A 46,332-nucleotide genomic window follows, 5' to 3' on the forward strand; every position below is an offset into this window, starting at 1 on the left:
ATAAAGAGAATCATTTGTAATAATAAAACCTCTTTGGCCAGTTTCTGCATCTTTTAAATAAGATAATATTTGCTCTAATTGCACATTAACCATGTAGGTTTCTACAACTAAGTCAGAAGATTTAGAAAGGTTTTTTGTTGTTTTAAAAGCTACAGCTCCTGCTACTAAAATAATCAATAAAGCTATGTAGAAAGCTATTTTAATAAATAAAGGAGACTTTTGCTTAATTCTTGTAATCATTGTTTATAAACGTAATAAAAAGTTATCTTTATTTAATCCATTTGTATGATATTGCCAATTTAAGGTAACAACATCAGACAATACTTTTTTCAAACTCTTAAAATCGCTAGGTTTTTTGATATATATATTTGCACCTAATACAAAGGTGTTTTCTACATCTTCTTCGGATGATGATGTAGAGTAGATTGCAATGGCAATATCTTTAAATTTTTGATTTGCTCTTAATTCTTTTAAACAGTCTAAGCCAGATTTTCTTGGCATATTTAAGTCTAAAAAAAGGACTTCTGGTAAAATAGCATCTTTACTATTAAAATAATCCATTAAAAAAACACCGTCGTTAAAAGTACTAACTCTGGTATTTATTTTTAATTCTTCAAAAGCCTCTGTAAAAAATAATCTATCATCTTCATCATCATCTGCCAATACAACATTTATATAATTATCATTCATAACTTAATTATTTAAGTAATTCTTTTCTTTTAGCTATTATTCTTTGAAATGACGAAGGTGTAATTCCTGTAGTTTTTTTAAATTGAGTGCTTAAATGTGCAACACTAGAGTAATTTAATTTAAATGCAATTTCTGTTAAACTTAAATTACCTTTTAAAATTAATTGTTTTGTATATTCTATTTTTTGAATAATTATAAAATTTTCTATGGATGTATACGTAACTTCAGAAAATAAATTGGCTAAATATCCATAGCTATGATCTAATGTTTCCGATAAATATACAGAACTTTTTACATGTAAATCATTATCATCATTAAAAACCATATCTATAATAGTGTCTTTTATTTTTTGCACTAAAATACTTTTCTGATCCTGCACTATTTCTATATGATACTCGCTTAATTTTTCAGCAAACTCCTCCATAGTTTCTTTACTGGGCGATTCCAGAAGATCTACTTCACCAAAACCTAGCATAGTATGTTTAATTTGTGAGTTGTTCAGTGTTTTTTCTAACACCTTTGTGCAAACTGAATGCAAATCGAATTTTACAAATATTTTCATTAACTATAATTAAATTAAGGTTTTAAAAACCAGAAAATGTTTCAATAAAAATAAGTAAATTAATTTTTATTAGTATAATTTTACCAAAAAATAAATAGCTAATTACCTCAATCATTTGTTATGAAAGATTATACGGATTTTTATAAAAACATTCCTAAAAATGAAACTTCATTAAAAGATTTATTACAAAATGAAAATTTATTTAGTAGTGTACCAAAGAATTGGCATATTTTAGTAACAGATATCCAAGGATCATCGAATGCAGTAACAGAAGGCAAACATAATGATGTAAATTTAACAGCTACTGGAAGTATTATTGCAGTTTTAAATGCTGTGAAAAAGATACATTCAAGTTTAAGAATTCCTTATTTTTTTGGTGGTGATGGAGCAACTTTTATAGTGCCATCATCAATTATAGAAGATTTAATGAATGTTTTAACAGATTATAGTCTGCATATTAAAAGAACTTTAAACTTAGATTTAAGAGTTGGCAGTTTAGTGGTAGATGATGTTTATCAACATAATTATTCGTTAAGAATATCAAAATTAAAAGTAAATAACTATTTAACTACGCCAGTAATTCTTGGTAATGGTTTAAAATATGCCGAATCTAAAATTAAAGAAAAATTTAATAAAGAAGCCAATTTAATAGATAAAGAAATTAAGTTAGATTTAGAAGGAATGGAATGCAGATGGGATGAAATATATCCGTCAGGAAATCATAAAAAAGTAGCTTGTCTTTTAATTGGTGCCACTAGTGAATCCAAACAGGCAGAGGTTTTTAATGAGATTATGAACGAGATAGATTATATTTTTGGAAATCTAAACAAACGCAATCCTATAACTGTTAAAAATTTAAAGTTAAAACCAACTTTAGAAAAAATTAGAAAGGAAATGCATACAAGAATTGGGGTTTTTAATAGAGCTTACCTCATGAATAATTGGCTAATTACTTTTTTCGGACAATATTATTTTAAGTTTTTTAAAGCTGGTAAATTGTATTTGTACAGAGTTACACAGCTCTCTGACACAATTATGTTAGATGGCTCTATAAATACTGTAATTTCTGGTGATGAGAAACAATTAGGGAAGTTGCGTTTTTTTCTAGATACTTTAGAATCGCAAAATAAAATAGTGTACGGTTTTCATAAAACATATGCATCTATTATGTCTTGTTATGTAGAGGATAGAGAAAAAAAACACATCCATTTTGTAGATGGTACAGAAGGTGGTTACACAGCAGCTTCTGTAGAGTATAAATTAAAATTAAGAAAACAGTATATCTCTAATTTTTAGTGATATACTGTTTTCAATAAATAACTTACCAATAGGCAATATTATGCAGATATTGCCACCATTTTGTTATTTTTCTTATAAGTTACAGGAGAACAATTATATTTTTCTTTAAAAATTTTAGAGAAGTAACTTCTACTACTAAAACCTAAACTGTATACAATTTCAGAAATACTTAAATCGGTTGTAGAAATTAGTTCTTCAGCTTTTGTAAGTCTTACATATTTAACATATTCACAAATTGTTAAACCATGTAAAAGTTTAAAACCTTCTTGTAATTTTGCAGCTGTTAAGCCAGATTTTCTTTCTAATTCAGTAATTTGTAAGTTGGTATCGTAGTAATTTTGTATGTAATCAGACATTTCTTTAACAGTACTCATTTCATTTTTAGTTAAAGATGCAGATCTAATTTCGGCATTATTAATATCGATATTGTGTTGCTCTATCTCTAAAGCTAATACAACATTTACAAAACCATTAATTAATAAAGTTCTTACGATTCCTTCATTTTTAATAGCATCGATTTGCTTTATTGTTTCAGAAATTTTAAAGTTGTAAGAACCACAATAGTAAAAATCATCTTTTTTATTGTTGATAAAAATTTCTCTTAATCTATTGTTGATACTCGAATCCTCTAAGGTTGTATTTACAGAAATCAAGGTGCTCTTTATATTGATGCCACTTTTAAGTTCTAATATATTTGCAGAAGACTCAATATTGGCAATGATACTTGTTTGAAAAGCTTCTACTGTTAATTTTTTTGATTGCTTTTCAAAAGCGTGAGAAAGTTCACCTTTACTACAATACATGAAATTAACGTTAGTTTTTGCGCTATTTGTAACAACAATCTTTACATCTTCTTTACACGTTAAATCGAATTCTAAAAAAGTAACACCATTTTGTAACTCAATACCTCTAATACTTCCAGAACCTAATTGTCTATCAATTTCGAATTCAGTTTCTTTATGATACGTTGTCAACTTTCCACCTAAATCATTTTGTAAAGTTGTAAATATTGATTTCTTATCGAACAAATTTAAATTTATAGTCTTCATAGTTGATTGTTTTTGGTTATTAATTCTTTTTTTGTGTTACTAAATAATCACACTACAAAGAAACAACCAACATCAACTTTTTGTGTTACACAATTTTTTTGTTCTGTTATAAGATTTCAATTTTTCAAGAAAAATAAGTGGAAAATACTATAAATCGTCCTTAATATATAAGAGGTTTTATAAATAGGTATTGTTTTATGTTATTGAAAATCATATGAATAGATAGCTTTTTGAGTTTTTGTTAAAATAAATGAAATTATATAATTAAGTTTTTAACTTTTAGATTTTAAAACAATCTCTTCAAAATCGGCAGTTCTTTCAGCATTTGTAAATAAGTTTTGTGCTTCTTTTGGAGGTGTTGTTAATTTTCTTTTTGATAAATCAATCCAAGCTCCATACACTTTTATAATAGCAGAAAGTTGACCAGCTTCATTAAAAACTTCGTGCGTAAGTTTCCATCGTTCACTATTTTTAGATAAACCAGATAATTTCATGGTTACAGAAATATTTTCTCCTAAATGAACTTCTTTTCGAAAGGATGTGTATTCCTCAAACAAAATAGGACCTATACTATATTTGGTAAACTCATCAATAGAAAAGTTTTGAGATTTAAAATAACGCACTCTCACTTCTGCAGCATATTCGTTATAAGCAGTGTGACGCATATGTCTATTTGGGTCAAAATCCGACCATTTTGTTGGGAATGTAATTTGGTATGTCATTTTTATAAAATTAAAAAACCTGATATGTTTTAGAAACACATCAGGTTTAAATTTGTTATTACTTTACTTTTTAGTTTTTTACAATTTTGCCTTTTTCTCTCAACTTTAACTCACTCAACACGTTTAAAGCTTCAGAAACATACATATCTTTTGCTAAGTTTTTATGCCAAGCTATTCTTTTATCTGCCAAATCTTGGTTGGTTTTAAATAAGTCTTGTTCATACTTAGGAGATAAAAAAGTTAGGTTCGATTTATAGTCAAAAACAGATTTAAATTTATCTGCTTCTTTTTCTTTAGCCTCACCTTCTGCAAAAAAAGTTTTAGAATTTAAAGAAAAAGTAGTTTCATCTTGGCTCTTCTTTAACCATTTTGCATATTCATTTACCAATTTAAAATTAGTGTCGTTAGCAATTCTTTCTTTACTATTATACACAACATCGTTAAAGTTAGCATACGAATTTGTTTGGGTGTATTTTGCTTGGGGCACTTTATCCCAAGCCAAAGCTCCATCTAAATCACGCTCACCAAATTTCATATAACTATATCTACTTGGCATTGCAATATCAGAGTACACACCTTCTTGTTGTGTAGAACCTCCATTAACTCTATAAAATTTTTGAATCGTCATTTTTAAGAAACCTAAATCTTTCTCGTATTTTGGGTAAAATTGATTGATAGGTAAAATATTCTGAACAGTTCCTTTTCCATAAGTTTGATTTCCACCTAAAATTACGGCTCTTTTATAATCTTGCATAGCTGCTGCAAATATTTCTGATGCAGATGCAGAAAATTCATTCACCAAAACAACTACAGAACCTTCCCACTGAACTTGTGGATCTATATCTTTTTTTACAACAGGATCTTCACCTCTATATTTTACTTGTACAATAGGTCCTTGATCTATAAATAATCCAGAAATTTCTATGGCTGTTTTTAAAGAACCACCACCATTATTTCTTAAATCTACAATTAAACCTACAACACCTTCTGTTTTTAATCTTTCGATTTCTTTTTCCATATCTTTAGCAGAATCTCTATAATTATCATCGCTAAAATCAATGTAAAAACTTGGCAAATCTATAATAGCATACTTTTTTCCATTTTTTTCTACAATGCTACTTTTTACAAAAGTTTCATCTAACTGAACAACATCTCTAATAATAGAGATTACTTTTATAGAACCATCTAATTTTTTCTTAACCGTTAATCGTACCTCAGTTCCTTTAGGTCCTTTAATAAATTTTATGGCATCATCCAAACGCATTCCAACAATATCCACAGGCTCTTCATCTCCTTGTGCAACTTTTAAAATAATATCATCTGGTTCTAATTCTCCTTGTTTAGAAGCTGGGCCACCAATTACTAAGTCAGAAACGTGTGTGTAAATTCCTTTTTTCTGTAAACGTGCTCCAATTCCTTCTAATTTTCCAGAAATAGTTTGGTCAAAACGTTCTTTAATATTAGGATCCATATAGGTTGTATGTGGATCAAAAGCACCAACAACCGAATTTAAAAAAGTAGAAAACCAATCATCATGCTCTAATTCTTCAATTCTAATATATAAATCGTCCATATTTTTTAGGACTTCTTTTCTTGCCTCTTTTTCAATCATAGCAAAAGATTTTACTTTGAAGTTTTTATCTTTTTCAAGTTTATCCTTTTGTAAATCTGTTTGCTCTTCAATTCTGCTTAAAGTTTGTAATTTTAATTGCTTTCTCCAATAATCCATCAATTCAGCATCATTTTTAGCAAAAGGAACTTTTTCATAATCTAAATCAATGGTTTCGTTTTCATCAAAATTAAAAGGTTGTGCTAATAAATCTCCATAATAAGATTTTGCATTTTTTATTTTTTTCAAAAAACGTCCATAGACTAATTTATAAAAAGATAAATCATCTTGTAAAAGTTGATTGTCGATTTGATATTTGTATTGAGAAAATTCTTTCAAATCTTGTTGGGTAAAATATCTTTTACTTGGGTCTAAACCATCAATAAAACTATTATAAACAACTTCAGAAAAATCGTCGTTCATGTCTTTTACCACAAAATGCCCTCTTGTTAAAATATTTTTTAATACATAAATTAAAACTTTATCTTTTTCAGGGTCGTTATTTACATCAATATTTACCTCAGAAGCATTGATTGATAAACTGCTTATCAATAAAAAAAATGCTAAAAAAGGAATGCTAAATCTAAATTTCGTTCTCATATATAGTGTCGTTATTTTTTATTTATTTGTTACTCAACTACTAAAATAGTGCCATAATTTGTAACTGCTACAATATTAATTAAAAATTGATCTTTTTACTCTTTATAAAATGTTAAAAAGATTATCGTATAAAATAAATTACCTTTGTTCAAATAGATTGTAAAAATCAGTATTTAGAAGAGAAATTAAAAGAAAAGCAAAAATCAATTTTTAATTGTTAATATCGAAACTTTAAACATACATTCATGCAAGAAAGACCTTTAATTTTAGTGACAAATGATGATGGAATTACAGCTCCAGGAATTAGAGCGCTTATAAAAATAATGAACAAAATTGGGGAAGTGGTTGTGGTTGCTCCTGATAGTCCTCAAAGTGGAATGGGACATGCAATTACTGTTGATAATGTGTTGACTTGCAACCCAATTACGATAGATGATGGGCCGCAATTAGAATATACCTGTTCTGGAACTCCTGCAGATTGCGTAAAAATGGCTATTAGCGAAATTTTAAATAAAAAACCAGATTTGTGCGTTTCAGGGATCAATCATGGTTCAAATTCGTCTATAAATGTAATTTATTCAGGAACTATGAGTGCAGCTATAGAAGCTGGTATTGAAGGCATACCTGCAATTGGGTTTTCTTTATTAGATTTTAAATGGCATGCAGATTTTAAACAAAGTGAAGAGTTTGTAAAAAAAATTACCTTAAATACACTTTTAAACGGTTTGCCAGAAGGTGTTGTTTTAAATGTAAATATTCCCAATTTAAAGAAAGAAGAAATAAAAGGAACCAAAATTTGCAGACAAGCAATGGGTGTTTGGAAAGAGATTTTCGACAAACGAAAAAGTCCTTTTGGTAAAGAATATTATTGGCTTTCTGGGGAATTTGTAAATAGAGATAAAGGACAAGATACAGATGTGTACGCTTTAGAAAACGGTTTTATATCTATTGTACCAGTTCAGTTCGATTTAACAGCACATCACATGATTCAAAAATTAAACTCTTGGGAACTATAAAAAAAGATATTTTAATTGGCATTTTAGTCTCTTTATTTGCAACAGCTGGAGGTTGTTTCTTGTATATAGAGTATTTCTCTAAATTCAGTTTTACTGAAACATTACAATTGATACAAGATGGTAATTTGTATGGTAAAATCTTATCGATTGCTGCCATTCCTAATTTATTTGTATTTTTTGTTTTTATCAAAAAGAAACAAGACAATAGAGCAAAAGGAGTTTTAATAACAACCATTGTAATTGCTTTAATTACGTTGGTTTTAAAATTTATTTGATGAAATATTACATAATTGCAGGTGAAGCTTCAGGAGATTTGCATGGTTCTAATTTAATGAAAGCTTTATATAAAGAAGATCCAGAAGCAGACATCCGTTTTTGGGGTGGAGATTTAATGGAAAAGGTTGGTGGTACTTTGGTTTTTCATTATAAAGACAGGGCTTTTATGGGCTTTTTCGAAGTAATAAAAAATTTACCAAAAGCTTTAACATTGATAAAACTATGTAAAAAAGATATTGCCGAATTTAAACCAGATGTACTTATTTTTATTGACAATTCTGGCTTTAATTTAAGGATTGCCAAATGGGCAAAATTACAAGGTTTTAAAACCAATTATTATATTTCGCCTCAAGTTTGGGCAAGTAGAGCAAGCAGAGTAAAAGATATTAAAAGAGATGTAGATAAATTGTTTGTAATCTTACCTTTTGAAGAGGAGTTTTACAAAAAATACAATTATAAAGTTGAGTTTGTTGGGCATCCTTTAATTGATGCAATTGCAAACAGAGAACAAGTTAGTATTACAGATTTTAGAAAAAAACACGATTTAGGTGATAAGCCAATTATTGCTTTATTACCAGGAAGCAGACAGCAAGAAATCACTAAAATGTTGGCTGTAATGTTAGATTTGGTAGATGTTTTTCCTAATTATAAATTTGTAGTTGGGGGTGCACCAAGTCAAGATTTTTCTTTTTATGACACGATTATCGGGAATAGAAAAGTTAGTTTTATCAACAATAAAACATACGATTTGTTATCTGTTTCTTCAGCAGCTTTAGTAGGTTCTGGAACAGCTACTTTAGAAACAGCCTTGTTTAAAGTACCTCAAGTTGTTTGCTATAAAGGCAGCTCAATTTCGTACCAAATTGCCAAAAGAATTGTTACTTTAAAATACATTTCTTTGGTAAATTTAATTATGGATAAGGAAGTAGTTACTGAGTTAATTCAGGACGATTTTACAAGAATAAATCTTAAAAGAGAACTTGCTAAAATTTTAGAAACTTCACATCGCGAAAAATTATTTTTAGACTATTTTGAACTAGAAAAAAAATTAGGAGGTGTTGGAGCATCCGCAAAAACAGCAAAATTAATTGTGGACGGATTAAAGAAATAAATTAGATGAAAAATAGTTTATTTCTTTTGATTTTTTCCTTTGTATTATTTAGTTGTGGAGCAAAGAAAAATGGAGTTTTAACCTCAAGAAAGTCAATTTCAAAAGCCGATAAAATTGTAGCAAATGCCTTAAAATACGAAGGAGTAAGCTATAAATATGGAGGAACAACCAAAAGAGGAATGGATTGTTCAGGTGTTATTTATGTCGCTTTTGGCGAAGAAAATTTTCAATTACCAAGAGTTTCTAGAGAAATGGCTAAACAAGGCAAAAAAATCTCTTTGAAAAGAGTTGCCAAAGGCGATTTACTATTCTTTAAAACTAGAAAAAGTTATAAAAACATCAATCATGTTGGTTTGGTGGTTTCCAACGTAAATGGGCAAATTCGGTTTATACATTCCACAACATCTAAAGGGGTTATTGTTTCTTTATTGTCTCAAAAATATTGGTCAAAAGCGTTTGTAAAAGCTACAAGAGTTTTGTAAGTTCTTATTTAAATTTTAAATTCTACTTGCTATCTTCAATTAAATTATATCCAATCACAATTTCATTATAAAATGTCAGTCTGAGCTTGTCGAAGACCTTTTTAAATTATAACGTTATTTACCAATAACTAAATAATTCATTAACATAATAATCAAAAAAAAATCAATTAAATTTTTACTACCTTTAACTAGCTATGAAAAAGGTACTGAATTACTTACCATTACATTTTATTGTGCTCTTAATTGTTGGAATTTTAGCACAATTCTATCTCAATTTATGGGATTTTGGTTTCATAAACTTATTCGTTTTGCTTGGGTCAATAGCAATATTAGTTTTTATAATTCCACAAAAAATTATTAGGACTTTTTTAGCTTTCTTCCTTTTCTTTTTTATGGGGATTTCAGCCGTGTTTTTTAATAATGACACAAACTATAAAAACTATTATCAACATGCTATAAAAGAAGATACTTCTGTAATTTTTAAAATTGAAAAAATATTAAAACCAAGTTTGTATCATGATAAATACGAAGCAATCGTTTTACAAGTTGATAGCTCAAAAACCAAAGGTAAAATATTACTAAATATATCAAAAGACAGTATTTTAAACTCTTTAAAGGTTGATGAACTATTGTTTGCAAAACCCGATTTTAGAGCGATAAATGAGCCTTCAAATCCACATCAATTTGAATATAAATTCTATTTAGCCAAACAAGGCATTCATCAGCAAGTATTTTTAGAGCAAGAAGATTTTAAAAGTTTGGGTTTAGATCAATTTTCTTTGATTGGAATGGCTGCAAAATTTAGAAATCAAGTACAAGAATCACTAAAAAAATATAATTTTAAAGTCGATGAATTAGCAGTAATCAATGCTTTATTATTAGGGCAAAGACAAGATATTTCCAAAGATTTAATTGAAGATTATTCAAAAGCAGGTGCTATTCATATTTTGGCAGTTTCAGGTTTGCATGTTGGTATTATTTTATTGATTTTATCAAGCTTACTAAAACCTTTAGAAAGATTAAAAAACGGACGCGTTTTAAAAATAACTCTCATTGTTTTATTACTGTGGATGTTTGCTTTTGTAGCAGGTTTATCAGCAAGTGTTGTAAGAGCAGTTGCTATGTTCACTTTTTTAGCAATTGGTTTATCATTTAAACGGAAAAATGTCATTTTATTTTCTTTAATCACATCAATGTTTTTCCTATTGCTTTTTAACCCCATGTTTTTGTTTGATGTTGGTTTTCAATTAAGTTATTTAGCGGTTTTTGGCATTATTTGGATTCAACCCAAATTGTATAAAATTTACAAACCACGATTCAAATTAGACGATAAAATTTGGCAATTATTCACAGTTTCTATGGCTGCTCAATTAGGTGTTTTGCCTTTAAGTTTGTATTATTTTCATCAATTTCCAGGGTTATTTTTACTATCAAATTTATTGATAATACCGTTTTTGGGAGCGATTTTAATTGGTGGAATTGTTATTATAATGTTAGCTTTGGTAGGTTTGTTACCTCAAACTTTAGCATCGATTTATGGGTTTGTAATTTCATTGATGAACAACTTTGTTAATTGGATTTCTAAACAAGAACAATTTTTATTTACAGATATTTCACTTTCTTTTTTGATGATGTTAGCAACATATTTAGTCATCATATTTGGAGTTTATTTTTTGATAAAAAAATCACCTAAAAAACTGATTTACTTTTTAGTTTCTCTATTAATTATTCAAAGTGTTTTTTTGTTTGAAAATCATCAAAAGAACACTAAAAACGAATTGATTGTTTTTCATAAAAGCAGAAATTCTATCATGGCAAATAGGGCAGGAGCTAATTTATTAGTGCATCATGATTTGGATAGTTTGGCGATTGGAAATACAAATGCTATGGTTTCTTATCAAGTTGGTGAAAACGTGAAATCAACATACAGTAGAGAGTTTCCAAATATTTTAAAATTTAAAAATCAGCCTATTTTAATAGTTGATAGTTTGGGAGTTTACAATATACAAAATCTCAAAAATCCGATTGTTATTTTGCGAAACTCACCTAAAATAAATTTAGAGAGATTGATAAAAACCCTGCAACCAGCTCAAATTATTGCAGATGGAAATAATTATAAAAGTTATGTGAATAGTTGGAAGGAAACTTCTAGAAAACAAAAAACTCCATTTCATTCAACGGAACAAAATGGAGCTTATATTTTAAAGTGATAAAATCTATAAATTACTTTTAAAGTTTTTTTCAAAATCTGCCCATTCTTTATCTTTGTAAGCACTTGTTTTAAAATATGCCAATATAATTTCAAATCTTTCTTTGGTTAAATAACCAGGAATTTTTTGTAACATTTCTTCTTTTTCTGTCATAAAAATTGTGGTTGGATACGATAATTGTCCTTCCATTAAAGCAGCAGATAATTCATGATATTCTGTTCTGCCTTCTTTTTTATATTTAAAAGTATGGCCTTTATAGGTTATATCTTCTTTTCCTTCTCCATCCATTTTTATGGCATAAAAGTTTTCGTTGATATACTTAATAATTACTTTATTGGAGTAGGTTTCTTTGTCCATTTTTTTGCAATATCCACACCAATCTGTGTAAATATCTATCAACATTGGTTTTGGGTTTTCTTTATTCATTTCAATTGCTTTTTCAAAAGAAAGCCAATTAATTTTATCTTGTGCTTTAGTCCCAAAACTAAAAGCTATCAACGCAAATAATAAGAATGTTTTTTTCATATGTTGTAAATTACAAATGATATGCCAAAGTTAATAAATATCAATGGATTTTAGAGTTTCTTCATTTTAAAGCAAAAAAAAACCTCATAAGTTTTAATTTATGAGGTTTTGTGAATTTTATGTTTTTAGTTTTCCGCTAATTCAAAACCTTCCGTTAATTCATCACCTTCAACTTTTTTATCTTCAGCTCCATGAGTAAGTCTTTTTAATGGTTTTAAGATTGCTATGATTAACAATCCGAAAATTGTACATGTAACTGCAATACCTGTAAAAACCTCAAAATCTCCAGCATTTTCAGAAAGTCCGCCAACAAAACCAGCAACTTTGTTTCCTAAACCAGTAGCTGCAAAATAAGCTCCCATCATAAAAGAAGCGTATTTTAAAGGAGCTAATTTAGTAATAAAAGATAAGGCTACAGGAGAGGCACAAAGTTCACCAATCGTATGAAATAAATACGCTAAAACTAACCAAATCATTGCAGATTTTTCAGCAACTTCATCACCATTCATTACAACTTCAGAAGCTGCTTTACTCATAAAGAAAAAACCAAAGGCCATAATAATTACACCAATTGCCATTTTAAAAATAGACGAAGATTCTTTTCCTTTAATTTTCCACTTATGCCAAAAACTACCCACAGCAGTTCCTAAAACAATGATAAAAAATGCGTTAATAGATTGAAATACAGCAGCAGGAACTTCATTGCCAATTAAAGGTAATGAAAATGATAACATTCTATCAGTTTTCTGTTCTGTATACAAACTCATTAAACCTCCTGCTTGTTCAAAAGCACCCCAAAAAACAATAATAATTAAGAATGATAAAAACATGACTAACATTCTGTCTTTCTCTACTTTAGTTAAAGGTTTTTTTAGTAAATCTTTGTTTGGTGAATCTTTACTTCCTATAAAATCTCCAACTCCTTGTAAGTATTTTAAGCCTGACATATAAACAATTTGTCCTAAAGCCATTCCTATACCTGCTAAACCAAAACCATAATGCCAACCCCATTTTGCAGCAACTGCTCCAACTAATAAAGCACCTAAGAAAGCACCTAAATTGATACCAATATAAAAAACATAGAAACCTTTATCTCTTCTATCGTCACCAGTTTTGTATAAACCACCAACCATTGTAGATATGTTTGGTTTTAAAAACCCAACTCCAATCACAATAAAGATAAGACCTGTAAAAAATGCCCATTGTTGGTCTACAGCTAAAATACCATGGCCAATACATAACAAAATACCACCTAACATTACTGCTTTTTTCTGACCGATAAATTTATCAGCAATCCAACCTCCAGGAATGGATGTTAAATAAACAAACATGGTATAGGTTCCGTAAAAAGAAAGTGTTTCTGCATTAGACCAACCAAAACCAGATTGTGGATCTCCAAAAATTACTGGAGCTGCAATGTATAAAGTTAAAATTGCACGCATTCCATAGTATGAAAATCGCTCCCACATTTCAACAAAAAAGAGTACATATAATCCTACTGGATGCCCCATTAACTCTTTTTCATGTGGTTTTTTTACTAAAGTATTCATAAGTATATATTATTTAGTTGATGTATTAATTAAATGCTCTTCTACAAAATTAGTCATTTTTGTATATAAATTTAAACGCATATTTTTTCCTCTAGAAATTGAGTGCGTTCTATCTGGTACTATAAATTGATCGAATTGTTTGTTGGCTTCAATAAGCGCATTTGTCATTCTAAAACTATTTTGAACATGCACATTATCGTCTCCAGTTCCATGAACAAGTAGGTAGTTTCCTTCTAATTTATCAGCGTAATTTATTGGCGAATTATCATCATAACCACTCGCATTTTCTTGTGGAGTTTGCATATAACGTTCTGTATACACAGAATCGTAAAAACGCCACGAAGTTACAGGAGCAACTGCAATTGCTGTAGAGAATATATCATTTCCTTTTAAAAGACAATTTGTGCTCATAAAACCACCATAAGACCAACCCCAAATACCGATATTATTTTCATCAATATAAGAACGTTCTGCTAATTTTTTAGCAGCAGCTATTTGGTCTTCAACCTCAAATTTACCTAATTCTTTTTGTGTTATTTTCTTAAAAGCAGCACCTTTTAAACCTGTTCCTCGTCCATCAACACACACTACAATCATGCCTTTTTGTGCTAGCATATTGTGCCAGTAATCGTTTGCTCCATTCCAACTATTACCAACTTGCTGAGAACCTGGTCCTGAATATTGAAACATCAACATTGGGTAGGTTTTCGATTCATCAAAATCAACAGGTTTTACCATCCACATGTTTAAATCATTACCATTAATATTGATGGTAGAAAACTCTTTTGGACTCATTTTATAGGCAGCTAAATCCTCTTTTAATTGAGCATTGTCTTTTATTACTTTTAACATTTCACCTTCTGCAGTATATAAAGAGTAAATTGGAGGTGTTTCAGCAGACGAATAGGTGTTGATAAAGTAATTTAAGTTTGTGCTAAAAGCAGCAGAATTTTGCCCTTCTTTATTACTTAATAACTTTTTGTTTTCACCATCTAAACCAATAGAATATACACCTCTATTGATTGAACCGTTTTCTACAGATTGATAATAAATAGTTTTCTTAGTATCATTAAAACCATAATAATTAGTTACTTCCCAATTTCCTTTTGTAATTTGGTTGATTAAATTTCCGTTAAAATCATAGTGATAAATGTGATTGAAACCATCTTTTTCGCTCGTCCAAATAAAGCTATTATCAACTAAAAAAGTAAGATTGTCTGTAATATCTATATACGCTTTATCAGTTTCATTTAGTAAAATAGTTGATGAACTTCTTAACGCATTTACTTTGTGTAATTTTAAATCATTTTGATGACGATTTAAAGTTGTTGCTACTAAAATAGCATCATTATTAGACCATTTTATTCTTGGAATATATTCGTAATCGCCTAAAGTAATTTTTTTAGTATTTCTGTTTGATAATGTAAACATTTGCAAGGTAACTGCTGCATTTTTTTCACCAGCTTTTGGATATTTAAAAACCAATTGATCTGGGTAGTTTTCAGAACCCACCAAATCCATAGAAAAAGTAGGAACATCAGTTTCATCGAAACGTAAAAAAGCTAAATATTCGCTGTTATTGCTCCACTCAAAAGCTCTAACAAAGGCAAATTCTTCTTCGTAAACCCAGTCTGTAATTCCGTTTATTATGTGATTCTTTTTACCATCTTTAGTAACTTGAATTAATGCGTTTTTACTGAAATCCTTTATAAAAATATTGTTGTCTTTTGCGTAGGCAACTTTTTTATTATCAGGAGAAAAAATAGGTTCTTGAATGTCTTTACCAATTAAAGATATTTCTTTAGAAGCAACATCATAGGCATAAAAAGTACCACTATAAGAACGTCTAAAAATCTTTTTAAAGTTGGTTCCTAATATAATTTTTGTTTCATCATTATTAAAACTATATGAAGAAAAAGATTCAAGGTCACCTAAATCTGCACTGCTTACAATGGTTTCAACTTTCTCTAAAGTTGCATAACTATATTTATCTACAGTTGTTACTCCGTTTTTATCAGTATTTAAAAGCGAATAAAAATCGCCATTCATTGAGTTTAAAGCATTCATTTTTTCAGGCGAAAAAGTGCCATCCCAAATTTCTTCGAGAGTTATTTCTTTTTTGTCTGATAATTCGTTTGATGTTGAGTTTGAGGTGTTTTTTGTACAGCCTATCATAAGTAAGATAGCTCCTAAAATGATTGTGTTTTTCATTTGAGACTTTGGTTTAATAAAAGTTGCTCAAGTTTACGAAATTATTGTGAAAAAAAGAGTCAATTTTATGGAAGTTTTAAAGATTATGTATTTTGGCAATAGATTATATATTGATTCTCAATTTTTACGCAAAAAAATTCTCGATATTATAAATAATAATATCGAGAATAGCTGAATTTAATAACAATCTACTTTTAATTTAATCTTCTTTTTTTGTGTTTATTTCCTCTTGACCAACAATTAAAGGAGTTTTTCCATCTGTAATTATCGTTTTTGCGTTGCTAGATCTTGCTAATTCTCTAAAAGCTTCTATAGCTTTTAATCTTAAAATACCAGGAGTTAAACCTTCTGCAATAATTAATTGCGCATCTCTTTCTCCTTTTGCATTAATAATTTTTCTTTCAGCCTCTAAAGTTTCTTGCTCTAAAACAAATTTTAAACGCATGGCATCTTGTTCTGCTTGTAATTTTCTTTCAATAGAGTTTGCTAAACCTGCAGGCAATTGAATTTGTTTCATTAATACACCAATTAATTCGATGCCATCTGCTTGTTTCTCAAGGTTAATTTTCATCTTTTTTAAGATTTCTAATTCAATTATTGAACGCATTCCTGAGTGCATATCTTTTGCGAAAAATTGTGCACAAACATCTGATGCTGCAGATCTAAAAACACTGGTAATTACAGATTCGTAATCTTGCCCTAAGTTTTCTAAAACAGAGGCAACTTTATTTGCTTCTAATCTGTATAAAATCGATATTTCAGAATTTACACTCAACCCTTCTTTACTAGGCAAGCTTAAAAATAATTTAATGTTTTTTGTTTTTGTAGATTCAATTAAAACTTTACTCGTTAAAGGATTGTAAATTACAGTTCCTTGTGTTTTTGTTTCTTTAGATAGTTTTCCTAAAGTTTGTTTAATACCAACTTCTCCTGGTCTTACAACTGCACAACTATAAAAGAAACCAACAATTAAAATTAATATACCAAGATTTTTCATAATTAAATATTTTAAAAATTATACACACAAATTTAATAGTAATGCTTTTATTTGTGCGATTTTTGTAATAGTAATTACTTATAAAATAATTACTAAATCTTATTCACTATCAACTTTGTGTTAATTATATTAATTTTTAAAGATTTTAATAATAATTATTATTTTAAGTGATGAACATTTATAGTTATTATAAAAAAAATATTTTTTTCTTATCAAGTCTTCTTTAAATATATAAGAACTTTGCAAAAGTTTCAGTTATATTTGTTTCTAATAGATTAAAAAAATGAGTAAAATTATTTCTGGGTTTTCAAAATTTTCAAAAGATGAAAAAGTTGATTGGTTGCTAAAAAACTACTTCAAGAATTCATCAGAAGTTTTAAAAGTTATACAACAATATTGGAATGATGATGAAAAGTTACAACAACTTCATGACGATTTTATAGAAAACACCATCACTAATTTTTACATGCCTTTTGGTGTGGCACCAAATTTTATTATAAATAATAGGGAGTATACAATTCCTATGGTTTTAGAAGAAAGTTCTGTAGTTGCTGCAGCTTCTTTAGTAGGTAAGTTTTGGAGCACTAGAGGTGGTTTTAAAACGAAAGTAATTGGTACTACAAAAATAGGGCAAGTTCACTTTATGTATGCAGGTAAAAAAGAAGATTTAAGAACCTATTTTGCTAAAAATAAAACCGAATTATTTGCTGCAACAGCTTCCATCACTCAAAATATGGAAAAACGTGGAGGTGGAATTCTAGAGATTGAATTGGTTGATAAAACAGATAAATTAGCGAATTATTACCAACTCCACATCACTTTTGAAACGAAAGATTCAATGGGTGCAAACTTTATAAATTCTTGCTTAGAAGCTATTGCAAAAAAGTTTGAAAATGACGAGATAGAAATTGTAATGAGTATTTTATCGAACTACGTTCCTGAATGTTTGGTAAGAGCAGAAGTGAGTTGCAAAATTGAAGAATTGGGTGGAGAAGATCCGCAGAAATTTGCCGATAAATTTTACCAAGCTGTAAAAATTGCTGAAATTGAACCTTATAGAGCAGTTACTCATAATAAAGGAATTATGAACGGAATTGATGCAGTTGTTTTAGCAACAGGCAACGATTTCAGAGCCATAGAAGCTGGTGCACATGCGTATGCTTCAAGAAGTGGAACTTATTCAAGTTTGTCTCATTGTACTATTGATGATGGGATTTTTAAATTTTGGATAGAAATTCCTTTGGCTTTAGGAACTGTTGGTGGTTTAACAGCTTTGCATCCAATGGCTAAATTTTCTTTAGAACTATTACAAAAACCTTCTGCAAGAGTTTTAATGCAAATAATTGCAGCAGCAGGTTTAGCTCAAAATTTTGCGGCATTAAGAGCGTTGACAACAAAAGGCATTCAACATGGACACATGAAAATGCACTTGCAAAATATTTTAAACCAGTTTGATGCCACTGCTACCGAAAAAGAGGAAATAACTGCGTATTTTGATAAAAGAACAGTATCCCATTCTGCAGTTGTAGAAAAATTAAAAGGTTTAAGAAAACCCAATGTTAAATGGGTAGATTTTTTAGATTTTGATACCATTAATAATAAATTATCTTCTTTAAATGAAGATTCAAAGCCAGTGTTTGGACAAATGAATGCGCAACAAATGATAGAGCATTTAAGTGCAGTAACTCAAATTGCCAACGGAAATTGGAATGTAAATGTGTTTGTTTCTGATGAAAAAACTGCAAGAAGAAAACCATTTTTACAAACTGAAAACGAATTGCAAACAGGTTTTAAAGCTTCTTTTTTAGCTGATGAACCTATAAAATTAAAATTTAGTTCTATAGATATTGCAATTGATGATTTATTATATCAACTACAATCTTTTTTATTAATTTTTAAACAAAATAAAAACAGAACTGTGGTGCATCCTTTTTTCGGCGAATTAAATTTTGAAGAATGGAAGAGGTTTCAAATAAAACATTTTACACATCATTTTAAACAATTCGATTTGCTGTAATGAACTATTATTCAAACGGAAAATTATTGATAACAGGAGAATATTTGGTTTTAGATGGCGCAAAATCTTTGGCAGTTCCAACAAAATTTGGTCAAGATTTAAGTGTTGATGCCATAAAAGAACCTCAAATTATCTGGGGAAGTTTTACAAATACAGGCAAATGTTGGTTCGAGGCTGTTTTCGATTTGCAGAAATTACGTTTAATAAATTGTTTTTTTAATTCCGATAAAGAAGGAAGTGCAGAAAATATTGCAGAAACCTTATTAGAAATTTTACAAGAAGCTAAAAGATTAAATCCAAATTTTTTAAATACGGAAAATGGTTTTGTTGTAAAAACAACTTTAACATTTCCTAGAAATTGGGGTTTAGGGAGCTCATCAACCTTAATAAATTCAATTGCAAGTTGGGCTAAAGTAGATGCTTTTCAATTACTTTGGAATTCCTTTAAAGGAAGTGGTTATGACATTGCTTGTGCTCAAAATGATACGCCTATTTTTTATCAAATAAATAATAAAAAACCAGTTATTAAGCAAGTTGAGTTCAATCCAACTTTTAAAGATAGCTTGTTTTTTGTGCATTTAAATCAAAAGCAAGACTCAAAAGAAGGCATTGCAAAATTTAGGGAAAGTGGAACTAATTTTGATAAAGAAATCAAAAGAATTTCAGAAATGTCCGATGAATTTTTAGCATCAACATCTATAGAAAACTTTAATAAATTAATTGTTGAGCACGAAGAAATTATTAGTAATATTATCCAACTAAAACCTGTAAAAGAAAAATTATTTCCAGATTATAGTTTGGGAGAAATTAAAAGTTTGGGAGCTTGGGGAGGAGATTTTGTATTGGCAACTGGAAATGCGCAAACACCAACATATTTTAAAAATAAGGGATTTAAAACTATTTTGAAATATTCAGAAATAATTTTATAAGTACGGACAATACCTCACAGGTTTTTAAAACCTGTGAGGTCTGAAAAAAAGTAAAAAGATGAGTAATTCAAGTAAGAGTGAATTTTTCCAGAAGCCTGTATTGAGCGAAGTCGAAATAGGGAATAAAAAGGGGCTCTCAGTAATAATTATAGGAGGTGGAGCAGCAGGCTATTTTACAGCCATCAACGCAAAAGAGAAAAATCCAAACTTAGAGATTACAATTCTAGAAAAAGGGAATGACGTTTTGCAGAAAGTAAAAATTTCTGGAGGTGGAAGATGCAATGTTACACATGCTTGTTTTGAACCAAAAGAGTTGGTGAAGTTTTATCCAAGAGGAGAAAAAGAATTATTGGGCCCTTTTCATAAATTTATGACTGGTGATACTTTTGAATGGTTTGATGATAGAGGAGTTCCTTTAAAAATTGAAAGTGATAATCGTGTTTTCCCAGAAGCAAATACAAGTCAGGCAATTATAGATTGTTTTCAAAAATCTGTCGACGATTTAGGAATTAAAGTAATTACAAATTGTGGTGTAAATGAGGTGCATCAAAAAGATGATACATGGATTATCACCACAAAAAAAGAAGTTTTTGAAGCAGATAAAATTGTAATTGCTGCAGGAAGTTCTAAAAAAGTTTGGGAATTGTGTGAAACTTTAGATCATTCCATTATAGAACCTGTTCCGTCTTTATTTACTTTTAATATCAACGACAAACGTTTGTTAGATTTATTGGGAACTTCTGTGCCAAATGCCACTGTAAATATTGTCGGTACAAATTTAGAAGCTTCAGGACCTTTGCTAATTACACATTGGGGAATGAGTGGACCAGCTGTTTTAAAACTCTCTGCTTTTGGTGCAAGAATTTTGGCTGATAAAAACTATCAATATAATGTAGAAGTGAATTGGTTATCGAGACCAACTGACAAAGTTTTGAATGTTTTATTGAATTTAAAAAAGAAAGAACCTCGAAAAACTGTTATTTTAAAATCGCCATTTGCAGAAATTTCTAAAAGATTATGGGAGCGTTTTGTGTTGTTTTCTGGGATTTCTAAAAATCAGAATTGGGCAGATTTAAATAGTTTTCAAATAGAAAAATTAGCAAGCGAATTAACCAAAGGAATTTATAACGCCAATGGAAGAACTACTTTTAAAGACGAATTTGTAACTGCTGGAGGCATTGATTTGAAGGAAATTAATTTTAAAAATTTTGAAAGTAAAAAACACAAAAACTTATTTTTTGTAGGCGAAGTTTTAAATATTGATGCAGTTACAGGAGGTTTCAATTTTCAAAATGCATGGACAGGTGGTTTTATTTGTGCACAAGCGTTGGCTGAAACTAACAACTAACAACTAACAACTAATAACTAATCATGGCAAGAACAGAATCAAACGAATTTAAAAACGGAACAAAAGCACCAGATTTTACTTTATTAAATACAATTGATGATAAAAAATATTCTTTACAAGATTTAAAAGGAGAAAAAGGAACTGTAATTATGTTTATTTGTAATCATTGTCCTTTTGTACTTCATGTAAATGCTGAATTGGTGAAAATGGCAAATGAATATCAACAAAAAGGAATAAATTTTATTGCGATAAGTGCAAATGATGTTGAGAATTATCCACAAGATGCACCATATTTGATGAAGCAATTGGCGAAAAATGAAAGCTATCCTTTTCCTTATTTATATGATGAAACGCAAGAAGTAGCAAAAGCTTATGATGCAGCTTGTACTCCAGATTTTTATGCTTTTGACGCAAATTTAAAAGTTATTTATCATGGTCAGTTAGATGATTCTAGGCCAGGAAATGGAAAACCAGTTACAGGAATTGATCTTAGAAATGCTTTAGAAAATTTATTAGAAAATAAAGATGTTTTAGAAAACCAAAAGCCAAGTGTTGGCTGTGGAATTAAGTGGAAGTGATTTTATGTTTTTCTGTTAATATTACTCTTTACCTCCAAAACTTTTAGCAGTTTCCACCCAATGTTCAGCAATTCCTTTGGCATCTGCACCTAAACTTTTTGCTAAATGTAACGCAATTGCAATCATTAAAATTGATGCTTTACTGATTTCTTCAAAAGTTTGTAAACTTCCAAATTTTACTTGTGCTTTAGCTAAAAGTAAATCATTATGTTTTTTTGCAAATTTAATTGGGTTTTCAATTTCATTGGTAATTTCTGGAATCATCAAAGCATCTAACCAATCTTTGCCGATTTTTTGGGCTACTATTTCAGGAGTTTCATTTCCTAGTTTTCGCCATTCTTTTAATGTTTTGGTGTCTCCAGATTCAGATAAACCAGATTCTAAAAATAACTCAAAACCAATATCAGCAATACTTTGCATCACCAATAAATATTCATCTTGTGCTTTTTCAAACAAATCTGCACCTTGTCCTTTTAAATAGTCGCCTACAGATAATTTTGGTAAATTTAAAACGTCAGCACAATCTGTTAAACAAGGAAAAGTAGTTCCTTCAAAAATATATTGAGCTTTATCAAACTGAATTTGACGACCTAAAGGATACAATCTACAAGCTAAAGGTCTTCCTTCATGAACACTACAACCAAAATCTGGAATATATTGGCTACAAGATTTTTGACCTTTTTGATCTTCCTTTCCATCAAAAAGTAATTGAATGCCACCAAATTCGGTATACAAATCTCTGAATTCTTCGGGTGTAATTTTTTTGGCTTCGCTAAAACACACAATTTCCCAAGGATTTAGCATGACAGCTTTTCCAAAACAGCAAGTTCCAGATCTTGTGCAGGTTAATGGTAAAATACTTTTAGAAGTCAGTTTTGTAGTTTGCATTCTCTTTAAATTTATTCAGCTATTTCGCCTCTTTGAGGTTTCAAAGCGTCTCTGTAAATTTTCATATCTTTTTCATCAACAGTAATAAAAGCCGAAACTAACATTGGGTTATTTTCTTTAATGTCGATTTCATAAAAAGATAAATTCTCTAAAGTTGCAAATTCTTTTAAGTGAATGGTATGATGTTTGGCAGTTTCTTTGGCATCTGGACCTCTAAAATCCCACAATAATTTTATTTTTCTACTCATTTTTATTTTTTATGTATGGTTGATAAATATGAACAATTCACCAGTTTCAAAAATAATTCTAACTGTATCTTGAATACCTTTATTTCTAGTTCCAATTCTTTTGCCAAAAACCAAATCTTCTTTATCTAATTGATACTCCAAACCTTGAGTAACAATATTTGTGGCTTTTGGAAACGGAATTAAAGACACAACTTTGTCTTTACAATCTGGTATTTTCGTGCTTTTATCAGCTAAAAAATAACGACTATGATTATCAATAAAAGTAAGTTTAAGTTTTTCTTTAAACTGAATTGCAGTGTGTAAATTCCCTAAAAAATGATCTTGCTCTTTTCCACTTGCTCCAAAAACATCAATATGTTTGAAACCCTTATCAAACAAGATTTGCAATATTTTATCAAAATCGGTAAAATCTTGATTGGGCGTTTGTATCACTTCAATTTCTTTTGGGATTTCTTGTATGGAATCAAAATCGCCAGCAATAAAATTAGGAATAATATTGTGTTTTTTTAAATATTGATAAGCGCCATCAGTTGCACAAATCATATCATAATTTGATGTGTTTGGAACTTCGTTTGGAGTTTCACCATTTAATAATAAAAAAACTTTTTTGGTTTTCATTGTTGACAAAAATACAAACAAAAAAGCATCAGTTCTAATTTTAGAAATGATGCTTTTCATTAACTAACATAAAGTTTTACGATTACTTTTTCCAAGTAAGAATAATTGAGAATAGTTTACCAATTAGAAAAATCACCATTCCAAAAGTAGGAGAGAGAAGTCCAATTTTTAATCCGCTAGCCAAAATTTCTGGAGAAAAAGTTTTGCTATTTATCGAAATTGCATTTAGTGCACCCAAAAGCCCAATTATAAAACCTAAAACTCCAAATACGAAGGAAAATAATGCCAAAGAATTAATGAGTTTGTGAGTTTTTTCGGTATTTTTCTTAATTCCTTTTGCAAATAAAATAATAATAACAATTAATAAAGCTAATAAAGGAACCATAAAAACTGGTCCACCATCCATAATAAAATTCATAATATGTGTTTTAAGATTATGTTGCTAAAGTATTTGATACATAGTTTCTAAAACTATTTTAGCGACCAATTACCAATTTGGTTTGGGTTTTAACAAATATTGTGTTTTTATAATTTTCTCTTTAAAAACAGTAGAATCACGCTTTAATTTGGTATTTCGTCTATTTTTACTCTAAATAAATTATAAAATGAGTTAATTTGTAAAGATGACTAAAATAATTATTAAAATTTTAAAGAAAGCCTTTTTACACCTTCTTTTTTGGGTTGTGGTTTGGTTTTTCTTTTCTAGTTTTTTTAGTGTAGGCTCTTCAAACGAGAACTTTATTTTTTGGTTTTCTACATTATTAAGTCTAATTGCAATCGTTTCTTCTTACGTATTTGTATATCATTTAATTCCTAATTTTTTAATTGTTAAAAAACAGAAGCTTTTTGTTTTATACACCTTTTATGCATGTGTTTTTATTGTTTGTGCTGTATTAATGACTGTAGTTTTTGGTTTCGTGTTTTTCTATAATTTGGAATATCAAAAAATGCCAGGATTAACTAAGAATTCTGGTGTAATTTTAGTGTGTGTTTTGTTAATTATTGTTTTGGCAAGTGCATTCAAAATTCTAAAGCATAATTTTAAATCGTTAGAAGAAAAAAAGACTTTAGAAAACAAGTTTTTACAAACCAAATTGCAACTAAAAGAGCAGGAGTTACAATTTTTAAAGATGCAAATTCATCCGCATTTTTTGTTTAATACCTTAAATACCTTGTATGGTTTTGCCCTGAAAAAATCTGACCAAGCACCAGAAATGATTTTAAAATTATCTAGCTTGTTAGATTATATTTTATATCAAGTTGATAAGCCTTTGGTGCATTTACAAGATGAAATTACCCATATTGAAGATTATATTTCTCTAGAAAAATCGCGCTTTCAAGAAGGTTTGGGAATCACTTTTAATAAGAATATAGATATTGAGGTTTTTGAAATTTCACCAATGTTATTATTGCCTTTTGTAGAAAATGCTTTTAAACATGGATCACAAATAAATGGAGTTGTAGAGGTAACTATAAATTTAAAGGTTGATGAAAATGAATTGAATTTTACGATTGAAAATTCTTCAATAAAAAAGGAAAATTCTAAAAAAGGAATTGGTTTAGAGAACATAAAAAAGAGATTAGAAATGTTGTATCAAAAAGACTATTTTTTAGAAATTTTACAAGAAGATAATGTGTTTAAAGTCAATTTGAAAATCACCAAAAAAAATGATGAATAAATTAAAGTGTGTTATTGTTGATGATGAACCAATGGCTAGAGAAATTATAGCTTCTTACATTGATAAATCACCTAATTTAGAATTGTTAGAAAGTTGTAAAAATCCTAGTGAAGCAATTTTATTTCTGCAAGATAATGAAGCTGATTTGTTTTTTTTAGACATTAATATGCCAGAAATTAATGGTTTAAGTTTGGCTAAAATTATTAATAATAAAGGACAAATAATTTTTACAACAGCTTACAGAGATTATGCAGTAGATGGTTTTAATTTAAATGTGGTAGATTATTTGTTGAAACCCATTTCTTTTGATCGATTTTTACAAGCCGTTCAAAAAGTTACAATCCATGAAACTTTAGAAAATGATAACGATTTTATGTTTGTAAGAGCAGATAGAAAAATGGTTAAAATTGATTTTCAAAATATTTTATATATTGAAAGTTTAAGCGATTACGTTAAAATATTTACCACAGAAAAAACAATTGTTATTCGAGAAACCATCAGTAATTTAGAAGAAAAATTACCCGCTAAAAAGTTTATCAGAATTCATAGATCGTTTATCATCTCGTTTAGAAAAATAAATTCTTACACCAACGAATTTATTGAAATTAATCAAAAAGCATTGCCAATTAGTAGAAGTTATAAAGAATCCGTTTTGCAAAAATTAGCAGAAGTATAGTTTTAACTTTATCTTTGTTATTTAAACATATAGACTTTGAATACAGATCAATTTTTAGTAAAATCGACATTAGATTATATTGATAAAGCTACCTTTAAGTGGCAAACTCCAAGTAATATTGCTTTGGTAAAATATTGGGGAAAGAGCAATCCTCAAATCCCAAAAAATGCTTCGATTAGTTTTACGCTAAATAATTGTCATACAAATACGAGTATCGATTTTCAAAGAAAATCGAACGCTGAACTTGATTCAGCATCTAAAACTGTGGATTTTGATTTGTTTTTTGAAGGAAAACCAAAAGAGGAATTCAAGCCAAAAATTGCAGAATTTTTTAAACGGGTTCAAGAATATTGTCCATATATCTATGAGTACAAAATGACGATTCATTCAGAGAATTCTTTTCCACATTCAAGTGGAATAGCTTCTTCTGCAAGTGGTCTGTCTGCAATTGCAAGATGTTTAATGAGTTTGGAGAGTGAAATTTCATCAAACTTATCAGCAGAATTCATCAATAAAAAAGCATCTTTTTTAGCAAGATTAGGTTCAGGCTCAGCAAGTAGAAGTATAGAAGGTCCTTTAGTGGTTTGGGGAAATCATCCAGAAATTGAAGGAAGTTCAGATTTGTTTGGTGTTAAATTTCCTTATAAAGTGCACTCAATTTTCGAAAATTATCAAGATGTAATTTTATTAGTTGATAAAGGTGAAAAACAAGTTTCAAGCACTATTGGTCATAACTTAATGATTGATCATCCTTTTGCCGAAAATAGATTTATCCAAGCCAATGAAAATTTGGCAAAAATGTCTACAATACTTCAAGAAGGAAATATCAAAGAATTTATCAATTTAGTAGAAAGTGAAGCCTTGACTTTGCATGCCATGATGTTAACAAGCAATCCATATTTTATTTTGATGAAACCAAACACGTTGGAAATTATCAACAGAATTTGGGAATATCGCCAAGAAAAAAATAGCAATATTTGTTTCACGTTAGATGCTGGTGCCAATGTGCATATTTTGTATCCAGAAAATGAAAAACATAGTATTAATAAGTTTATAGATAATGAGTTAGCTGTTTTTTGTGATAATAATCAATATATTTATGATCAAGTTGGTTTTGGTGCAAAACAGTTTTAATATTTAATATGATGAAAAAATTAGGTTTTATTTTATTGATTTGTATACTTTTCTCTTTTGTTTCAAGTGCACAAGAAAAGGTTTATTTTGATGCAAATTGGAATGTTACAACAAAAGAGAATGCAGTTTATTATCGTGCAATATCATCACAAAAAACGAAAAATGAATGGATAATAGATTACTATATTTCTGGTAAAAAAGCAAAGGAAGTTGCTACTTTAAAGGGAAAACCAGAAGGCAAGTTTTCTATGTATTACGAAAGTGGAGAATTAATGACTGATGGGCGTTACAAAGATGGAGAAAAAGATGGCATTTGGAAAACCTATTACAAAAACGGAAAAATAAAAGAGAAAGGGAAATACAATAATGGTGAGAAAGTTGGTGTTTGGAAAACCTATTATAAAAACGATTAGTTTTAAGTGCTTTTTTTGCAAAACTTTATAATAAAATAGTTTCAAACTATTCATAACCAATTACCAATTAATTATTTATTTGTATTTTTGTTATATATATCGAAAAAGAAAATGAAAGGACCACTTTTTTATGCTAAAATTTTATTATTTGGAGAATATGGAATTATTAAAGATTCTAAAGGTTTAGCAATTCCATTTAATGCGTATAGAGGCGCTTTAAAAACTTCAAAAAATTTAGAAGGGATTTCAAAAAAATCAAACGAAAATTTATATAAATTTTACACCTATATTTCTAATTTAAATTCAGACATTGTTTCTTTTAACTTAGCAGCTTTTAAAAAGGACTTAGATAAAGGAATGTACTTTGATTCTTCTATTCCACAAGGATATGGAGTAGGTAGTTCTGGTGCTTTAGTAGCTTCTATTTATGATGAATATGCTGCTGATAAAATTACAGTTTTAGAGAATTTAACCAGAGAAAAGTTATTAAAATTAAAGGAAATCTTTTCTTTAATGGAATCTTTTTTTCACGGAAAAAGTTCTGGTTTAGATCCTTTAAATTCTTATTTAAGTTTGCCAATTTTAATAAATTCAAAAGAAAATATAGAGCCAGCAGGAATTCCATCTCAAAAAAGAGGAAAAGGAGCTGTGTTTTTATTAGATTCTGAACAAGTTGGTGAAACTGAACCTATGGTAAACATCTTTATGAACAAGATGAAAAACGAAGGGTTTAGAAAAATGATTAGCGAAGAATTTGCTTTGCACACAGATGCTTGTATCGAAAACTTTCTACAAGGTGATGTAAAATCTTTATTTGGTAACGTAAAAAGTTTATCAAAAGTAGTTTTAAAGAATTTTAAACCAATGATTCCTGATGCTTTTCATAAAGTTTGGGAAAATGGAATTGCAACAAACGATTATTATCTAAAGCTTTGTGGTTCAGGTGGTGGAGGCTATATTTTAGGTTTTACAGAAGACTATAAAAAAGCACAAGAAAGTTTAAAAGATTATAAATTAGAGCTAGTCTATAGATTCTAATGAATTTTTCTTATGAGTTCTTCCAAAAATGAAGACGTTTCTAAAAAAAACATTCAGTTTAATATCTGTTGTTAGAGGTTACAACATTCTTGTTTTAATCTTTGCACAATATTTAGCGTCTATTTTTATTTTTTCTCCAGAAAAATCTATCCCATATATAATTTATGATCTTCATTTACATTATATAGTTTTAGCCACTGTTTGCGTGGTTGCAGCTGGGTATATCATCAATAATTTTTATGATGATAAAGTAGATAGAATAAACAGGCCTTTAAAAACAGGGTTGGATAATTATGTGCGTCAAGAAACGAAGTTAAGACTTTATTTTTTTCTGAATTTTGTTGGTTTTCTTTTTGGTTTTTTTGTTTCTTGGAGAGCAGGTTTATTTTTTGCAGTGTATATTTTTGGTATTTGGTTCTATTCTCATAAACTTAAAAAATATCCATTTACTGGCTTAATTACTGCAACTTCCTTAACATTAATGCCATTCTTTGTTATTTTTGTGTATTACAAAAACTTTTCAGAAATTATTTTCATCCATGCTATTTTTTTGTTTTTAGTGATTATGGTTCGAGAATTAATCAAAGATTTACAGAATATGAAAGGTGCCATTGCTAATAATTATGATACGTTTCCGATTGTATATGGTGAGAAAAAAACAAAACAACTTTCTATTTTACTATTATTTTTAACTTTAGTTCCAATTTTTTTTCTGTTCCAATATCCAGCTTTAAGTTATATGAAGTATTATTTTTATTTAGCTTTGGTGACGCTTTTGTTTTTAGCTTTTTTCCTATGGAAATCAAGAGAAAGAAATCAATACCGATTTTTACACAACGTATTAAAAATATTACTTTTAATTGGTGTTTTTTGTCTTGTTTTTATTGATACTTCTTTATTATTAGAAAAAGTAATTGAGAGATTGAATTAATTTGCAATTTGAGTACCTTTGCAAAAATTTTAATAATGGAATCAAATAAAAACTCGTCGAGAAGACGACAAGATGGTAAAAAAAGTACACCTTTAAGCAGAAAGCCACAAAGCAAAAAACCGCTTAATAGAAAACCTTTAGACAAAAAAGTTGTAAAAAAGGAATTCAAAAAAATTACTCCAAATAAAATTTCTGATGAATCTTCAGGAATCCGTTTAAACAAATACATTGCCAATTCTGGAATTTGCTCACGTAGAGAAGCAGATACGTATATAGAACATGGAAGTGTAGAGGTAAATGGAAAGTTAGTTACAGAAATGGGTTACAAAGTGCAACCTGATGATATTGTTCGTTTTGATGGAACTTCAATTACACCAGAACAAAAAAGATATGTTTTGCTAAATAAGCCAAAAAACTACATTACAACCATGGAAGATGATCGTGGTCGAAAAACAGTTATGGAGTTGATTGCAAATGCATCTAAAGAGCGTATTTATCCTGTTGGACGTTTAGATAGAAACACAACTGGTTTGTTAATGTTTACCAATGATGGTGATTTGGCCAAAAAATTAACACATCCAAAACATAATGTTCGTAAATTATACCATGCTTCTTTAGATAGAAAACTAGAATTAAAAGATTTAGAAAAACTACGAGGAGAAGTTGTAATTGAAGGTAAAAAAGTATTTATAGACGCTATCTCTTATGTAAATGGAGAACCAAAGACAGAGGTCGGAATTGAAATTCATTCTGGTAGAAATAGAATTGTTCGTAAAATATTTGAACATGTGGGCTACAAAGTAAACAAACTAGATAGAGTTATTTTTGCTGAATTAACCAAGAAAAATTTACCTAGAGGTAGATGGAGAGAACTCACAAACTTAGAAGTTAATAACCTTCAAATGTTGAAATAAGTACAAAAATCCAGCTTTTAAGCTGGATTTTTTTATAAATTTTAATGATGTAAATCTCTAACTAATTTATTTGAGTTATTTTCTAAATGATTTGAAGTAATTAAAGTATTGATATTGTAGTATTTTTGAGTGAACAAAAACTACACATTATGATTGCTACAACATTATTAGGTTTAACAGCTGCAGTAAGTAAAAATAAAAAACTAAAAATAGCATTACTTTTAACAGAAGTTGCTTTAATAGCTTGGGCAATGAAATCGAATAAAGACAATAAAAAAGTGCAAAGCAAGAGTTAACATTTTAACTCAAAATTATTATGATAAATTTAAAAAGCCTTTCTGTTTTCAGAAAGGCTTTTTGAATATTGCATTGTTTTTATGTTATTTACCAAATAAATGTAATTCAGTAAATTCTTTATCAACAGTAATACATTGAGAAGTATCTGAACTAGATTTATCTAATTCTACTTCCACATTATCAATTTGAATAGATGTTATAGCAAAAGGTAAATTGTGTAAAACAATTTTAAATTTAGTATAAGGAGCATTGTAAGTACCTTCTTTAAACTGTTGTAAAATAAACTCGTTCTTTTTACCTGTTAACTTAAAATTACGTAAACTATATCTTCCTTTTTTATAATCATACCCATCATGAGCATCATCATATAATTCAGATTTTTCTTTTCCTAATTTAAAATAAACATCTAAAGTTACTTCATCAAAATCCTTTTCCCCAACATATTGTTGTACTGGATATTTAGGAATTACAGCACCTTCTTTGATAAAAATTGGCATGCTATCTAATTCAGCATTTACCCACATTTCCTTTCCACCTTCCACAACTTCATCTGTCCAAAGGTTATACCAATTACCTCTAGGAATATACATTCTTCTTCCTTTTGCGTTTGGTTCTTGAATTGGACAAACTAAAATATGTTCTCCATAAACAAACTCATCACTTCTATAATGTGTATGTACATCTTCTTGATCAAATAATACCAAAGATTTTAAAATAGGAGTACCATTATTAATATGATTCCAAAAAGCAGTATACAAATAAGGTAATAATTGATATCTTAATTCAACGAATTTTCTAACGATACCAGTAATTTCTTCACCAAAAACCCAAGGCTCTTGATCTCCATGATCTCCAGAAGAATGCACTCTACAAAAAGCGTGAAAAACACCTAATTGAATCCATCTTGCAAATAATTCTCCTTGAGGTTGTTCTGCAAAACCACCAATGTCAGATCCAGCAAAAGAAAACCCAGACATTGCCATTCTTTGAGCTTGGTTGTTTGCAATTGCTAAATGTTCCCAAGTGGCAACATTATCTCCAAACCAAGTTGATGTATATCTTTGTGCACCAGAATAAGCAGATCTTGTAATTACAAAAGGTCTTTTTGGATACGCATATTTCTTTAAACCATGATAGGTTGCACGTGCCATTTGTGTTCCATAAATATTATGCGCTTTTCTATGAGAACAAGGATTTCCATCATAATCATGACGTACATCATTTGGAAAAGACTTGTTAGGAACATCCATTACAGCTGGCTCGTTCATATCATTCCAAACACCTTTTACACCAATATCTTCTATCAATTCTTTAAATAAACCAGACCACCATTCTCTAACTTCTAGTTTTGTATAATCTGGAAAATAACATTCTCCTGGCCAAACTTTACCTTTCATATATGGGCCATCTGCACGTTTACAGAAATAATCTTTATCTAGCGCTTCTTTAAAAACATCGTATTCTAAATCAATTTTAATTCCTGGATCTATGATTACTACCGTTTTAAAACCATCATCTTCTAATTCTTGAACCATTCTTTTTGGGTCAGGAAAATAATTTTTATCCCAAGTAAAACATCTAAAGCCATCCATATAATCGATGTCTAAATAAATGGCATCACAAGGAATTTGTAAATCTCTAAATGTTCTAGTAACTTCTTTTACATTGCTTTCTGGATAATAACTCCATTTACATTGATGAAAACCTAAAGCCCAAAGTGGAGGCATATTGTGAGGTTTTCCTGTTAAATCTGTATAATTTTTAACAACATCTTCCATTTTTGGCCCGTAAATGAAATAGTAATTCATTTCACCTCCTTGTGCCCAAAAACTAGTTACATTTCTTCTTTCGTGTGCAAAATCAAAAGAGCTTTTAAAAGTATTATCGAAGAAAATTCCATAAGATTTATTATCTTGAATAGCAGTATAAAAAGGAATGGCCTTGTAAATAGGATCTGTGTTTTTACCAAAAGCGTATGAATCTGTAGCCCAGTTTTCAAAACGCTTTCCTTTCATATTTACTTCTACAGGCTTGTCTCCTAAACCATAAAAGCTTTCTGCTTTTTGGCAAGTTTTACTCATTTTTACAATGTCTCCACCAAATTCATAGCTTTCTTCCCAATGAAAACCAATCTCATCTTCATTAATTAATTTGTTATCAATAGCATCATATAAACTAACTTGTAAACTTAATTTTTCTACTTTACAGATTAATTTTGATGTTTTTATAACATAATGTTTATCTTCTTCAATTATTTTTAAGAAGCTATAACCTCTTGATGCGTGAATGGTAACTCCGTATGAAAAGTCGTTTTCAAATTTTCCAGAAGTTGCGTATCGAAATCTAATAACACTATCTCTAACAACAGTTACTTGTAAAATAACATTGTTTTTTGTTGTAAAATATAAAGTATCTACGTCTTTTCTATAGTCAACTATTTCAGTTGGGAATAAATTCCCTTTTTGTTCTAATTCAGTATTAACAATCATAATTTGTTTGTTTTTTAAACTTATATAATCGAAAAAATTATCAAATTATTAAAATTGATAATTTTTAAAATTTTTTTATTGCGATTGCAAAAATATTGCTTATTTATTTAAATATTAATTAAATAGGATTTCTTTTAAAGATTAATAAGATAATTTTCAAAGTCTTAAAAAGTATCTTATTTATTGTGAAGTATAAAAAAATAGTCCCTTTTTATTGCAAATATCTTACAAGGAAATACTTTTCCTTGTAAGAAAATATGCAGTATTATTTAAATTTAAAAGCCAACATTCCTAAAGGTGGTAAATTTAATTCAATAGAGTTTTTTCTATTGTTCCATTCTTTTTCCTCGGATGTTAATTTTGTATTTTTATAATTATTTGTTCCGTAATATTTTTTGTCATCACTATTAAAAACTTGTTTTAAAGTTCCTGCTTTAGGCAACCCAATTCTGTAGTTTTCTCTTGGAACTGGAGTTAAATTTAAGACAATAATTATATTATCTTTTTCATTTTTACCTTTTCTAATATACGTCATGATACAATTTTGATGATCTCCATGATCTATCCATTCAAAACCTTCATGCGAAAATTGTTTTTGATGTAAAGCTGGTTCTTTGCTGTAAAATTTATTCAAATCTTTCACTAAACTTTGTGCTCCTGTATGGACATCATATGCTAACAAATGCCAATCTAAGCTACCTTCAAAATTCCATTCAGATGTTTGGCCAAATTCACTTCCTTGAAATAACAATTTTGTTCCTGGATGTGTATACATAAAACTATATAGCAAACGTAAGTTTGCAAATTTTTGCCACTCATCACCAGGCATTTTATTCGCTATTGATTTTTTACCATACACAACTTCATCATGAGAAAGTGGCAACATAAAGTTTTCTGAAAACGCGTAATTTAAACCAAAAGTTAATTCATTTTGATGATATTTTCTATACTCAGTTGGTTTTTGAAAATAGCCCAAAGTATCGTGCATCCAACCCATCATCCATTTCATACCAAAACCTAAACCACCATCGTAAATTGGTCTAGAAACTTTCGAAAATGAGGTAGATTCTTCTGCAATAGTTTGTACATCTGGAAAAGATTCATACACAGCAGCATTCATTTCTTTGATAAAATCGATCGCTTCTAAATATTCATTTCCTCCAAACATATTTGGTTCCCATTCACCATCTTCTCTGGAATAATCTAAAAATAACATGGATGCTACAGCATCTACTCGTAAACCATCTGCATGATATTGGTCTAACCAAAAAATGGCGTTACTAATTAAAAATGCTTTTATTTCGTTTCTTCCGTAATTAAAAATTAAACTTTTCCAATCTTGATGATAGCCTTTTCGTCTATCTGGATGTTCGTATAAATGAGAGCCATCAAAGAATCCCAAACCATGGTCATCTGAAGGAAAATGCGATGGAACCCAGTCTAACAAAACTCCAATACCAGCTTCGTGAAATTTATCAACCAAAAATTTAAAATCATCTGGATATCCAAAACGAGATGTTGGTGCAAAATAGCCTGTTAATTGATAACCCCAACTTGGGTCATAAGGATATTCCATAATTGGCATAAATTCTACGTGCGTAAAATTCATGTCTTTTACATATTTTACTAAATCGTCTGCTAATTCTCTATAACTTAAAAATCTATTTTCGTCAATTTGCTTTTTCCAAGAGCCTAAATGGACTTCATAAACAGCATAAGGCGCATCTAACGCATTATTTTTCTTTCTGTTTTTCATCCATTTTTTATCTTTCCATTGGTAATCATCTTCCCAAACTTGCGAAGCTGTTTTTGGTGGATGCTCACATCTTCTTGCAAAAGGATCTGCTTTTTCTGTAGTTACATTGTTACTAGTATTTCTTATTTTATACTTATAAATAGCCCCTTTTGTTACACCTGGAATAAAGCCTTCCCAAACGCCACTTCCATCCCAACGTACATTTAATTGATGTTCTCCTTCTAACCAATAATTAAAATCGCCAATCACAGATACTGATTTTGCACTTGGAGCCCAAACTGCAAAATAGGTTCCTTCAACACCATCTACTGTAATAATGTGCGATCCAAATTTTTCATATAATCGATAATGTTTTCCTCCTTTAAATAAGTTAATATCAAATTCTGTAAAAAGACTGTGTGCTATTGTTTGTGCCATAAATTTATGAATTCATAATGTTTGCTATTCCTTTTAAGGGAATAATTGTCCATTTAGGTCTTGAATTTAGTTCGTAACCTAACTCGTAAATTGCTTTTTCTAATAAGCAATATTTTAATAAATATACTCTTTCGTTTGTGTAACCAATAGATAAATTATTTTCTTGTGTTACTGTTCTGTAGGTTTCTAAAAAAACGGCTACAAAATATTTGTATAGTAATTCTGCATACTTAAATAATTCTTCTTGCTCTTGTTGATATTCTTTTTGATGACTAAAAATAGTTGCATAAATAGCATAATGAAAAGAACGAAATAAACCAGCAACATCTTTTAAAGGAGGCTGTTTTACTTTACGATCTCTAATGGTACTTTCAGGTTCTCCTTCAAAATCTAGGATGCAAAAATCATCATCTTGCACTAAAATTTGCCCTAAGTGATAATCTCCATGAATACGAATTCGTTCACCTTTTAGTTTGGTCCAATCAAAATTTACCAATCTTTTACGAATGCTATTTTTATTTTCTAAAAATTCTTTAGCCAATTGTAAAGCATAACCTTTTAACTTATAAAGGTTGTTTTCCGTTAAATTTAATCTGTTTTGAAATTGATAAGTTAATCTGTTTTTTAGCCAAACAGTATAATCTCCATTAAAATAAGCAGGAGTAAAAGCAGTATCCGAAAATTCAGAGCCTAGTGCTACATGCATTTCTGCTGTTCTTTTGGCTAATAATTCTACTTTATTTAATAAATTTAAACCTACCCAGTCTACTATTTTAGGAGGTAGATCTACAATTTTTCTTCGTTCAAAAATGGTAATATCAGGCAAGTCTTCGAAAGCAATTTTTTTAGTGTCTATGTCTTTAAAAATTATGCGTAATTCTTTCAAGAAATACTCCCAAGCATCCCCATTGTTGGGCACTAATTTTTGCATTAAACCAATCGTAATATTGGTGTTTTCTGAATCTATAATATTAATACTGCCTAAATACGGAGGCGTTTGTTTAAATTCTTTTGTGTGTGATAAAAACCTACTCATTTCATAGTCTGGATTTTTATCAGCATATATTCTTCTAAAAAATTTTAAGATAAAAGCATCATTATAAATAATAGATGTGTTGCTTTGTTCCACACCCATAAATCTTGATGATTGATATTCTGGGAATTTAAAATCTTCAGTTTTATGATATTGCACAGGCGTTTTATCAATAGGTAAAGCAGAACTTATTCTTTGATATACCACTTTTCTAAAAGATTCTAAGTGCATTGCATCTATAATATATCCTTTTTGATCTTTTAGTTTTATGGGTAAAATTCTGTTTTCTGTTGCAAAACTTACGTCAGAAACAAATGCGATTGGTAAAAAATAATGATGATAAAAAGCTTCTATAAAATTTACTTCTAAAATTAAACCAAAATAAACTTCATCATCTTGTTGAATTCTAAAATATTCGCTTAACTCAATATATTTTAGTTTGCTAGATTTACCACCAAACCAACGTTGTTTTTGAATATATTCCTCTAAAATGTCTGATAAAAAAACGGTTACAAAATTTTTATCTTCTATTAATTCTTCCCATTTTTTATTACATGAAAATATAGAAACATCAGTATTTGTAATTGTTTTTTCTGTCATTATTTATTGATTTTAAAAATATGAAATGGTAAAGTTGGGTGTAATTCCACATAATTCCACTCATTATACCAATTGTAAGAGTTTCTGGTGATTAAATCTACAACTTCAACTTTATGACCATGAGGAACTCGTAATTCATTTAATGGTAATTGAACTGAACCAGCTTGCCCATTATAAGCATCTAAACTAATAATGGTTAATGTTTCGTTAGTCCTTTCATCATTCCACTTATAAAAAGCAATAATTTGATCATTACCTGTTTCTAAAAACTGAATATTATTAGTTTGTTGATAAGATTCGTGTTCTTTTCTAATTTGATTAATTCTCGAAATTAAGAACGTTACTTTGTTTTCTTTAAACCAATCATAATTACACAATTGGAATTTTTCCGACATATAATATTCTTCTTTTCCTGCAATTGGAGTATCAATCATTTGTTCAAAAACAGGTCCGTAAATCCCGATATTAGACGACAATGTTGCAGCTAAAGCATAGCGTTGTAAATATTTACTTTCTGGAGCACCTTGTAAATGATAAGGATTGATATCTGGTGTATTTGGCCAAAAATTTGGTCTCATATATTCACGTTGATTTGTTTTTGTCAAATCGTTCATGTACTCAATTAATTCGTGTTTAGAATCTCGCCAAGTAAAATACGTATAGGATTGTGTGTAGCCTTGTTTTGCTAATTGCTGCATAACTTTTGGTCTTGTAAACGCTTCTGCTAAAAACAACACATCTGGATGTTGTTTTTTAACTTCATCAATTACCCAACCCCAAAAATAATAAGGTTTTGTATGTGGATTATCAACTCTAAAAACGTTAATTCCACAATCTATCCAATATAAAAAAGTATCTAAACACTCTTGCCAAAGATTTTTGTAATCTTTAGTTTCCCAATAAATTGGTAAAATATCTTGGTATTTTTTCGGAGGATTTTCTGCATATTGTACAGTTCCATCTGGTCTCCATTTAAACCAATCTGGGTGTTCTTGTACCCAAGGATGATCTGGAGCTGCTTGCAAAGCATAATCCATAGCAACTTCAATTCCTTGTTTTTTTGCCTCTGAAACTAAATTTTTAAAATCATCTAAAGAACCCAATTCTGGATGAATATCTTTATGACCACCATGTTGTGAACCAATTCCCCAAGTTGAACCCACATCACCTTCTTGAGCAACTGTTGTGTTGTTTTTTCCTTTTCTGTTTACTTCTCCAATAGGATGAATAGGAGGAAAGTACAAGGTGTCAAAACCCATTTGTGCTATTCTTGGCAATAACCTATGGCAATCGTTAAACGTACCATGTTTTCCTGGAGTTTCTGAAGCAGAACGTGGAAAAAATTCATACCAAGTAGAAAATCTTGCTTTTAGTCTATCAACATAAACCGCAAATTCATTGGAGTTTTGTGTTAATATTTTTTCTGGATGATTTTTTAAAATACTTGTTAATCTTTCTGAGATTGCTTCTCTTATAGATTCGTTATAGGCATCTTTAATTTTAAAAATTTTAATAAGATGTGTTAAATAGGCTTTATCGTCTTTAGTTACTTCTTTTAAGATGGCAGTAAGTAATTCTGCCCCTTCTAATAATTCTGAGCTTACATGTTGATGATCGTCAATTTTACGACCAATTCCATGTTGCCAATTTAATGCATAATCTACCCAGCCTTCAATTTTATAACTATAAAAACCTTGTTTTGTTGTTTGGAAACTAGCAATGTAACCATCGTTTGAAGTTGGTTGCATTCTAATTTCCGACCATTTTTTTTCTGATTCGTGTTTGTATAATAAACTTGCTTGCAGTACATCATGTCCATCCACTAAAACATCTGCAGTTACATGTACAACTTCATTTACAACACGTTTAATAAATACAGTTCCTTGATTTATTTGTGGAGCAATATTTTCTATAACTATTCTACTTTGATTTTGCATTTAGTTTAATTCGTTTTAATAAAAATAAGTTTTATTTTATCCTATGATTGTTCCTTTAGGGATTGTGGCATCTTTTTTAATTACAACAATACCATCTTTAACTAAATAAGTGTCTGTTTCTATATTAGCAATATGTTTTCCTCCGTTAATTCTAACATCGTCGCCAATTCTACAATTTTTATCTACAATACAATTATGAATATAGCATCGATCTCCAATACCCATCATAATATCAATTTTATTGTCAGCTACATCTTGTAAAGATTCATAATAGTCATTACCCATCATATAGGTATTAGAAATTAAGGTATTTTTACCAATTCTTGAACGAATACCAATAACACACCTATCAATTTTTTCTGCGTGAATAATGCATCCATCACCAATAACAGCCTTATTTAAAATAGTACCAGATATTTTTGAGGTAGGTAATATTCTAGGTCTTGTATAAATTCCATTACTATCGTATAAATTAAATTTAGGAACATCGTCTGTTAAGCCTAAATTTGCTTCAAAGAAAGAGTCGATATTTCCAATATCAGTCCAATAACCTTCATATTGATAACTTAAGGTTTTATGTTTTTCTATAGCTTGAGGAATAATCTCTTTACCAAAATCATTGGTGTCAGGATTTTCCATTAATTTTTTTAATAAATTTCTATTAAAAATATAAATTCCCATAGAAGCTAAATAATGTCTTCCTTGTTTATCCATTTCTTCACCCACATCAGATGTCCAATTTGGCAATAATTCTTCTCCTGGTTTTTCTATAAAGGAAGTAATAATATTTTCTTCGTTTGTTTTTAGTAAACCAAATGATGTTGCATCTTTTGCATTAACAGGATAGGTTGCAATTGATATTTCTGCGCCACTTTCTTCGTGCTTTTTAATCATATCGTTAAAATCCATTTGATACAATTGATCGCCAGAAAGAATTAGTGCATATTCAAAATCATTTTGTAAAAAATGATGCATACTTTGTCTTACAGCATCAGCAGTTCCTTGAAACCATTCATCACTATTTATGGTTTGTTCTGCAGCTAAAACATCTACAAAAGCAGAGCTAAAAAAACTAAAATGATACGTATTTTTGATGTGTGCATTTAAAGAAGCAGAATTAAATTGCGTTAATACATACATTCTTTTAATATCCGAATTTATACAATTAGAAATAGGAATATCTACCAACCTATACTTACCAGCAATTGGTACTGCAGGTTTAGACCTGTCTTTGGTTAGAGGGTATAATCTTGAACCTTGTCCTCCTCCTAAAATTATTCCTAATACTTTATTATTTATCATCTTATTATTTTTTTAATGATTTGTATAATTCTTCTACTTGTTTCGCTATTGCAATCCAGTCAAAATGATCTTCAACTCTTTTTCTACCTTTTTCTGCCATCGATTTTCTTAACACAGGATCTGCAATAACTTTATTAATTCCATCTGCTAAATCTTTGGCAAATTTATCTGGATTCACGGGTTCAAATGGTGCTTCTTTTTGCTGCTCAACAGGCACTAAAATTCCAGTTTCATTATGTACAACAACTTCTTTAATACCACCAACAGCACTTGCAACAACAGCTGTATTGCAGGCCATTGCTTCAATATTTATAATACCAAAAGGTTCGTAAATTGATGGGCAGCAAAATACAGCTGCATGAGAATATAATTCTATAATTTCTTTTTTAGTCACCATTTTATCAATCCAAATAACATTGTTACGTGTTTTTTGAACTTCATGAACAGCTATTTCCATTTCTTTACCAATTTCTTTAGTATCTGGAGCACCTGCACATAACACAATTTGAGTATCTGGATCTATATATTTGATAGCATTTACCAAGTGAATAATTCCTTTTTGCCTAGTTATTCTTCCTACAAAAAGTACATAAGGTTTTGTTTTATCAATTTTATATGCGTCTAAAGTTGATGAATCTTTTGTAGTAATATATTGTTGAAGGTTGATGCCATTGTAAATTACTTTTACTTTATTTTCATCAACATTAAAGTGTTTTAAAACATCCACTTTAGTTTCTTCTGAAACAGCAATTAGTGCATCTGCCATTTCAATGGCTGTTTTTTCTATCCAGGAAGAAGCGTCATAACCACGCCCTAATTGTTCACGTTTCCAAGGTCTTAAAGGTTCTAAAGAATGTGTGGTAATAACTAAGGGAATTCCATAACAAAGCTTTGCCATAATTCCTGCAAAATGTGCATACCAAGTGTGGCAATGAACAACATCAGCATCAATAACGTCTGCATTCATGTGCAAACCTGTACTTAACGTTTGAAATACGGCTTTTAGTTTGTCATCAGCATTTTTAAAAACTTCATTTTCGTAAGGAAAACCTTTAACACTTAAGCTCCCTTCTTTAGAATCTTGATCTCCAAAACATCGGACTTCAACATCCATCAATTTAGAGAGTTCGTCTGCAAGATATTCTACATGAACGCCTGCACCTCCGTAAACGTAAGGAGGAAATTCTCTAGTATAAAAAAGGGTTTTCATAATTTTTTAGTAAATTTAGAGTAGTTATTCTTTTAAAATGAAAAGATAAGAAAATACTCTTAAATGTCCTAAAAATAAAATTCATTTAAATATATATCATTATTATTATGAAAGTGATAATTAACGTATAATATCTAACGATTTTTTATAAATATTTCATTACTTTTTTAAATACGTAGTGAATTCTCTAACTAGTTTTATATAGTAACTAACTATTTCTTAATTTGTTTACTTCGTCTTGAAGTTGTCTTCTTAATTTTTGTTCTCTTTCTAGAGATTTTTTTCTGTGTTGCTCAAATTCTTGTTCAACATCTAGCAAATTATTTTTAGCTTCTTTAGTAAGAACATTGCTTTGTGAGAACTTAAATATGAAATAAAATAATGCCAAAAGAGATACAATAATTATACTCCAAAGTAAAAGATTGTAAGTAGTTTTACTTAATTCAGTTCCAAATAAAGAAATTGAATTCTCATTTTTTTTAGATGCCTCTAATTCAGATTGTGTTTTTAGTAATAAATCTTTAGTACTTTTAATATTGTCTCTTTCTGCTTTTAAAAGACTTTCTTTTTCAGATATTAAACTTTTAGCATCTTTTAGAGAATCTAAAACATTTTTTTTCAATTCTAAATATTTGTCTTTTCCAATAACTTTATAAACTTGGTATGTGGTAGATATTCTGTATATTTTATCAAATTGTCCTTCTAAAGAGTTGTCTTCTTCAACAGTCTCTTGTACTTGAGTTTCAGGTTCTGATTCTTGAGAAAAGTTTGAAAAACTAATAGCTAAAAAAAGAATTAATAATATTTTAAATTTCATTCTAGTGTTTTTAATAATGTAAATTTATGAAAAAAACCCAAACATTTACGTTTGGGTTTAATTATAAGCAAGTAATTTATATTTATTTTATTTTTTCTACAACTGCCTTAAAAGCGTTTGGGTTGTTTACAGCTAAGTCAGCTAAAACCTTTCGGTTTAAGTCGATGTTATTAGCTTTTACTTTCCCCATAAATTGAGAATAAGACATTCCATTTAAACGAGCTGCTGCGTTTATACGCATAATCCATAAAGAACGGAAGTTTCTCTTATTGTTTTTACGGTCTCTATATGCATAAAGCATACCTTTTTCAACCGCATTTTTTGCTACTGTGTAAACGTTTTTTCTACGTCCGAAGTAACCTTTTGCTGCCTTCAAGATTTTTTTTCTTCTTTTTCTTGAGGCTACTGAATTTACTGATCTTGGCATAATTTCAATGTGTTTTGTAATAAGCGACGTTTAAAACGTACTTTTAATTAAAATTTAATTTAATTGCTGCATTACATGGTTAATAATTAAATTCCCTTTTAAACTTAAATTTATTTTAAGTTTAGCATTAGTTTAACGTTAGGCTCATCTGCTTTATCTACTAAAGTATGGTGAGTTAACTTTAATTTACGTTTTTTAGACTTCTTTGTTAAGATGTGACTTTTAAACGCGTGCTTTCTTTTGATTTTCCCAGTACCAGTAACTTTAAATCGTTTTTTGGCGCTAGATTTTGTTTTCATTTTAGGCATTTCTCCTTCGTTTTTAACTTGCTTATTATTATGAGTTGTAAAGTTTACAAACCTGTTGGACTTTAAAAGTAGCTGAATAAAAACTTCTAATTTTTAAAAACTTTAGATCTTGTAACTTTAAAACTGAATTTATTTCAATTTTTTTGGAGCAATAAACATAATCATACGTTTACCTTCCAGTTTTGGTAATTGTTCTACCTTACCATATTCTTCTAATTCTTGGGCTAATTTTAATAATAAAATTTGTCCTTGTTCTTTAAAAATTATAGAACGTCCTTTAAAGAATACAAATGCTTTTAATTTAGCACCATCTTGTAAAAACTTAATAGCATGTTTCTTTTTAAATTCATAATCATGCTCATCTGTCTGTGGTCCAAAACGAATTTCTTTAATAGTAACCTTAGTGGCTTTCGATTTTAGAACTTTTTCACGTTTCTTTTGCTCGTATAAAAATTTCTTATAATCGATAATTTTACAAACAGGTGGTTTTGCTTTGGGTGATATTTCAACCAAATCTAATTCCTGTTCTTTGGCTATTTCTTTTGCTTTTGCTAAAGGATATACACCAACTTCTACATTATCGCCCACAAGACGAACTTCGTCAACATATTTTATTTTCTCATTAATCCTATGTTGATCTTCTTTGATTACTCTTAATGGTCTTCTTGACCTACTTCTACGTATTGCTATGACTTATAATTTTTAAATTTAACTTATGATTGTTTTATCAATCTCTATATTTTGTTACGAAATTCAAATTTACTTAAAATTTCTTCAATGTTTTACTTTCTTCGGCTTTTATTATTGATATAAATTCTTCAATTGTAAAAGTCCCTAAATCTCCTTTACCATGTTTTCTTACAGAAACTGTGCCATCTTGCTCTTCTTTTTCACCAACAATCACCATAAATGGTACTTTGCTAACTTCTGCGTCTCGTATTTTACGTCCAGTTTTTTCACTTCTGTTGTCTACGAGGGCGCGAATTTCGGAATTTTCTAACGATTCTAAAACTTTTTCGCTATATTTTTGATATTTATCACTGATTGGCAATAAGATAACTTGATCTGGAGTTAGCCAAAGAGGGAAATTTCCACCTGTATGTTCTAGTAAAACCGCGATAAAACGTTCCATAGAACCAAAAGGCGCTCTATGAATCATGACTGGTCTATGAGATTGATTATCTGAACCTGTATACGTCAAATCGAAACGTTTTGGTAAATTATAATCTACTTGAATCGTACCAAGTTGCCAACTTCTGCCTAAAGCATCCTTGACCATAAAGTCTAACTTTGGTCCATAAAAGGCAGCTTCACCTTCTTCAATCACAAATTTTAGACCTTTATCAGTTGCAGCATTTATAATTGCTTGTTCTGCAATTTCCCAAGTTTCTGTATCACCTATATATTTATCTGGGTTACTTTTATCTCTAATAGAAACCTGTGCAGTAAAATCTTCAAATCCTAAAGAACCAAAAACATATAAAACCAAATCAATTACATCTTTAAATTCTTGATCTAATTGTTCTGGTGTACAGAAAATATGAGCATCATCTTGTGTAAAACCTCGTACACGAGTTAAACCATGTAATTCACCACTTTGCTCATATCTATAAACAGTTCCAAATTCTGCAAAACGTTTTGGTAAATCTTTATAAGAATAAGGTTTAAAGTTATAAACTTCACAGTGATGAGGGCAATTCATAGGTTTTAATAAAAACTCTTCATCCATTTTAGGAGTTTTTATCGACTGAAAACTATCAGCACCATATTTCTCATAATGTCCAGAAGTTACATAAAGTTCCTTTTGACCAATATGTGGTGTCATAACCATTTCATAACCTGCTTTTTTCTGAGCAGCTTTTAAGAAATCTTCTAATCTAGCACGTAAAGCAGCACCTTTTGGTAACCATAAAGGTAAGCCAGCACCAACTTTTTGAGAAAAAGTAAACAACTCTAATTCTTTCCCTAATTTTCTATGATCTCTTTTTTTAGCTTCTTCTAATAATTCTAAATATTCAGTAAGCATTTTTTGTTTTGGAAAACTAATTCCATAAACACGTGTTAACTGATTATTGTTTTCATCTCCTCTCCAATAAGCGCCTGCAACACTCATTATTTTTATCGCTTTTATAATTCCTGTGTTAGGAATATGGCCTCCTCTACATAAATCAGTAAAGTTGCTATGATCACAAAATGTAATTTCACCATCTGTTAAGTTTTCAATTAACTCAACTTTATATTCATTATTTTCTTCCTTATATAAAGACAAAGCATCAGCTTTAGAAACAGGACGAATGGAGAATTCATGTTTTCCACGAGCAATTTCTAAAAATTTCTTCTCAATAGCTGGGAAATCTTTATCAGAAATAACAGCATCGCCCAAATCTACATCATAATAAAAACCGTTATCAATAGCTGGCCCAATGGTTAATTTTGCCTTTGGATAAAAACTTAAAATGGCTTCAGCTAAAACGTGAGCGGAAGAATGCCAAAAAGCTTTTTTACCATTTTCATCATTAAATGTATATAAAACTAGTGAACCATCTGTGGTTAGTGGAGTAGAGGTTTCAATTGTTTTTCCATTAAAGTTTGCAGAAATAACGTTTCTAGCAAACCCTTCACTAATGTTTTTAGCAACATCCATTGGAGTGCTATTTATTTCAAACTCCTTAATAGTTCCGTCAGGTAAAGTAATATGAATCATTTAATCTATTTAATTTGAGGTGGCAAAGATATTAGAAAACAATTTTTCACACAATATATATATGTACTTATTAATATGTGATTTTTCAAAGTTGTTTTAGATTTAATCAAACTGGAATTTATTAGCATGAATATTATTTAAAATAGCTTGTTAACGATTACTCTATTTTTTGTAATGCTAAATATTATCTAATAAAAGCAGAAGATAAGGAGTAATAATTAATATTTTTTGGGTGTTACCCCGCAAAAAGGCGTGGTCGGGCTTTGAGTTTATCTTGAGCGAAGTCGAAAGGCACTCGCTTTTTTTATGTTTGTAATTATAAATCATTATTTTTTTAAAAATTGGGTTGAATTAAATTAGCATTGTTGATTAATAAGGGAACTATAAAAAAAGAGCTCAAACAACAGCTTCAATCCCTAACACAGGTTTAGATAATTTTTACAGGCATTAGTTAATACTTCTCTGTTAACATAGAATAAACATAAATAGAGTTCCACCAGAATTTTATTTTAAATACAAATTGTTTTTTTTAATTTTTTTTAGTTTATAATTATCGTGTTTTCAGTGTTTTATTTTGAGTTGATAAAAAAAGTTCAAAAGAAATTAAGATAATAGTTGTGTATGTGTGATTGAGTTGTATATTTGCACCCGCTAACGGAGATTTGGTTAGTTTGAGTTCTTTGAGGTTTCTGTTATTGGCTTTGTGTTGGTGTTG

The 46,332-nt window shown here is 29.3% G+C and carries 43 protein-coding genes (1 of these 43 only partly in view); 18 read left to right on the top strand and 25 right to left on the bottom strand.

Features of this window, described 5'->3' with window-relative positions:
- The 3 genes in view from P161_RS0109315 to P161_RS0109325 are tightly spaced (at most 7 nt apart) and all read right to left on the bottom strand, a layout consistent with a single transcriptional unit that may run on beyond the window.
- On the bottom strand, positions 1-240 hold the beginning of the coding sequence (locus P161_RS0109315; RefSeq protein WP_026776737.1) for a CHASE3 domain-containing protein. Its footprint begins 1,542 nt before the window's first position; 240 of the gene's 1,782 nt are visible here — the first part of the coding sequence; it begins with the start codon at positions 238-240; its stop codon lies beyond the left edge, outside the window.
- Positions 241-243: 3 nt separating this feature from the next.
- Positions 244-690 (bottom strand): response regulator, encoded by a 447-nt coding sequence (locus P161_RS0109320; RefSeq protein ID WP_026776738.1) that lies wholly within the window; start codon positions 688-690, stop codon positions 244-246.
- Positions 691-697: 7 nt separating this feature from the next.
- Positions 698-1,252, bottom strand: a complete 555-nt coding sequence (locus P161_RS0109325) for an AraC family transcriptional regulator (protein ID WP_026776739.1) — start codon at positions 1,250-1,252, stop codon at positions 698-700.
- A gap of 120 nt (positions 1,253-1,372) precedes the next feature.
- On the opposite strand from P161_RS0109325, the gene P161_RS0109330 reads away from it, so the two are divergent.
- Positions 1,373-2,548, top strand: a complete 1,176-nt coding sequence (locus P161_RS0109330) for a DUF3095 domain-containing protein (RefSeq protein ID WP_026776740.1) — start codon at positions 1,373-1,375, stop codon at positions 2,546-2,548.
- Between the two features lie 41 nt (positions 2,549-2,589).
- Here P161_RS0109330 and P161_RS0109335 read toward each other — a convergent pair whose 3' ends face one another.
- From P161_RS0109335 to P161_RS0109345, 3 genes are all read right to left on the bottom strand, one after another.
- Entirely contained in the window at positions 2,590-3,600 is a 1,011-nt protein-coding gene (locus P161_RS0109335) for an AraC family transcriptional regulator (protein WP_026776741.1), read from the bottom strand.
- A 272-nt stretch (positions 3,601-3,872) separates the two neighbouring features.
- Positions 3,873-4,322: a thioesterase family protein gene (locus tag P161_RS0109340; protein WP_026776742.1), complete on the bottom strand. Its 450-nt coding sequence runs from the start codon at positions 4,320-4,322 to the stop codon at positions 3,873-3,875.
- 70 nt (positions 4,323-4,392) lie between these two features.
- Entirely contained in the window at positions 4,393-6,531 is a 2,139-nt protein-coding gene (locus P161_RS0109345) for a carboxy terminal-processing peptidase (protein ID WP_026776743.1), read from the bottom strand.
- 245 nt (positions 6,532-6,776) lie between these two features.
- On the opposite strand from P161_RS0109345, the gene surE reads away from it, so the two are divergent.
- From surE to P161_RS0109370, 5 genes are all read left to right on the top strand, one after another.
- On the top strand, positions 6,777-7,547 hold the full coding sequence (gene surE / locus P161_RS0109350; RefSeq protein ID WP_026776744.1) for a 5'/3'-nucleotidase SurE: 771 nt from the start codon (positions 6,777-6,779) through the stop codon (positions 7,545-7,547).
- Positions 7,535-7,822: a hypothetical protein gene (locus P161_RS0109355; protein ID WP_026776745.1), complete on the top strand. Its 288-nt coding sequence runs from the start codon at positions 7,535-7,537 to the stop codon at positions 7,820-7,822. Before surE ends, P161_RS0109355 begins: the two co-directional genes overlap by 13 nt.
- On the top strand, positions 7,822-8,934 hold the full coding sequence (lpxB, locus tag P161_RS0109360) for a lipid-A-disaccharide synthase (RefSeq protein ID WP_026776746.1): 1,113 nt from the start codon (positions 7,822-7,824) through the stop codon (positions 8,932-8,934). Before P161_RS0109355 ends, lpxB begins: the two co-directional genes overlap by 1 nt.
- Positions 8,935-8,939: 5 nt before the next feature.
- The gene (locus P161_RS0109365; RefSeq protein ID WP_026776747.1) at positions 8,940-9,416 is read left to right on the top strand and encodes a C40 family peptidase; all 477 of its coding nucleotides are present in this window, start codon (positions 8,940-8,942) and stop codon (positions 9,414-9,416) included.
- Between the two features lie 194 nt (positions 9,417-9,610).
- The gene (locus P161_RS0109370; protein WP_026776748.1) at positions 9,611-11,626 is read left to right on the top strand and encodes a ComEC/Rec2 family competence protein; all 2,016 of its coding nucleotides are present in this window, start codon (positions 9,611-9,613) and stop codon (positions 11,624-11,626) included.
- Positions 11,627-11,632: 6 nt separating this feature from the next.
- On the opposite strand, the gene P161_RS0109375 is transcribed toward P161_RS0109370, so the two are convergent.
- The 4 genes from P161_RS0109375 to P161_RS0109390 all read right to left on the bottom strand — a co-directional run bounded on the left by P161_RS0109375 (position 11,633) and on the right by P161_RS0109390 (position 16,909).
- Positions 11,633-12,151 (bottom strand): DUF255 domain-containing protein, encoded by a 519-nt coding sequence (locus P161_RS0109375; protein WP_026776749.1) that lies wholly within the window; start codon positions 12,149-12,151, stop codon positions 11,633-11,635.
- Between the two features lie 125 nt (positions 12,152-12,276).
- Positions 12,277-13,701: a peptide MFS transporter gene (locus tag P161_RS0109380; protein ID WP_026776750.1), complete on the bottom strand. Its 1,425-nt coding sequence runs from the start codon at positions 13,699-13,701 to the stop codon at positions 12,277-12,279.
- A 9-nt stretch (positions 13,702-13,710) separates the two neighbouring features.
- Positions 13,711-15,912 carry a S9 family peptidase gene (locus P161_RS0109385; protein ID WP_026776751.1) on the bottom strand — a complete coding sequence of 734 codons (2,202 nt, stop codon included), beginning with the start codon at positions 15,910-15,912 and terminating at the stop codon, positions 13,711-13,713.
- A 199-nt stretch (positions 15,913-16,111) separates the two neighbouring features.
- On the bottom strand, positions 16,112-16,909 hold the full coding sequence (locus P161_RS0109390; RefSeq protein ID WP_026776752.1) for a prohibitin family protein: 798 nt from the start codon (positions 16,907-16,909) through the stop codon (positions 16,112-16,114).
- Positions 16,910-17,192: 283 nt separating this feature from the next.
- Between P161_RS0109390 and P161_RS0109395 the strand changes: the two genes are divergently transcribed.
- From P161_RS0109395 to P161_RS0109410, 4 genes are read left to right on the top strand one after another with little or no spacing between them, the layout of a single operon-like run.
- Entirely contained in the window at positions 17,193-18,926 is a 1,734-nt protein-coding gene (locus P161_RS0109395; protein ID WP_026776753.1) for a hydroxymethylglutaryl-CoA reductase, degradative, read from the top strand.
- The gene (locus P161_RS0109400; protein ID WP_026776754.1) at positions 18,926-19,855 is read left to right on the top strand and encodes a GYDIA family GHMP kinase; all 930 of its coding nucleotides are present in this window, start codon (positions 18,926-18,928) and stop codon (positions 19,853-19,855) included. The genes P161_RS0109395 and P161_RS0109400 overlap by 1 nt, the downstream gene beginning before the upstream one ends.
- A gap of 58 nt (positions 19,856-19,913) precedes the next feature.
- Positions 19,914-21,203 carry an NAD(P)/FAD-dependent oxidoreductase gene (locus P161_RS0109405; RefSeq protein ID WP_081817013.1) on the top strand — a complete coding sequence of 430 codons (1,290 nt, stop codon included), beginning with the start codon at positions 19,914-19,916 and terminating at the stop codon, positions 21,201-21,203.
- A gap of 23 nt (positions 21,204-21,226) precedes the next feature.
- The gene (locus P161_RS0109410; RefSeq protein ID WP_026776756.1) at positions 21,227-21,781 is read left to right on the top strand and encodes a thioredoxin family protein; all 555 of its coding nucleotides are present in this window, start codon (positions 21,227-21,229) and stop codon (positions 21,779-21,781) included.
- Positions 21,782-21,802: 21 nt separating this feature from the next.
- Here P161_RS0109410 and P161_RS0109415 read toward each other — a convergent pair whose 3' ends face one another.
- From P161_RS0109415 to P161_RS0109430, 4 genes are read right to left on the bottom strand one after another with little or no spacing between them, the layout of a single operon-like run.
- Positions 21,803-22,669: a YkgJ family cysteine cluster protein gene (locus P161_RS0109415; RefSeq protein ID WP_026776757.1), complete on the bottom strand. Its 867-nt coding sequence runs from the start codon at positions 22,667-22,669 to the stop codon at positions 21,803-21,805.
- 11 nt (positions 22,670-22,680) lie between these two features.
- Complete coding sequence (locus tag P161_RS0109420; RefSeq protein ID WP_026776758.1) at positions 22,681-22,917, bottom strand: hypothetical protein; 237 nt, start codon at positions 22,915-22,917, stop codon at positions 22,681-22,683.
- 9 nt (positions 22,918-22,926) lie between these two features.
- Positions 22,927-23,595 carry a thiamine diphosphokinase gene (locus P161_RS0109425; RefSeq protein WP_231494724.1) on the bottom strand — a complete coding sequence of 223 codons (669 nt, stop codon included), beginning with the start codon at positions 23,593-23,595 and terminating at the stop codon, positions 22,927-22,929.
- Between the two features lie 22 nt (positions 23,596-23,617).
- On the bottom strand, positions 23,618-23,953 hold the full coding sequence (locus P161_RS0109430; RefSeq protein ID WP_026776760.1) for a hypothetical protein: 336 nt from the start codon (positions 23,951-23,953) through the stop codon (positions 23,618-23,620).
- 205 nt (positions 23,954-24,158) lie between these two features.
- Here P161_RS0109430 and P161_RS0109435 point away from each other — a divergent pair, with 205 nt between their 5' ends.
- From P161_RS0109435 to P161_RS19495, 8 genes are all read left to right on the top strand, one after another.
- The gene (locus tag P161_RS0109435; RefSeq protein ID WP_026776761.1) at positions 24,159-25,214 is read left to right on the top strand and encodes a sensor histidine kinase; all 1,056 of its coding nucleotides are present in this window, start codon (positions 24,159-24,161) and stop codon (positions 25,212-25,214) included.
- Complete coding sequence (locus P161_RS0109440) at positions 25,204-25,890, top strand: LytTR family DNA-binding domain-containing protein (RefSeq protein WP_026776762.1); 687 nt, start codon at positions 25,204-25,206, stop codon at positions 25,888-25,890. The genes P161_RS0109435 and P161_RS0109440 overlap by 11 nt, the downstream gene beginning before the upstream one ends.
- Positions 25,891-25,926: 36 nt before the next feature.
- On the top strand, positions 25,927-27,024 hold the full coding sequence (locus tag P161_RS0109445) for a diphosphomevalonate/mevalonate 3,5-bisphosphate decarboxylase family protein (RefSeq protein WP_026776763.1): 1,098 nt from the start codon (positions 25,927-25,929) through the stop codon (positions 27,022-27,024).
- Positions 27,025-27,032: 8 nt separating this feature from the next.
- Positions 27,033-27,437, top strand: coding sequence for a toxin-antitoxin system YwqK family antitoxin (locus tag P161_RS19100; protein ID WP_081817014.1), 405 nt, complete (start codon positions 27,033-27,035; stop codon positions 27,435-27,437).
- A 111-nt stretch (positions 27,438-27,548) separates the two neighbouring features.
- Positions 27,549-28,475, top strand: a complete 927-nt coding sequence (locus P161_RS0109455) for a mevalonate kinase (RefSeq protein WP_026776765.1) — start codon at positions 27,549-27,551, stop codon at positions 28,473-28,475.
- A gap of 28 nt (positions 28,476-28,503) precedes the next feature.
- Positions 28,504-29,406 (top strand): geranylgeranylglycerol-phosphate geranylgeranyltransferase, encoded by a 903-nt coding sequence (locus P161_RS0109460; RefSeq protein WP_026776766.1) that lies wholly within the window; start codon positions 28,504-28,506, stop codon positions 29,404-29,406.
- A gap of 35 nt (positions 29,407-29,441) precedes the next feature.
- Entirely contained in the window at positions 29,442-30,320 is an 879-nt protein-coding gene (locus tag P161_RS0109465) for a pseudouridine synthase (RefSeq protein ID WP_026776767.1), read from the top strand.
- Between the two features lie 149 nt (positions 30,321-30,469).
- Positions 30,470-30,616: a hypothetical protein gene (locus P161_RS19495; RefSeq protein WP_155810451.1), complete on the top strand. Its 147-nt coding sequence runs from the start codon at positions 30,470-30,472 to the stop codon at positions 30,614-30,616.
- A gap of 84 nt (positions 30,617-30,700) precedes the next feature.
- Here P161_RS19495 and P161_RS0109475 read toward each other — a convergent pair whose 3' ends face one another.
- The 11 genes from P161_RS0109475 to thrS all read right to left on the bottom strand — a co-directional run bounded on the left by P161_RS0109475 (position 30,701) and on the right by thrS (position 45,617).
- On the bottom strand, positions 30,701-33,106 hold the full coding sequence (locus P161_RS0109475) for a glycoside hydrolase family 31 protein (RefSeq protein ID WP_026776768.1): 2,406 nt from the start codon (positions 33,104-33,106) through the stop codon (positions 30,701-30,703).
- A gap of 265 nt (positions 33,107-33,371) precedes the next feature.
- Positions 33,372-35,279 (bottom strand): 1,4-alpha-glucan branching protein GlgB, encoded by a 1,908-nt coding sequence (glgB, locus tag P161_RS0109480; protein WP_026776769.1) that lies wholly within the window; start codon positions 35,277-35,279, stop codon positions 33,372-33,374.
- A gap of 4 nt (positions 35,280-35,283) precedes the next feature.
- The gene (locus tag P161_RS0109485; RefSeq protein WP_026776770.1) at positions 35,284-36,912 is read right to left on the bottom strand and encodes a trehalose synthase; all 1,629 of its coding nucleotides are present in this window, start codon (positions 36,910-36,912) and stop codon (positions 35,284-35,286) included.
- On the bottom strand, positions 36,912-38,849 hold the full coding sequence (locus P161_RS0109490; RefSeq protein ID WP_026776771.1) for an alpha-1,4-glucan--maltose-1-phosphate maltosyltransferase: 1,938 nt from the start codon (positions 38,847-38,849) through the stop codon (positions 36,912-36,914). Before P161_RS0109490 ends, P161_RS0109485 begins: the two co-directional genes overlap by 1 nt.
- A 36-nt stretch (positions 38,850-38,885) precedes the next feature.
- Positions 38,886-40,151 (bottom strand): glucose-1-phosphate adenylyltransferase, encoded by a 1,266-nt coding sequence (locus tag P161_RS0109495; RefSeq protein ID WP_026776772.1) that lies wholly within the window; start codon positions 40,149-40,151, stop codon positions 38,886-38,888.
- A gap of 4 nt (positions 40,152-40,155) precedes the next feature.
- Positions 40,156-41,361: a glycogen synthase gene (glgA, locus tag P161_RS0109500; protein ID WP_026776773.1), complete on the bottom strand. Its 1,206-nt coding sequence runs from the start codon at positions 41,359-41,361 to the stop codon at positions 40,156-40,158.
- A gap of 208 nt (positions 41,362-41,569) precedes the next feature.
- On the bottom strand, positions 41,570-42,178 hold the full coding sequence (locus tag P161_RS0109505; protein WP_026776774.1) for a hypothetical protein: 609 nt from the start codon (positions 42,176-42,178) through the stop codon (positions 41,570-41,572).
- An 82-nt stretch (positions 42,179-42,260) separates the two neighbouring features.
- Complete coding sequence (gene rplT / locus P161_RS0109510; RefSeq protein ID WP_026776775.1) at positions 42,261-42,605, bottom strand: 50S ribosomal protein L20; 345 nt, start codon at positions 42,603-42,605, stop codon at positions 42,261-42,263.
- A gap of 110 nt (positions 42,606-42,715) precedes the next feature.
- The gene (gene rpmI, locus P161_RS0109515; protein WP_026776776.1) at positions 42,716-42,913 is read right to left on the bottom strand and encodes a 50S ribosomal protein L35; all 198 of its coding nucleotides are present in this window, start codon (positions 42,911-42,913) and stop codon (positions 42,716-42,718) included.
- A 129-nt stretch (positions 42,914-43,042) separates the two neighbouring features.
- The gene (gene infC / locus P161_RS0109520) at positions 43,043-43,561 is read right to left on the bottom strand and encodes a translation initiation factor IF-3 (RefSeq protein ID WP_081817015.1); all 519 of its coding nucleotides are present in this window, start codon (positions 43,559-43,561) and stop codon (positions 43,043-43,045) included.
- A 115-nt stretch (positions 43,562-43,676) separates the two neighbouring features.
- Entirely contained in the window at positions 43,677-45,617 is a 1,941-nt protein-coding gene (thrS, locus tag P161_RS0109525; RefSeq protein WP_026776778.1) for a threonine--tRNA ligase, read from the bottom strand.
- Positions 45,618-46,332: the final 715 nt, after the last annotated feature.

The organism is Polaribacter sp. Hel_I_88, from assembly GCF_000687935.1.
Lineage (GTDB): Bacteria > Bacteroidota > Bacteroidia > Flavobacteriales > Flavobacteriaceae > Polaribacter.

Coding starts and splice junctions, on each gene's coding strand:
- P161_RS0109320 (WP_026776738.1), bottom strand. CDS start 690: ATGAATGATAATTATATAAATGTTGTATTGGCAGATGATGATGAAGAT.
- P161_RS0109325 (WP_026776739.1), bottom strand. CDS start 1,252: ATGAAAATATTTGTAAAATTCGATTTGCATTCAGTTTGCACAAAGGTG.
- P161_RS0109330 (WP_026776740.1), top strand. CDS start 1,373: ATGAAAGATTATACGGATTTTTATAAAAACATTCCTAAAAATGAAACT.
- P161_RS0109335 (WP_026776741.1), bottom strand. CDS start 3,600: ATGAAGACTATAAATTTAAATTTGTTCGATAAGAAATCAATATTTACA.
- P161_RS0109340 (WP_026776742.1), bottom strand. CDS start 4,322: ATGACATACCAAATTACATTCCCAACAAAATGGTCGGATTTTGACCCA.
- P161_RS0109345 (WP_026776743.1), bottom strand. CDS start 6,531: ATGAGAACGAAATTTAGATTTAGCATTCCTTTTTTAGCATTTTTTTTA.
- surE (WP_026776744.1), top strand. CDS start 6,777: ATGCAAGAAAGACCTTTAATTTTAGTGACAAATGATGATGGAATTACA.
- lpxB (WP_026776746.1), top strand. CDS start 7,822: ATGAAATATTACATAATTGCAGGTGAAGCTTCAGGAGATTTGCATGGT.
- P161_RS0109365 (WP_026776747.1), top strand. CDS start 8,940: ATGAAAAATAGTTTATTTCTTTTGATTTTTTCCTTTGTATTATTTAGT.
- P161_RS0109370 (WP_026776748.1), top strand. CDS start 9,611: ATGAAAAAGGTACTGAATTACTTACCATTACATTTTATTGTGCTCTTA.
- P161_RS0109375 (WP_026776749.1), bottom strand. CDS start 12,151: ATGAAAAAAACATTCTTATTATTTGCGTTGATAGCTTTTAGTTTTGGG.
- P161_RS0109380 (WP_026776750.1), bottom strand. CDS start 13,701: ATGAATACTTTAGTAAAAAAACCACATGAAAAAGAGTTAATGGGGCAT.
- P161_RS0109385 (WP_026776751.1), bottom strand. CDS start 15,912: ATGAAAAACACAATCATTTTAGGAGCTATCTTACTTATGATAGGCTGT.
- P161_RS0109390 (WP_026776752.1), bottom strand. CDS start 16,909: ATGAAAAATCTTGGTATATTAATTTTAATTGTTGGTTTCTTTTATAGT.
- P161_RS0109395 (WP_026776753.1), top strand. CDS start 17,193: ATGAGTAAAATTATTTCTGGGTTTTCAAAATTTTCAAAAGATGAAAAA.
- P161_RS0109400 (WP_026776754.1), top strand. CDS start 18,926: ATGAACTATTATTCAAACGGAAAATTATTGATAACAGGAGAATATTTG.
- P161_RS0109405 (WP_081817013.1), top strand. CDS start 19,914: ATGAGTAATTCAAGTAAGAGTGAATTTTTCCAGAAGCCTGTATTGAGC.
- P161_RS0109410 (WP_026776756.1), top strand. CDS start 21,227: ATGGCAAGAACAGAATCAAACGAATTTAAAAACGGAACAAAAGCACCA.
- P161_RS0109415 (WP_026776757.1), bottom strand. CDS start 22,669: ATGCAAACTACAAAACTGACTTCTAAAAGTATTTTACCATTAACCTGC.
- P161_RS0109420 (WP_026776758.1), bottom strand. CDS start 22,917: ATGAGTAGAAAAATAAAATTATTGTGGGATTTTAGAGGTCCAGATGCC.
- P161_RS0109425 (WP_231494724.1), bottom strand. CDS start 23,595: ATGAAAAGCATCATTTCTAAAATTAGAACTGATGCTTTTTTGTTTGTA.
- P161_RS0109430 (WP_026776760.1), bottom strand. CDS start 23,953: ATGAATTTTATTATGGATGGTGGACCAGTTTTTATGGTTCCTTTATTA.
- P161_RS0109435 (WP_026776761.1), top strand. CDS start 24,159: ATGACTAAAATAATTATTAAAATTTTAAAGAAAGCCTTTTTACACCTT.
- P161_RS0109440 (WP_026776762.1), top strand. CDS start 25,204: ATGATGAATAAATTAAAGTGTGTTATTGTTGATGATGAACCAATGGCT.
- P161_RS19100 (WP_081817014.1), top strand. CDS start 27,033: ATGATGAAAAAATTAGGTTTTATTTTATTGATTTGTATACTTTTCTCT.
- P161_RS0109455 (WP_026776765.1), top strand. CDS start 27,549: ATGAAAGGACCACTTTTTTATGCTAAAATTTTATTATTTGGAGAATAT.
- P161_RS0109460 (WP_026776766.1), top strand. CDS start 28,504: ATGAAGACGTTTCTAAAAAAAACATTCAGTTTAATATCTGTTGTTAGA.
- P161_RS0109465 (WP_026776767.1), top strand. CDS start 29,442: ATGGAATCAAATAAAAACTCGTCGAGAAGACGACAAGATGGTAAAAAA.
- P161_RS19495 (WP_155810451.1), top strand. CDS start 30,470: ATGATTGCTACAACATTATTAGGTTTAACAGCTGCAGTAAGTAAAAAT.
- P161_RS0109475 (WP_026776768.1), bottom strand. CDS start 33,106: ATGATTGTTAATACTGAATTAGAACAAAAAGGGAATTTATTCCCAACT.
- glgB (WP_026776769.1), bottom strand. CDS start 35,279: ATGGCACAAACAATAGCACACAGTCTTTTTACAGAATTTGATATTAAC.
- P161_RS0109485 (WP_026776770.1), bottom strand. CDS start 36,912: ATGACAGAAAAAACAATTACAAATACTGATGTTTCTATATTTTCATGT.
- P161_RS0109490 (WP_026776771.1), bottom strand. CDS start 38,849: ATGCAAAATCAAAGTAGAATAGTTATAGAAAATATTGCTCCACAAATA.
- P161_RS0109495 (WP_026776772.1), bottom strand. CDS start 40,151: ATGATAAATAATAAAGTATTAGGAATAATTTTAGGAGGAGGACAAGGT.
- glgA (WP_026776773.1), bottom strand. CDS start 41,361: ATGAAAACCCTTTTTTATACTAGAGAATTTCCTCCTTACGTTTACGGA.
- P161_RS0109505 (WP_026776774.1), bottom strand. CDS start 42,178: ATGAAATTTAAAATATTATTAATTCTTTTTTTAGCTATTAGTTTTTCA.
- rplT (WP_026776775.1), bottom strand. CDS start 42,605: ATGCCAAGATCAGTAAATTCAGTAGCCTCAAGAAAAAGAAGAAAAAAA.
- rpmI (WP_026776776.1), bottom strand. CDS start 42,913: ATGCCTAAAATGAAAACAAAATCTAGCGCCAAAAAACGATTTAAAGTT.
- thrS (WP_026776778.1), bottom strand. CDS start 45,617: ATGATTCATATTACTTTACCTGACGGAACTATTAAGGAGTTTGAAATA.